At 63.6% G+C, this 55,697-nt stretch carries 58 protein-coding genes and 1 riboswitch (1 of these 59 running past the window's edge); of the genes, 33 read left to right on the forward strand and 25 right to left on the reverse strand.

Annotation, left to right across the window (positions count from 1 at the left end; translation table 11 throughout):
* Nucleotides 1–2,520: 2,520 nt before the first annotated feature.
* From ABD059_RS00005 to ABD059_RS00025, 5 genes are all read left to right on the forward strand, one after another.
* Nucleotides 2,521–3,651, forward strand: coding sequence for a TerC family protein (locus tag ABD059_RS00005; protein ID WP_343876924.1), 1,131 nt, complete (start codon nt 2,521–2,523; stop codon nt 3,649–3,651).
* Nucleotides 3,652–4,175: 524 nt separating this feature from the next.
* The gene (locus tag ABD059_RS00010) at nt 4,176–4,529 is read left to right on the forward strand and encodes a helix-turn-helix transcriptional regulator (RefSeq protein ID WP_343877030.1); all 354 of its coding nucleotides are present in this window, start codon (nt 4,176–4,178) and stop codon (nt 4,527–4,529) included.
* Nucleotides 4,526–4,732: a hypothetical protein gene (locus ABD059_RS00015; RefSeq protein ID WP_343876925.1), complete on the forward strand. Its 207-nt coding sequence runs from the start codon at nt 4,526–4,528 to the stop codon at nt 4,730–4,732. The genes ABD059_RS00010 and ABD059_RS00015 overlap by 4 nt, the downstream gene beginning before the upstream one ends.
* A 54-nt stretch (nt 4,733–4,786) precedes the next feature.
* Nucleotides 4,787–5,371, forward strand: coding sequence for a dTMP kinase (locus ABD059_RS00020; protein ID WP_343876927.1), 585 nt, complete (start codon nt 4,787–4,789; stop codon nt 5,369–5,371).
* Nucleotides 5,368–5,823: a succinate dehydrogenase hydrophobic membrane anchor subunit gene (locus tag ABD059_RS00025; RefSeq protein ID WP_343876929.1), complete on the forward strand. Its 456-nt coding sequence runs from the start codon at nt 5,368–5,370 to the stop codon at nt 5,821–5,823. Before ABD059_RS00020 ends, ABD059_RS00025 begins: the two co-directional genes overlap by 4 nt.
* Nucleotides 5,824–5,998: 175 nt before the next feature.
* On the opposite strand, the gene ABD059_RS00030 is transcribed toward ABD059_RS00025, so the two are convergent.
* Complete coding sequence (locus tag ABD059_RS00030; protein ID WP_343876931.1) at nt 5,999–6,391, reverse strand: YtxH domain-containing protein; 393 nt, start codon at nt 6,389–6,391, stop codon at nt 5,999–6,001.
* A gap of 120 nt (nt 6,392–6,511) precedes the next feature.
* Nucleotides 6,512–7,711 carry a PucR family transcriptional regulator gene (locus ABD059_RS00035; RefSeq protein WP_343876933.1) on the reverse strand — a complete coding sequence of 400 codons (1,200 nt, stop codon included), beginning with the start codon at nt 7,709–7,711 and terminating at the stop codon, nt 6,512–6,514.
* A 97-nt stretch (nt 7,712–7,808) separates the two neighbouring features.
* On the opposite strand from ABD059_RS00035, the gene ABD059_RS00040 reads away from it, so the two are divergent.
* The 8 genes from ABD059_RS00040 to ABD059_RS00075 all read left to right on the forward strand — a co-directional run bounded on the left by ABD059_RS00040 (nt 7,809) and on the right by ABD059_RS00075 (nt 13,091).
* Complete coding sequence (locus ABD059_RS00040; RefSeq protein ID WP_343876935.1) at nt 7,809–8,891, forward strand: ferredoxin reductase; 1,083 nt, start codon at nt 7,809–7,811, stop codon at nt 8,889–8,891.
* 13 nt (nt 8,892–8,904) lie between these two features.
* Nucleotides 8,905–10,089 carry a fatty acid desaturase family protein gene (locus ABD059_RS00045; RefSeq protein WP_343876937.1) on the forward strand — a complete coding sequence of 395 codons (1,185 nt, stop codon included), beginning with the start codon at nt 8,905–8,907 and terminating at the stop codon, nt 10,087–10,089.
* Nucleotides 10,090–10,228: 139 nt separating this feature from the next.
* Nucleotides 10,229–10,744 (forward strand): hypothetical protein, encoded by a 516-nt coding sequence (locus ABD059_RS00050; protein WP_343876939.1) that lies wholly within the window; start codon nt 10,229–10,231, stop codon nt 10,742–10,744.
* Nucleotides 10,745–10,826: 82 nt separating this feature from the next.
* Entirely contained in the window at nt 10,827–11,327 is a 501-nt protein-coding gene (locus ABD059_RS00055; RefSeq protein WP_343876941.1) for an Asp23/Gls24 family envelope stress response protein, read from the forward strand.
* Between the two features lie 9 nt (nt 11,328–11,336).
* On the forward strand, nt 11,337–11,528 hold the full coding sequence (locus ABD059_RS00060; RefSeq protein WP_343876943.1) for a DUF2273 domain-containing protein: 192 nt from the start codon (nt 11,337–11,339) through the stop codon (nt 11,526–11,528).
* On the forward strand, nt 11,525–11,890 hold the full coding sequence (locus tag ABD059_RS00065; RefSeq protein WP_343876945.1) for a hypothetical protein: 366 nt from the start codon (nt 11,525–11,527) through the stop codon (nt 11,888–11,890). The genes ABD059_RS00060 and ABD059_RS00065 overlap by 4 nt, the downstream gene beginning before the upstream one ends.
* Nucleotides 11,887–12,474: a DUF6286 domain-containing protein gene (locus ABD059_RS00070; RefSeq protein ID WP_343876947.1), complete on the forward strand. Its 588-nt coding sequence runs from the start codon at nt 11,887–11,889 to the stop codon at nt 12,472–12,474. Before ABD059_RS00065 ends, ABD059_RS00070 begins: the two co-directional genes overlap by 4 nt.
* Nucleotides 12,471–13,091, forward strand: a complete 621-nt coding sequence (locus tag ABD059_RS00075) for a hypothetical protein (RefSeq protein WP_343876950.1) — start codon at nt 12,471–12,473, stop codon at nt 13,089–13,091. The genes ABD059_RS00070 and ABD059_RS00075 overlap by 4 nt, the downstream gene beginning before the upstream one ends.
* A gap of 3 nt (nt 13,092–13,094) precedes the next feature.
* On the opposite strand, the gene ABD059_RS00080 is transcribed toward ABD059_RS00075, so the two are convergent.
* On the reverse strand, nt 13,095–14,822 hold the full coding sequence (locus ABD059_RS00080) for a glycoside hydrolase family 13 protein (RefSeq protein WP_343876952.1): 1,728 nt from the start codon (nt 14,820–14,822) through the stop codon (nt 13,095–13,097).
* A 188-nt stretch (nt 14,823–15,010) separates the two neighbouring features.
* Between ABD059_RS00080 and ABD059_RS00085 the strand changes: the two genes are divergently transcribed.
* From ABD059_RS00085 to ABD059_RS00105, 5 genes are all read left to right on the forward strand, one after another.
* Nucleotides 15,011–16,366: an ABC transporter substrate-binding protein gene (locus tag ABD059_RS00085; protein WP_343876954.1), complete on the forward strand. Its 1,356-nt coding sequence runs from the start codon at nt 15,011–15,013 to the stop codon at nt 16,364–16,366.
* A gap of 138 nt (nt 16,367–16,504) precedes the next feature.
* The gene (locus ABD059_RS00090; protein WP_343876955.1) at nt 16,505–17,470 is read left to right on the forward strand and encodes a carbohydrate ABC transporter permease; all 966 of its coding nucleotides are present in this window, start codon (nt 16,505–16,507) and stop codon (nt 17,468–17,470) included.
* On the forward strand, nt 17,467–18,429 hold the full coding sequence (locus ABD059_RS00095; RefSeq protein WP_343876956.1) for a carbohydrate ABC transporter permease: 963 nt from the start codon (nt 17,467–17,469) through the stop codon (nt 18,427–18,429). Before ABD059_RS00090 ends, ABD059_RS00095 begins: the two co-directional genes overlap by 4 nt.
* Before the next feature lie 6 nt (nt 18,430–18,435).
* The gene (locus ABD059_RS00100) at nt 18,436–19,458 is read left to right on the forward strand and encodes a LacI family DNA-binding transcriptional regulator (RefSeq protein WP_343876957.1); all 1,023 of its coding nucleotides are present in this window, start codon (nt 18,436–18,438) and stop codon (nt 19,456–19,458) included.
* Nucleotides 19,459–19,555: 97 nt separating this feature from the next.
* Nucleotides 19,556–20,287, forward strand: coding sequence for an alanine--tRNA ligase-related protein (locus ABD059_RS00105; protein ID WP_343876959.1), 732 nt, complete (start codon nt 19,556–19,558; stop codon nt 20,285–20,287).
* A gap of 118 nt (nt 20,288–20,405) precedes the next feature.
* Here ABD059_RS00105 and ABD059_RS00110 read toward each other — a convergent pair whose 3' ends face one another.
* From ABD059_RS00110 to ABD059_RS00165, 12 genes are all read right to left on the reverse strand, one after another.
* Entirely contained in the window at nt 20,406–21,260 is an 855-nt protein-coding gene (locus tag ABD059_RS00110) for a DUF8083 family protein (RefSeq protein ID WP_343876961.1), read from the reverse strand.
* Nucleotides 21,261–21,263: 3 nt separating this feature from the next.
* Nucleotides 21,264–22,064, reverse strand: a complete 801-nt coding sequence (locus ABD059_RS00115) for an exodeoxyribonuclease III (protein WP_343876962.1) — start codon at nt 22,062–22,064, stop codon at nt 21,264–21,266.
* Nucleotides 22,065–22,092: 28 nt separating this feature from the next.
* The gene (gene nadE / locus ABD059_RS00120; protein WP_343876963.1) at nt 22,093–22,917 is read right to left on the reverse strand and encodes an ammonia-dependent NAD(+) synthetase; all 825 of its coding nucleotides are present in this window, start codon (nt 22,915–22,917) and stop codon (nt 22,093–22,095) included.
* A 94-nt stretch (nt 22,918–23,011) separates the two neighbouring features.
* Nucleotides 23,012–24,010: a sugar phosphate isomerase/epimerase family protein gene (locus ABD059_RS00125; protein WP_343876965.1), complete on the reverse strand. Its 999-nt coding sequence runs from the start codon at nt 24,008–24,010 to the stop codon at nt 23,012–23,014.
* A gap of 8 nt (nt 24,011–24,018) precedes the next feature.
* A complete protein-coding gene (locus ABD059_RS00130; RefSeq protein ID WP_343876966.1) occupies nt 24,019–25,122 on the reverse strand; it encodes a Gfo/Idh/MocA family protein in 1,104 nt (367 codons plus the stop codon).
* A complete protein-coding gene (locus ABD059_RS00135) occupies nt 25,119–25,856 on the reverse strand; it encodes a sugar phosphate isomerase/epimerase family protein (RefSeq protein ID WP_343876968.1) in 738 nt (245 codons plus the stop codon). Before ABD059_RS00135 ends, ABD059_RS00130 begins: the two co-directional genes overlap by 4 nt.
* A 27-nt stretch (nt 25,857–25,883) precedes the next feature.
* Nucleotides 25,884–27,044, reverse strand: a complete 1,161-nt coding sequence (locus ABD059_RS00140; RefSeq protein WP_343876969.1) for a Gfo/Idh/MocA family protein — start codon at nt 27,042–27,044, stop codon at nt 25,884–25,886.
* On the reverse strand, nt 27,041–27,940 hold the full coding sequence (locus ABD059_RS00145; RefSeq protein WP_343876970.1) for a sugar phosphate isomerase/epimerase family protein: 900 nt from the start codon (nt 27,938–27,940) through the stop codon (nt 27,041–27,043). The genes ABD059_RS00140 and ABD059_RS00145 overlap by 4 nt, the downstream gene beginning before the upstream one ends.
* A gap of 41 nt (nt 27,941–27,981) precedes the next feature.
* On the reverse strand, nt 27,982–29,220 hold the full coding sequence (locus tag ABD059_RS00150) for a substrate-binding domain-containing protein (protein ID WP_343876971.1): 1,239 nt from the start codon (nt 29,218–29,220) through the stop codon (nt 27,982–27,984).
* Nucleotides 29,220–30,326, reverse strand: a complete 1,107-nt coding sequence (locus tag ABD059_RS00155) for an ABC transporter permease (RefSeq protein ID WP_343876973.1) — start codon at nt 30,324–30,326, stop codon at nt 29,220–29,222. Before ABD059_RS00155 ends, ABD059_RS00150 begins: the two co-directional genes overlap by 1 nt.
* Nucleotides 30,323–31,345, reverse strand: a complete 1,023-nt coding sequence (locus tag ABD059_RS00160; protein ID WP_343876974.1) for an ABC transporter permease — start codon at nt 31,343–31,345, stop codon at nt 30,323–30,325. Before ABD059_RS00160 ends, ABD059_RS00155 begins: the two co-directional genes overlap by 4 nt.
* Entirely contained in the window at nt 31,342–32,874 is a 1,533-nt protein-coding gene (locus tag ABD059_RS00165) for a sugar ABC transporter ATP-binding protein (RefSeq protein ID WP_343876975.1), read from the reverse strand. Before ABD059_RS00165 ends, ABD059_RS00160 begins: the two co-directional genes overlap by 4 nt.
* A 116-nt stretch (nt 32,875–32,990) precedes the next feature.
* Between ABD059_RS00165 and ABD059_RS00170 the strand changes: the two genes are divergently transcribed.
* Genes ABD059_RS00170 through ABD059_RS00180 form a run of 3 tightly spaced genes read left to right on the forward strand, consistent with a single transcriptional unit; the run spans nt 32,991 to nt 35,828 of the window.
* Nucleotides 32,991–34,238, forward strand: a complete 1,248-nt coding sequence (locus ABD059_RS00170; RefSeq protein ID WP_343876976.1) for an ROK family transcriptional regulator — start codon at nt 32,991–32,993, stop codon at nt 34,236–34,238.
* A gap of 10 nt (nt 34,239–34,248) precedes the next feature.
* Entirely contained in the window at nt 34,249–34,812 is a 564-nt protein-coding gene (gene pyrE / locus ABD059_RS00175) for an orotate phosphoribosyltransferase (protein ID WP_343876977.1), read from the forward strand.
* Nucleotides 34,813–34,826: 14 nt separating this feature from the next.
* Nucleotides 34,827–35,828, forward strand: coding sequence for a thioesterase domain-containing protein (locus ABD059_RS00180; RefSeq protein WP_343876978.1), 1,002 nt, complete (start codon nt 34,827–34,829; stop codon nt 35,826–35,828).
* Here ABD059_RS00180 and ABD059_RS00185 read toward each other — a convergent pair.
* On the reverse strand, nt 35,822–36,556 hold the full coding sequence (locus ABD059_RS00185) for a tyrosine-protein phosphatase (protein ID WP_343876980.1): 735 nt from the start codon (nt 36,554–36,556) through the stop codon (nt 35,822–35,824). The two genes, ABD059_RS00180 and ABD059_RS00185, sit on opposite strands and share 7 nt — an antisense overlap.
* Nucleotides 36,557–36,559: 3 nt before the next feature.
* Nucleotides 36,560–37,339 (reverse strand): HAD-IIA family hydrolase, encoded by a 780-nt coding sequence (locus tag ABD059_RS00190; protein WP_343876982.1) that lies wholly within the window; start codon nt 37,337–37,339, stop codon nt 36,560–36,562.
* Nucleotides 37,340–37,402: 63 nt separating this feature from the next.
* Here ABD059_RS00190 and ABD059_RS00195 point away from each other — a divergent pair, with 63 nt between their 5' ends.
* The 3 genes from ABD059_RS00195 to ABD059_RS00205 all read left to right on the forward strand — a co-directional run bounded on the left by ABD059_RS00195 (nt 37,403) and on the right by ABD059_RS00205 (nt 39,668).
* On the forward strand, nt 37,403–38,038 hold the full coding sequence (locus tag ABD059_RS00195; RefSeq protein WP_343876984.1) for a TrmH family RNA methyltransferase: 636 nt from the start codon (nt 37,403–37,405) through the stop codon (nt 38,036–38,038).
* Nucleotides 38,039–38,227: 189 nt separating this feature from the next.
* The gene (fbaA, locus tag ABD059_RS00200; protein WP_343876986.1) at nt 38,228–39,247 is read left to right on the forward strand and encodes a class II fructose-bisphosphate aldolase; all 1,020 of its coding nucleotides are present in this window, start codon (nt 38,228–38,230) and stop codon (nt 39,245–39,247) included.
* 1 nt (nt 39,248) lies between these two features.
* Nucleotides 39,249–39,668, forward strand: coding sequence for a DUF3151 domain-containing protein (locus ABD059_RS00205; protein ID WP_343876987.1), 420 nt, complete (start codon nt 39,249–39,251; stop codon nt 39,666–39,668).
* 11 nt (nt 39,669–39,679) lie between these two features.
* On the opposite strand, the gene ABD059_RS00210 is transcribed toward ABD059_RS00205, so the two are convergent.
* A complete protein-coding gene (locus ABD059_RS00210) occupies nt 39,680–40,282 on the reverse strand; it encodes a hypothetical protein (protein ID WP_343876988.1) in 603 nt (200 codons plus the stop codon).
* A 47-nt stretch (nt 40,283–40,329) separates the two neighbouring features.
* Between ABD059_RS00210 and ABD059_RS00215 the strand changes: the two genes are divergently transcribed.
* The 8 genes from ABD059_RS00215 (at nt 40,330) to ABD059_RS00250 (ending at nt 47,797) form a co-directional block, all read left to right on the forward strand.
* A complete protein-coding gene (locus ABD059_RS00215; RefSeq protein ID WP_343876990.1) occupies nt 40,330–40,722 on the forward strand; it encodes a DoxX family protein in 393 nt (130 codons plus the stop codon).
* Between the two features lie 194 nt (nt 40,723–40,916).
* Nucleotides 40,917–41,966: an ABC transporter substrate-binding protein gene (locus ABD059_RS00220; RefSeq protein WP_343876991.1), complete on the forward strand. Its 1,050-nt coding sequence runs from the start codon at nt 40,917–40,919 to the stop codon at nt 41,964–41,966.
* A gap of 80 nt (nt 41,967–42,046) precedes the next feature.
* On the forward strand, nt 42,047–42,724 hold the full coding sequence (locus tag ABD059_RS00225; RefSeq protein ID WP_343876992.1) for an ABC transporter ATP-binding protein: 678 nt from the start codon (nt 42,047–42,049) through the stop codon (nt 42,722–42,724).
* Nucleotides 42,725–42,831: 107 nt separating this feature from the next.
* The gene (locus ABD059_RS00230) at nt 42,832–43,578 is read left to right on the forward strand and encodes an ABC transporter permease (RefSeq protein WP_343876994.1); all 747 of its coding nucleotides are present in this window, start codon (nt 42,832–42,834) and stop codon (nt 43,576–43,578) included.
* A 106-nt stretch (nt 43,579–43,684) separates the two neighbouring features.
* Nucleotides 43,685–44,140 carry an RrF2 family transcriptional regulator gene (locus ABD059_RS00235; protein ID WP_343876996.1) on the forward strand — a complete coding sequence of 152 codons (456 nt, stop codon included), beginning with the start codon at nt 43,685–43,687 and terminating at the stop codon, nt 44,138–44,140.
* A gap of 170 nt (nt 44,141–44,310) precedes the next feature.
* Nucleotides 44,311–45,597: an adenylosuccinate synthase gene (locus ABD059_RS00240; protein WP_343876997.1), complete on the forward strand. Its 1,287-nt coding sequence runs from the start codon at nt 44,311–44,313 to the stop codon at nt 45,595–45,597.
* Nucleotides 45,598–45,605: 8 nt separating this feature from the next.
* Nucleotides 45,606–45,872, forward strand: a complete 267-nt coding sequence (locus ABD059_RS00245; protein WP_343876998.1) for a DUF3253 domain-containing protein — start codon at nt 45,606–45,608, stop codon at nt 45,870–45,872.
* A gap of 146 nt (nt 45,873–46,018) precedes the next feature.
* Nucleotides 46,019–47,797, forward strand: coding sequence for a sensor domain-containing protein (locus tag ABD059_RS00250; protein WP_343876999.1), 1,779 nt, complete (start codon nt 46,019–46,021; stop codon nt 47,795–47,797).
* Nucleotides 47,798–47,814: 17 nt separating this feature from the next.
* Here the strand turns inward: ABD059_RS00250 and ABD059_RS00255 are convergent, their stop codons facing one another.
* Complete coding sequence (locus ABD059_RS00255) at nt 47,815–48,591, reverse strand: SurA N-terminal domain-containing protein (RefSeq protein WP_343877000.1); 777 nt, start codon at nt 48,589–48,591, stop codon at nt 47,815–47,817.
* Nucleotides 48,592–48,732: 141 nt separating this feature from the next.
* Complete coding sequence (locus ABD059_RS00260; protein ID WP_343877001.1) at nt 48,733–49,227, reverse strand: DUF427 domain-containing protein; 495 nt, start codon at nt 49,225–49,227, stop codon at nt 48,733–48,735.
* A 72-nt stretch (nt 49,228–49,299) separates the two neighbouring features.
* Here ABD059_RS00260 and ABD059_RS00265 point away from each other — a divergent pair, with 72 nt between their 5' ends.
* Nucleotides 49,300–50,106, forward strand: coding sequence for a carbon-nitrogen hydrolase family protein (locus ABD059_RS00265; protein ID WP_343877003.1), 807 nt, complete (start codon nt 49,300–49,302; stop codon nt 50,104–50,106).
* A gap of 169 nt (nt 50,107–50,275) precedes the next feature.
* Here the strand turns inward: ABD059_RS00265 and ABD059_RS00270 are convergent, their stop codons facing one another.
* The 5 genes from ABD059_RS00270 to acs form a co-directional block, all read right to left on the reverse strand.
* Nucleotides 50,276–50,779: a CoA-binding protein gene (locus ABD059_RS00270; protein WP_343877004.1), complete on the reverse strand. Its 504-nt coding sequence runs from the start codon at nt 50,777–50,779 to the stop codon at nt 50,276–50,278.
* The gene (locus tag ABD059_RS00275; RefSeq protein ID WP_343877005.1) at nt 50,776–52,107 is read right to left on the reverse strand and encodes an O-acetylhomoserine aminocarboxypropyltransferase/cysteine synthase family protein; all 1,332 of its coding nucleotides are present in this window, start codon (nt 52,105–52,107) and stop codon (nt 50,776–50,778) included. The genes ABD059_RS00270 and ABD059_RS00275 overlap by 4 nt, the downstream gene beginning before the upstream one ends.
* Nucleotides 52,107–53,252, reverse strand: a complete 1,146-nt coding sequence (sfnG, locus tag ABD059_RS00280; protein WP_343877006.1) for a dimethylsulfone monooxygenase SfnG — start codon at nt 53,250–53,252, stop codon at nt 52,107–52,109. Before sfnG ends, ABD059_RS00275 begins: the two co-directional genes overlap by 1 nt.
* 6 nt (nt 53,253–53,258) lie before the next feature.
* A riboswitch (SAM riboswitch) is annotated at nt 53,259–53,363 on the reverse strand.
* A 70-nt stretch (nt 53,364–53,433) separates the two neighbouring features.
* Nucleotides 53,434–54,129 (reverse strand): acetate uptake transporter family protein, encoded by a 696-nt coding sequence (locus ABD059_RS00285; RefSeq protein WP_343877007.1) that lies wholly within the window; start codon nt 54,127–54,129, stop codon nt 53,434–53,436.
* 174 nt (nt 54,130–54,303) lie between these two features.
* Nucleotides 54,304–55,697, reverse strand: partial view of an acetate--CoA ligase gene (acs, locus tag ABD059_RS00290; protein WP_343877008.1) — the 3' portion only. It continues 559 nt past the right edge of the window; 1,394 of the gene's 1,953 nt are visible here — the last part of the coding sequence; the start codon falls outside the window, past its right edge; its stop codon occupies nt 54,304–54,306.

Raw genomic sequence — 55,697 nt, forward strand, 5'->3', positions numbered from 1 at the left:
AGAACATCCATCTCAGCAGGGCCACGAGCCCCTATACGCTTACGACACGAACCCGGCTTTCACCACGAACCACGGAGAGCCACCAATCGATCCAAGGACAACGACATCGCGTCAGGCTTACGGTGAGTCAGACCCAGAGAATGATGCCACCTACATTCTCACTGGCCGACGGCCATCAAAAACTTATGAATCTCGCCCCCACCGCCGGTCTTACGTAGTTCAGGTTAGGGAGCTGTTGAGGTCCTGTGGAAAAACTTCAGAGCAAGAGGAAACCCGAAAGCAATCAGTATGGGCAGGCACAATAACTCTGGTGCTATTCCTATTCCGACGCCATTGGAAGAGTAAGAAGCGACGAGGAGGCCGAGGATCACTCCGTATGAAAGCTCGAACGCCTGCACTCCTTGCTTGGGGGTTCGAGCCTGCCGTAGCTTTTCTGTCCGCGATTTAGCTGTCTGGACCAATGCCATTGTCGCCATCCCCCAGGTGAGGAGGAAGGCCCAACCCCCAGCAGCACCAACGCTGCCCTCCTCAGGCCGGAAACTATAGATTAGAACTGCGACGACGACGCCCGACGATGCTGAAAGCGCTTTGGGAAGTACGTTCATTTTCCTTGATGGTGCCTGGATAGTCATTTCTAAGTTCTCAATCCTGTAGTTAGCAATTGCTGCCAGCTTGGTATTCGCAGGCGCGTCTGGTGCAACAGGAGCTGTGGAGGTCGCTGACGCAAAAATTACACCAAATCAGCGCACATGCAAGGAACGGTCCCCACCAGCGGATTGATGCGGCACAGGGGCCGCAACAGTTCGCCAAACAAAACGTGTTCCAAGACTGGCAGCGGCATCGATTACACGCAGAACCGGCGCATGGGTTGCTGCTGGAACAGGCTGCTGCCGCAGTGACGACCTGTGACTCATAACCATTTTCAATGGTGGAAAGCAGAGCTATCGTTCCTGCATCACCTGCCACGTCGCGCCGCTCCGATTCGAGGGTGAATGCCTGGACCCTGGTTCTGACCTGACCATTCGGAAGCTGCATGCGTTGATAAGACGAGACTGAATCGCCATCAAAGTTCGCCACTATATGCAGCATCCCTCCACTCGATAAGTTGTGCACCGCTCCGACCGTGCCCTGCCTCTCGTGATCTGTGTCGGCCGTCTTGGTCATCGAGCGAGCCTGTTCCTGCAACCTGACGCCGATCGCTTTTGCATCTGACGATTTTGAGGCTGCTATACCCGCCAACGGCGATTACTCCATGGTTGCTGGCGAGTTCTGCCCTGATCTCCGTTGCGTCCATTTCCCGTCCGGAACCCTTCACCGGCGTTTCGCCATCCATCCATGGGTCAGCCTCTTTCATAGCGGCAGCGGCAGGCTTTGACCCTAGGAGGAGCGCCGCCCCAAGCACAGCCCCGACGCCACCCTTCACGAACGCACTCCGGGTCGGGCCGTTGGTGCTCTCGGAGCTTTTTTCGGACGAGTTGCCTAGGATCTGCGTCAATTTCAAAACGCTTCGGAGACCCAATCGGGTCAACGTCGCTGCGGCCATTCCGACTCCGACCCAAGCCTTCGCCCCCTCGTCAGTCACTTCGACAAAGGTAGGTTGTCAAGGGGGATTCTCTCCGAGAGCTTCTTGCCGCCAAGCTTTTATTTGAGGATCCGACAGAGGCAGAATATCGAGTCGTCCCTGAAGCGAATCAGCGGCGTCCTTTGCAAGCTTCGTACATTTTGAACACGAACCGTCATATCCCAGAAAGTGCTTCTTTGAATTCATGAGACTTTGTCACTCCTTTAGCCAACTGAGACCACCCCCATGGCGCCTCTTTTGAGCGATCTGAATGTGACCCCCCACACATCGACCGTTCCATAAGATTCTTGAAAGGGGAACCCCAGCTGATGCGTCTTCGACGGCCGCTACCAATCAGTCACCTGCTGCGGGAGCAGTCAAGATGTGCCGTTTTGTTGGCCTACAAGACCTCCAACCTTCATGTCTTCCCACTCGGCTTCGACTGCAGAATGAGCGTTACTGCCGTAAGCAGACATAACACTCGGATAATCCAACGAGAATTGATTCTGGTCCTCGGGGCGGTGAGGGACTGTCACCAAACCCCGCACCTATCCGCAAACTCGGTGATAACCACCAGCAGCGGATTACGGCTGAAAGTAGCTTTGACGTCGATCGATAGTAGATGCCGATACCCCGCAGAAACCCCTGATAGGGCAGTACTCTTACTCGAAAGGTCACCGGATCGACGCCGGTCGGAGCCACCAGCTAAAACCCCCGGACTATCCGGGGGTTTTTTCTTTTTAACCACCCTCCCACGCAAGTGTCGTCGCCACATTGGGGCTCGCTGTCTGTAAGGCTGGTCCTTGACGGCAAAACATGAACCGTGCTTCACTTATTGCGTACACGGAGGGGAGTATCCCCTGATTGTCCCGTCGTCATTACGGCCCCTTAGAGGCCCGGCGGACAGGCCCTGCTAAGGCTGGGAGAGACCTCCGATCGATTCGATCGGAGGAATTTCTATGGACGTCCCATTCTGGATCTGGGCTACGGTACTCGGCTTCATCGTGGTCATGCTCGCTATCGACCTTCTGGCTCACCGGAGGGCTCACGTTATCGGGGTTCGGGAGGCAGCTGCCTGGTCAGCTGTGTGGGTGGCCTTCGGGGTCGGGTTCGGTGTGCTGGTCTGGATGAACTGGGGCGCTGAGTTCGGGCAGCAGTATTTCGCAGGGTACCTGATTGAAAAATCCCTCTCGGTAGACAATGTCTTTGTCTGGGCTATCATCTTCAGCTACTTCGCTGTCCCCCGAGAGTTTCAACATCGGGTCTTGTTTCTGGGTGTGCTGGGCGCACTGGTCTTCCGGGCAATCTTCATCGCCGCCGGTGCCGTGTTGATCCAAAACTTCGCCTGGATCCTCTATGTCTTTGCGGCCTTCCTGCTCTACACCGGATATCGCATGATCCGGCAGCGAAACGACCACTTGAACCCCGAACAATCCCTGGTGTTGCGCGGGTTCCGCCGCTTCGTGCCGATGACCGACGCGTATCACGGACAAAAGCTGCTGGTACGGCGCAACGGGGTACTGCTGGCCACTCCGCTTCTGGCGGTGCTGGTGTTGATTGAGTTCACCGATGTGGTCTTCGCCGTCGACTCGATCCCGGCGATCTTCGCGGTTACTGACGAGGTGTTCTTGGTCTTCACCGCCAACGCCTTCGCGATACTGGGTCTTCGCGCCATGTACTTCCTGTTGGCGGATCTGATCCACCGTTTCATCTACTTGAAGGTCGGGTTGGCCCTGGTGCTGATTTGGGTCGGCATCAAGATGCTCCTCAAGATCGACCTGTTCTACATCCCCACTGCTGTCTCGCTGGCGGTGGTTGCAACGATTATCACGGTTTCCGTCGTCGCCAGCCTGCGCGCTACCCGAGGACAGGGACGCAAATCTATCCCCCAGCCAACCGATCCGCCCTTCCGGGTCGCGACGGAGGAAGAGGACGCGGAGCTTGAGTCGATCTGGCGCCGGCGCCGGAAGGAGCTCTCCGGGTCCTCAGCCGACCCCGGAGACGCCGGCAGAGATGCTGAAGAGAGCATTCGCGAAACCACCGACGAGGTGGACCCGGAGTCGGCGTCCAAGGGTGGTGGCGCACGATGACCCGGGATGCAGCCAATGTGTATCGCCCCGTTGCCGCTATCATCACCCACGATTCAGATGTGAGAGTCCTGGCGCATAGTGCAGTTGGGGTGGCATCAGAGTTGGGCTGTCCGCTGCTCTTTTTCATACCCCTCCAGCGTCCCCCGTTCACCGCCGACCCGGCGATCGTAGCGAGATTGTATCAGCGAGCATTGCGTGACGCCGAATCCCTGGCAGCTTTGGCGCGGCCAATACTGGACGCGGCGGGGTGCTCCAATTCGACGCGCGTTGTCTGGCACGGCAGCTGGTCGCTCAGGCGTTCACGTCCCGCCCCGACGGCGGCCCTGGCTCGTGCAGTACGCAAGTCGGGTGCTCCCGCCGTCGTCACCCCCCTTGACCTACCCACGCGACTCATCCGTGGTGTAAAGATCGTTCGCCTGGATGCATGGGGGACCCGCCCAACCCAGGACTTGTTCGAAGCTACCCCCGGTACGTCGAAGGAAAGGAGTACTCCAATGTCTGGAGTAAACAGCACGAGCGCGGCAATGGAGAACCCGGCCGCTGGGGCGACGACCCCTAATCCGGTCCCCGCCCAACGTCCACCCTGGACGTTTCTCACTAATCACAGTCACGTACTTCTGGCTGTGACGGCGAACTCCCGCGCCCTCGTCGAGGACATCGCTGACACTGTTGGCATCACGGCCAGAGCAACATTGCACATTCTGGCGGACTTGGAAGACGCTGGCTACCTCCAGCGGGTGCGGGAGGGCCGCCGGACCCGATACGTTGTCCAGCCCACCCAGCACTTCCGTCACCCAGCCACGGCGCATCAGGAAATTGGTGCGCTCCTGGCAATCTTCACACCGACCAACGTCACCCCACCCAAGGAATCGTCATGAGAAACCGAGTCACTGCGCTCATTGGCTCTGTCCTGCTGATCTTCGGCGCTCTGTCCCTCACCGGTTGCGACGACACGCAACTCCCGCAGGTGCCCGGAGTGGGAGATGAAGGCGGTGGGGAAGATGCCAACGAAAACGAAAACGAAAACGATGAGGGCGGGGACGAAAACGGAAGCGATGAGGACGGGGATGAGGACGACTAGTCGCGAGGGCAAAATGAAGCAGCGACGGGCCGCAACAAAGGTCAGCGGAGAGCCATGATCATTGCTCTTATCGGTATTGACGGGGCTGGTAAAACCACTGCTGGAAAGTTGCTGGCAGAACAGCTCCGGACCGCTGCCTATCCCGCAACCTTCACCGCAAACCCATCCGGGCGGAGGACCCTGGCCGCGTGGTCACGTCGACGCGAGCTTCAGCCGCCGGTGGCCTTGCTTGACGCAGTAGAGACTGGCATTCGCTGCGTCAACGTGCTGGTTTCCCACCTGCGCGCCAGACGCAGCTCGGGCGCCGTCATCATGGACCGCTATCTCTACTGCCAGCTCGCGCTGCGCCGCGTCCGAGGCCTACGTGAAGGATGGTTCCTTACCCTGCTCCTCAAGGCCCTTCCCACTCCGGATATCGTTTTCTACTTCGATGTTGATCCGGAAATCGCACATGCCAGGATCGATAGCCGGGCCACGGACCTCGAAACCCTGGAGCACCTCGGTGCGTTCGATCAGGCCTATAGGGGCCTGCCACAGTTTCCGGCCTTCATCGTTATCGACGCGACTCAGTCCACCGAACAAGTCGTCGAGAGTGTCTTGCGGGAACTCGGAGTGTGTGGTCTGGGGCTTCAGGCATGAATCAGCACCGCGGATCGCAGGATGCTGCGCGGTTAGGCAGTTATTACCGCCGACCTGGATCAGGGAGCAACGTTGAACTCTTCGCCTGGCTGTTCATGCGCTGGTCGGGCGCGCTCCTCCTGGTAATGATTTTCGTGCATCTCTTCGTGAACCTTGTGCTGGGCGACGGCATCCAGCAAATCGACTTTGCGTTTGTGGCCGGGAAATGGGCAAACCCCTTCTGGCAGTGGTTCGACCTCGTCATGCTCTGGCTCGCCATGCTTCACGGAACCAACGGCCTCAGGATCATCATCAACGACTACACCGAAACCTCCCGGGCGCGTCTGCTGCTCAAGACGGTCCTGCTCGCCTGTTCTCTCGCTATCATCACCCTCGGATCACTAGTCATCTTCACCTTCGATCCGTGCCCTGACAACGCCGCGATCACCTCTCTGCCCGATTTCTGCCCTTAGAAGTGCGTGGGAGCGGAGGTGGTTCCGCTTCAGTACTTCCTATCCGAAAGGTCACCGCACCGACGCCGAGGGTTATCGGGTGCCGAGGGTTACCTGCTGTGGGCCAACGCGAAAGCCCCGCGCCCCGGACTGCGGGGCGCGGGGCCTTCGGGTAAATACCCTAGACGGGGTCTACCTAGACGGTGTCTGGACGGGTGTCATCGTCCTGGTTCTGGAACGGAGGGTCCTCAACCTTGGCCGGGTTGCCCCCGCTGGGGCCGGTGGCTGCTGAACCAGTGGCTGCTGAACTAGAGGTCGTTCCCTTGGCGTCGTCGGCACTGTCGCTGCGGTGCAGTGCACTGGAGACTGACTCCTTGGCCTTCTTGACGGCGCCGCCAGCCTGCTCCTGCACCTCGGGCATCTTGTGCTTCAAGGTGGAAGCGGTATCGGCAACAGTCTCCTGCACCTTCGGGTTGTTCCACAGTTCGTCCGCTTTGGTCTTCAGCTTGTCGTAGCTGTCCCTGCCAGCGCGCGAGCCGAGCACATAGCCGGCGGCCATGCCTGCTGCGAATACAAGTTTGTTCTTCATGATGGTGCTCCTGTCTGATCGTCCCGGGTTCTTATTGGCCGGATGAGTCGCCTGCTGCAGCCGACCCGACCAATCTTATAAGCAACCTTAGTTTATCCGAGGTGGATCCGATAGGCCGCGTCAACGCCGCCCGGCCTGGAGGGCAAGCTGGAGTTCGAATCGGATCTGGGGGTTCTCCAGATCGTCGCCGAAAGCTTCGCGAAGCTGAAGGAGCCGGTACCCAACCGTCTGCGGATGAATTTCCAGTTCGGCGGCAATGGGTGCCCGCTGCCCCCAGTGCCTCAGCCAGGATTGGAGGGTCTCCACGAGTCGCTCCCGCTGGGCTGGCCGCAACCCGTCCAGCGGCGCCAACCGACGCTGCGCCAGTTCGGTGATTGCAGTGGGCTCAGCGCCAAGAATGACCTGTGCCAGATGTTCATCGGCCCAGATGGGGGGATCATCCGGCCCCTCACGCGGGGGGAAGACTGTGGCGGCCAGGACGGCCAACCGCAACGAGTCGGGGACCCGCTCCCAACCAGAGGCCGGTCCAACGGCGGCCGACCGTCCCCGCAGTGCCTTCGATAGCTGGCGGCGGGCCGTTGGGGTGTCGCGGGTGGGGATCAGGACCACCGCGTCGGTTTCCCGTTCCACCAACAGGGAACCGGGGTCGAGTTGGCGGCGCAGTCCCGCGGCCCGGTCAAGGGGCAGTGTGACCACAGTCATCTGTGCAGGCAAAGCCCAATCAGCCATCGACGCCGCCTGCCGCAGCGCCGCCTCGTCTGCCTGCCCGAGCAATAGCAGTTCCAGCAGTTCGGTCCTGCGCCGATCGACTGCCCCGGCACGTTCGGATTGCTCATACGCGTACGCCTCGGCGCTCACCGCCGAGAGCTCGTCAATATAGGCGAGGATTGATTCGCCAAGGTTCACCACCACTTCGAGCCCCAGATCCTGCTTCATCGAGATCCGCGACATTTCACGGAAGGTGACCCGGGCGCCCATCCGGTAGGCGCTCAGCAGGGCATCCATGCTGCGACCCTGCCGGAATTCCCCGCTCCCCAGGCCCGCAACCAACTGCCTGCTTTCCTCGGATAATGCGGGCAGTCTGGTCCCGGGCAACTGCAGGAAACGCTCAAGAGCTACCGCAACTCCGCGCCGTAGGCCCCGCCCGAAGCGCCCCTCAATGGGCCTCGCATAAGTCGGAACCAGCTGGGGTACCGCCTCGATGATCGCTTCGACGACGCCCGGCATCAGGGGGCGCAGCATGGCGCTGATCTCCTCGGGTAGGGCAAGCCAGGGCGGCTCCAACGCGATACTCGCGGCGTCAGGTGTGGTGGAACTCATGCAGTGCCTCGAGGATTGTTTCGAAGGGATAGTTTCCTTGGCTTAATCGTATGTCCTGCTAGGAGAACTAGGGCGATCGTTATTCTAGACTTGGTGGATGATTCGGCTCCGTCAGCTTGCTCGCGCCGCATCCGTTCTGATCACTCCTCTCGCCCCTGAAGACGTTCTAGCGCTCTTCAACCCGGTGTACTCGAGCCGTCAGCTGCGCGGTGTGGTTACTAAAGTCGTGTCCGAAACGCCCGATTCGGTCACCATCCACTTTCATCCCGGGTGGGGTTGGAAAGCGCATCAGGCTGGCCAGTGGGCCCGTATCGGTGTTGAGCTGGATGGGGTTCGCCACTGGCGCTCCTATTCGCTGAGTGCCGCAGCCGGGGCGGATCCTGCCATTACGGTGACCGATGCCGGCGCAGTCTCGGGCGTCCTGGTGCGCAATACCAAGCCAGGCGATGTCCTGTTCCTCGCTCCTCCGCAGGGCGAGTTCGTTCTCCCTGAGCACCCCCGCCCGCTGCTTATGCTGACCGCTGGTAGCGGAATCACTCCAGTGATGTCGATGGTCCGGACCCTGGTGCCACGACGCCCGGACGCCGACGTCGTTCTGATCCACTCGGCCAGGACGCCGAAGGACAGCCTGTTCCTGGAAGAGCTGAACGAGCTGGCCGACCAGTTCTCCAACCTTCGGGTAACCCACCTGTTCACGGCTGAGCGGGGCAGGCTGGATTTTGGATCCGACGCGGAGTTGGAAGAGCTGTGCTCAGACTGGCGTGAACGTGCCGCCTACGCCTGCGGCCCTGAGGGATTCCTCGATGACGCGGAGGCTCTATGGGCGTCCCAGCCCATGCTGCCTGTGGGCCAGGAGGTTTCGGAGGGGAGTACGCTCACCATCGAGCGCTTCAGCACCAATCTCGCCGGCGGCGACGGGCACGACGGCGGATTGGTTCAGTTTGAGGCGTCCGACCGCGAAGTCGAAGCCGACGGCGATACACCCCTGCTCGACGTCGGCGAGGATGCTGGCGTCCTGATGCCCAGCGGATGCCGGATGGGCATTTGCCACAGCTGTCTCACCCCGTTGCGTGCCGGCCAGGTCCGCGATCTTCGCACGGGGGAAGTCCATGGAGAACCCGGCCAACTAATTCAGACGTGTGTTTCGGCAGCAGCCGGACCCGTCAATCTGGACCTTTAAGGAGCACCACCGTATGACGACACTGACCGAACGTACTCAGACGAAGCCCACAGCGACCCGGCCCGGGGCGCTCGCAGCAACCGGGCATCCGCTGGTGAGGCCACCAGCAGCAGCGCATCTGTCCGATGAACAAATTGCGGAGCTGGGTCGTGAGCTTGATGCAGTCCGCGACGAGGTGCTCGCCAAGCGTGGAGCCACCGACGCCGCTTACATCCGGCGGGTCATTAAAGTCCAGCGTGGTCTGGAAATCGCGGGCCGGGCTTCGCTGTTGGTGGGCCGCAACAAGGCCGCATGGGTGGCAGGCACCGCGATGCTCAGCGTCGCCAAGATCCTTGAAAACATGGAAATTGGGCACAATGTGCTCCATGGCCAGTGGGATTGGATGAGGGATCCTGACATTCACTCCACCACCTGGGAATGGGACTTCGTGACTCCTGCCAGGTCCTGGCAGCACACCCACAATGACCTGCACCACCGGTGGACCAACGTGGTGGGCAAGGACCGGGACGTCGGCTACAACCTGCTGCGCATGGATGCCGATCAGCCGTGGACTCCCTTCAACCTGGGCAACCCGCTCTATAACGCGATCCTGGCGCCAGTCTTCGAGTGGGGAATTGCACTCTACGACCTGGAGATCCCCGAGTACAAAGAGGGCTTGAAGTCCAAGGAGGACATGTCGCGGGACCTCAAAGCGGTCGGCGTCAAAGCGGTCAAGCAGTTCACCAAGGACTACGCTGCCACGCCGGCTGTCGCGATGCTGACCGGTTCCGGAAAGCAGGCCCTCTACGGCACGCTCGCCGCCAACGCGATCCGCAACGTCTGGGCCCACGCGGTGATCTTCTGCGGACACTTCCCTGAGGGCACTGACACGTTCACCGAGGAAATGGTCGAAGGTGAGACCCGCGGCGATTGGTACGTTCGCCAGATGATCGGTTCGGCCAACATCTCTGGCTCCAAGTTCATGCACCTGATGACCGGCAACCTGTCGCACCAGGTAGAGCATCACTGCTTCCCAGACCTGCCGTCGAACCGCTACGCCGAAGTTGCTGTGAAGGTCAAGGAAATCTGCAACCGCTATGGCTTGCCTTACACCACCGGCCCCCTGCCGAAGCAGGTCGCGTCAACCTGGGCGAAGGTCTTCAAGCTGGCGCTTCCCGAAAAGGGACGGTTCTCGCTGCGTCAAAAGGTCACCGCCTAACGTTTGGTGAGCTCCCGCTCATACGGCGCCCCGGTCGAGGAGAAGACCGGGGCGCTCGTACGTTAAGTAACATGTCAGTGGGAAATCAGATGAATCGGGAGATGCCTGGGTGTTGGGATCGCGTGTCACAGTTGCTGCCGTGTGCGCACTTGCCTTCTCGCTCACCGGTTGCGGTGGCCCCGGCCCTGAGCCGGAAGGCACCGCCATCGAACTTCCGGACCTCACCACTGACCCTCCCACCACTGACCCTCCCACCAACGAACCTTCCACTCCAGCGGGGGATTCCCTCACCGAAACCGCGGACCCGGGGAGTTCTCCCAGTTCCACGTCACCTGACAACTCAGAGGACAACGGAGCCGCGAGCACCAGCATGAAGGACTGCGTCATGGTGGCAGCCGGGGTGTCCTCCATCCTGCTGGCGCCCCTGAGCTTCCTGGGATCGTCGGACGATGAAACGGTCGAACGGCTCCACAATCAGATCGATGATGTGCGGTCAATGGTCCCCCCGGAGTTGGCTGACGATTTCGACCGGCTACAGGAGGTGGTCACGTCCAGCACAGACAATGGGGGGAGCTTCGACGAAACCTCCTACCGGGAGGCCGTGGCGCCCGTCGAGGAGTGGCTGCACGAGCACTGCAACAAGCCCCTTCACTAGTTGCAGTCGACGGGCGCGCCCGGGCCATGCCTTCCGGGGCAGGTACCCGTTAGGCTGGGCTCAACGAAAGGGTGCAAAACCGATGGATGAGAACAGGACGCCACCACCCAGCCACCGACCGGCTGAGCCGCTTCCCGGCGTCGCAGACGGGGCGCTCCCGCGAGTGACCGGGGCCACCGTCAGCAAAGCTGATGCGACCGGTGGGAAAACTACCATCGCCGATCCGGCGGTCGCCAAGGTCGCCGCCATTGCTGCCAGGAAAGTTCCAGGGGTTTTTAGTCTCGGCACCGGGGCCGGTAGGGCGTTGGGTGCGATCCGCGACGCCGTCGGCGGCAGCGACCTGAGCCAGGGTGTGCAGGTGGAGGTGGGGGAGACCCAGGTGGCGGTGGACGTTGTGCTGGTGGCTGAGTACGGTTACCCACTCACGACCGTTGCCGACCAGGTGAGGTCGGCTGTCTATCAGGGTGTCCAGGAACTGGTAGGGCTGCAGGTTATCGAGGTGAACGTGGAGATCACCGATGTTCACGTTCCCGGCCTCAACGACCCCAAAGCTCCCGACAAATCCCGACCCGCAGCTAGTTAGGCTATCCCTATGACCCCCACCGTAGTTGGCATGGCGCTTGGCGCCGTCCTCGCATTCACTGCCCTGATCTTCGGGTTCTGGGGATTTCTCCTCATGACCCTCTTCGTTGCGGTGGGCGCACTGCTGGGTCGGGTTGCCGAGGGCAAACTGGACCTGGCCAGCGTCCGCGACGCTCTCACAGGCCGACGCTCCTCCTCGTGAGCGCGGCACCACCGGGCCTTGCAGGGCACAACCGGATCAGTACTCAGGCGCTCACCAGTACCGCGCGGGCGGTTGCCGCCGACGTCTTCGGTGTTCCCGCCCAGCAGATCCGTGCGAGCTGGTCGGACGACCAGGGGCTGCTGGCATTGCGCCTCGCGCTTCCCATCGGAGTTCCATCCCTCACCCGTACGCTTCAGGATCCGTCCCTCGTCACCGGGGTGGGTGGATCGATCTGGGACCGCACCCACGCTGCGAAGGCCCTCGTGCTGCAACAGGTAGCCCAGCTGAGTGGTTCACGGCTGAGCCGGGTCGACATCCGCATTACCGGCATCAGGGTGGCTGAGGGGGGACGTGCCAGATGAATGACCGCACTGCCCTGCTGACCCGGAAGGTGGTCCGCCGTGAACTGCATTCATCGCGTGCACTCCCAGCGATCGCTGTCGCCGTCCTGATCTCAATTATCTGCCTCTACGTGATGTTCGAGGCCGTGCTGAAGGCAACCGGCCAGAACGCCTGGCTGACCAGCCCGGAGCAGGTGGCAGCGTGGCTGGGGGACCTGCCCGATAGTGTCCAGTTGGCCCCGCTCGTAGTCGCCGGCTTGCTGGTGTTTCTGATTGGCCTCCTATGCTTTCTGAGTGCCGTCCTGCCGGGACGCAGGGCTCGCCATGCCATTCCCAACCAGCGCACCGGGATCGTTGTCGATGCTGAAGTGCTCGCCTCGGCCCTGGCCCGCCGCGCGCGGGTGGCCGCCGGGGTGACCCCCGATCAGGTGCTGGTCACCGTGGGGCGTCGGGCCGTCGATGTTCAGGTGCGCCCGACGTCGGGCGTGCCGGTCGACGTCGAACGTATCCGCAGCGTCGTCGAGGACGAATTGCGGCTCACCTCGGTCGAGCCGGTCCCGGCGGTGCGGGTCGCCGTCGCAACCTCAGGGGTGATCGGGCAGTGAATCAGACACCACGGATCCTCAATCGGCTGTTGCTGGGTCTGATCGGCGCCCTCTTGATGGCTGTGGGGGTGGCGACAACTCTGTTGATGTTCCCCGCGGCCGCCCGTTGGTGGCGCTCGGTTGCCGTTGAGCTCGGCGAGGGAATCGACGGGTTGCTGCAGCAGACCACGCTCGATGGACAACGCGATAGCTGGCTCTGGATCGTGCTGGCGCTCGTCATGCTGCTGATCGTGGCGTGCATGGTCGGTTGGATCGCCGCGCAGGGGCGTGGGCGGTCCGGAACATTGGCTCAGGATGATAACCCTGCCGATGCCAGCGGGGAGGCTGCCGGCCGGGTGATCATCAACGGGTCGGTCGCGGAGCAGGCGCTGAAGGCAGCCCTGCAGGAGCGCGGGGACCTGGTGAATGCAGCGGTCACCACCTATGTCTTCGATGGGGAACCGGCACTGAGGATCAGGGTCTTCCCACGATCGGGGGTGTCCCCGCACGAGGTGGCGACCGAAGTCACCGACCTGGTCGAGGCCCTCGACCTTCTGGTGGGACGCCAGACGCCGGTGCTGATCAGCATCAGCGCCGGCGCCCGGACCCGTTTCACCCGGACGGAACGGGTGCGCTGACCATCAGGAACCTAGGGGAACGAGCCACACGGACGCGTTGGTGGTGAGACGCCCGTCGTCGACCGCTGGCCCGTCGCTGGCCAGGACAACCCGGTGGTCATGGGGCAACTCGATTGTCGCGGCCCCCATGTTGGCAAGGACCAGGACAACCCCGTTGCGGTAGGAGAGGACACCCTCCTGCGGGCTGTTCAGCGGGGTCCATTCCAGGGTCCCACGACCCAGCTCATGGCCACGGCGCAGGGCCAGCGCATCCCGGTACAGCTCGTAGGTGGAGCCCGAAACATCTACCTGGGTGTCGGCCGCGTAGCCGGCGAAGCTGGTCGGTTGCGGGAGCCAGGGGGCGGCGCCCGGCGCGCTCACGGCGTCGTACATTCCGAAGCCGAAGCCGGGAGCCTCCGCAATCCAGGGCAACGGAACCCGGCAGCCATCGCGGCCGATCTCCGTGCCGTTGGTCCGGGCGAAGGTTGGATCCTCGCGGACGCCGTCGGGAAGGGTCGTATGCTCGGGAAGCCCGAGTTCGTCCCCCTGGTAGATGTAGGCAGAACCGGGGAGGCCCAGCATGACCAGCGCTGCCGCGCGGCCACGGGAGAGCCCCAACGCCTCGTCAGGCTGCTCGTGGTCAGTTCCGAGACCCTTCGGGAACTGGGTGGGATCCTGAAGGCCGAACCGGCTGGTGTGGCGGACCGTGTCGTGGTTGGACATCACCCAGGTGCTTGGCGCCCCCACCTTCCCCGCCTCGGTCAGCGACTCGGTGATGCTCTCCGTCAACTGGGCAGCGTCCCAGCCCGCCAGCAGGAAATCAAAGTTGAACGCCTGCTGCATTTCATCGTGACGGACATAGCGGAACAGCCGTTCCGCGGGTTCCACCCAGGCTTCGGCGACCAGCATGCGATCGCCGTCGTACTGGGCCAGAACCCTGTTCCATTCACGGTAAATCTCGTGCACGCCCGGCTGATCGAAGTAGGGCGGGGTCTGATTGAGAGCTGCATCGGATTTGTCCGAGTTCCCGCCGTCGATCATGTGGGTCTGCTCCGCCCAGTCCGGCAGGCCTTCAGCCTTGACCATGCCGTGAGCGACGTCGATGCGGAACCCGTCCACCCCACGGTCCAGCCAGAAGCGCAGCACAGAGACCATTTCCGCGCGCACCTCAGGGTTGTCCCAGTTCAGGTCCGGCTGCTTGGTGTCGAAGAGGTGTAAGTACCACTGGCCGTCCTCCAGCCTCGTCCAGGCGTTGCCACCGAAGATGGACTGCCAGTTGTTGGGCGGCAGTTCCCCGTGGTCGCCCTTTCCGTCCCGGAAGATGTACCGGTCGCGTTCCGGCGAATCGATGGCCGCATGCTTGGCGGATTTGAACCATTCGTGTTCGTCGGAGGTGTGGTTCGGGACCAGATCGACGATCACTTTCATGCCGGACTCGTGGGCCTCAGTGAGCATCGAGTCGAAGTCGTCGAGAGTGCCGAACAACGGGTCAACGTCCCGGTAATCGGCGACGTCGTATCCGGCGTCCGCTTGCGGGGAGACATAGAACGGTGAGAGCCAGATGGCATCCACTCCGAGCTTGCGCAGGTAGGGGAGGCGGCTCCTCACTCCCGGCAGGTCCCCCATGCCATCAGCATTGCCGTCCGCGAAGGAACGGGGATAGATCTGGTAGATCACCGCGTCCGCCCACCATGGGCTGACGGTTGCTGGAGTATCGGTCGAGCGGCTGACAGCGGGTGCAGAGGCAGTCATTAACTCTCCTTGAAGAAATCGGGAGTGGAGGAAGGGGGCGCTGAGGTGTACGTCACGATTTGGCATCAAACACTGTGACATCTGGCACAGGTATTGTCCTGAAATACGTAAGCGCTTACATTCATTTTACCAAACGCTGAGGCGGGGCGGGTTTTTAGGCTGCCACCGCCAGACAAAGGAGTCTATTCATGGCGACATTTCGCACCAAGAAAACGCTGCTGCCCATCGCGGCACTGAGCGTACTGACACTGGGCCTCTCCGCCTGCGGCAGCGGGTCCGGGGACGACGGAGGCGGAGGCGGCGACGAGCCCGCAGCCGACTGCGCGGCCTACGAGAGCTACGGCACCTTCGAGGACGCCGAGGTCAGCGTCTACTCCACCATTGTGGACACTGAGGCGGAACTGCTCGAGAATTCCTGGGCAGATTTTTCCGAGTGCACTGGAGTTGAAGTGGTGTACGAGGGTTCGAAGGAGTTTGAGACGCAGATCGGGGTCCGCTCGCAGGCAGGAAACCCCCCAGACATCGCCATCTTCCCGCAGCCCGGGCTGCTGGCTGCTGAGGTCGCGGGCGGCAATGTCCTGCCCGCGCCGGCCGAGGTCGAGGCGCTGGTTGATGAGAACTGGACCGAGGACTGGAAGGGATACGGGACTGTCGACGACGTCTTCTATGGTGCGCCAATGCTCGCCAATATCAAGGGTTACGTCTGGTACGACCCCACGGTCTTCACCGACATGGGGTGGGAGATCCCTGAGACCCTCGACGAGATGATGACACTCACCGAGGACATCGCGGCCGACGGCACCATGAAACCGTGGTGTGCTGGTTTTGAGTCCGGCGAAGCGACGGGTTGGCCCGGGACCGACTGGGTGGAGGACTACGTGCTGCGCCAGGCGGGTCCGGAGGTCTACGACCAGTGGGTGAACCACGAGATTCCGTTCAACGATCCACAAATCGCTGAAGCCTTCGACGCGGTGGGGGAGATCCTGAAGAACGAGGAGTACGTCAATGGCGGAATTGGAGATGTACGGTCGATTCTTTCCACCCCGTTCGCTGATGCAGGACAGCCAGTCCTCGACGGAGCTTGCGCTATGCACCACCAGGCATCGTTCCAGGCTGCGAACTGGCCCGAAGGCACCGAGATATCCGAAGACGGCGACGTGTGGGCGTTCATGACACCCGGCGTTGAGGCCGGCGGCGGAGCAATCACCGGTGGTGGCGAGATTATCGCTGCCTATGCAGACCGTGAAGAGGTTGTCGCCTTCCAGTCGTTCATGGCCAGCGGCGAGTTTGCCAATGCCAGGGTGTCCCAGGGCAGCGGAATCAGTGCCAACCTGGCGCTTGACCCATCGGTTGCAACGTCCGACCTGGATCGCCAGTCCATCGAACTGCTGCAAAACGAGGACACCGTCTTCCGCTTTGACGCGTCCGACCTGATGCCGGGCGCTGTTGGTGCCAACTCCTTCTGGAGCGGCATCGTGGAGTGGATCAACGGCTCGGAGACCGAAGAGGTCCTCGACACCATCGAAAGCTCCTGGCCGCAGTAGTTCAAGAGCCAGTCCGGCGTTCCTTCGTCAACGAGGAACGCCGGACTTGTCCTGACATTTTCCGCACCGTACCTGGTACCGTGCCGTCCGCAAAAGCGCATTTTGCATCACCCTTTATCGCACCAAGGAGGCTGCGCAATGGAGGATCTTGGCAATAAGTTCCTGCAGGTGGTGGTGGCTCTGGCCATTTTCGCCGCCATTATCGGATTAATCATGCTCATCGTTGATCGGGCACCCAAGTCGTTCCGGGACAAAGCGACAGTCATTGGTTTCCTCGCCCCGGCGGCGATCCTACTTGTCGTCGGGATGATCTGGCCCGCCGTCCAGACGTCCCTGCTGGCGTTCACCGACCGCGATGGAAACCTCAACGGTATTGAGAACTTCGTGTGGATGTTCACCGAACCCACTGCGCTGATCACCCTCCGCAATACGGTGCTCTGGGTCATCCTGGTGCCCCTTCTGGCCTCCGGTATTGGGCTGGTGTACGCCGTCTTCATCGACAAGGCCAGGGGCGAGCGGACCCTGAAGGCGCTGGTCTTCATGCCAATGGCCATTTCAATGGTGGGCGCCGGCGTCATCTGGCGCTTCGTGTACGCCTACAAGGGTCCAGAGCAGGAACAAATCGGTCTGCTGAACCAGATTCTGGTGTGGTTTGGTGGCGAACCTCAGCAGTTCCTCCTCGACGCACCCGGCAATACCTTTTTCATGATCGCCGTGATGGTCTGGATCCAGGTTGGCTTTGCGATGGTGATTCTCTCGGCCGCCATCAAGGGCATTCCCATGGAGATCGTTGAGGCTGCCCGACTGGATGGCGCGTCAGCATGGCAACAGTTCCGCGACATCACCATTCCCTCCATTCGAGGGGCGCTGGTCGTGGTCATCACCACGATTACCATCATCACGTTGAAGGTCTTCGACATTGTCCGCACCATGACCGCGGGTAACTACGACACCTCGGTAATCGCCAACGAAATGTACACCCAGGCTTTCAGGGCCAATGAACCGGGCCGCGGTGCGGCGCTGGCACTCGTGCTGTTCCTCATGGTGCTCCCGGTGGTCGTATACAACGCACGCGTTCTCAAGCAGCAGAGGCAGATCCGATGAGCTCGACGCCGACCATTCCCCCAGTTCCCGCATCAGCCCAGCCCGGGGAGACTCCGGCCGGGGCGCAGCCACCCATCACCCGCCGGGTCAAGCAGAAGCTCACCTCGCGGGGCGCAACCATCGCGGCGATCATCATTGCAACCGTGTGGACGATCCCCACCCTGGGCCTGCTGATCTCCTCCTTCAGACCTGAGGAGAATATCCAGCGCAACGGCTGGTGGAACGTCTTCGGGGACCGTGAGTTCACGGCCGATAACTACGTGGATGTGCTGGTATCCGGGGGGAGCCAGTCGCCGAACCTCGGCCAGTACTTCGTGAACTCGCTGGCAATCGTCATTCCCGCCACAATCATCCCGCTCGTGATCGCCGCCATGGCGGCATACATGTTCGCCTGGGGAAAATTCAGGGGCAAAGACACGATGTTCGTGTTCATCTTCGCCCTCCAGATCATTCCCCTCCAGATGGCGTTGATCCCGCTGCTGAGCCTGTTCGTGAACCTTCAGATCGGCGATTTCCAGTTACTCCCGTCAGGATCCTATGCCCAACTGTGGATAGCGCACTCAATTTTCGCCCTCCCCCTGGCCATCTTCCTGCTCCACAACTTCATTGCTGAGATACCCGGCGAAGTGATCGAGGCGGCCCGGGTGGACGGCGCGGGTCACGCCACCATTTTCTGGCGCATCATCATCCCGCTGTCAGTTCCGGCGCTCGCCTCCTACGCCATCTTCCAATTCCTGTGGGTCTGGAATGACCTCCTGGTCGCGCTGGTCTTCTCCGGTGGCACGCCCGACGTCGCCCCGATCACCCAGCGGTTGGCGGAACTCACCGGCACGCGTGGCGGCGAATGGCACAGGCTCACCGCTGGTGCCTTCGTGTCGATGATCGTTCCGCTGCTGGTTTTCTTCGGCCTGCAGCGCTACTTCGTTCGGGGTCTGTTGGCGGGTGGACTCAAGGGATGAACCGTGATGACCAGCATTGACGACGTCGCCAAATCAATCGGCGTGTCAACGGCGACCGTTTCGCGGGCGCTCCGGGGACTCTCAGGTGTTTCCGCTGGCACCCGGTTGCGGGTGCAATGCGCCGCAGAGGAGCTCGGCTACGTGCCGTCGTCGTCGGCGTCCGGCCTGGCATCGGGCCGGACCATGGCGATGGGAGTGCTACTGCCGCAGATTGACCGCTGGTACTTCTCAGCAGTCCTGGAGGGCGTGGACCGCCAGCTTCGCGCGGCCGGATACGACCTGGTGGTGTTCAACCTGGGCGGGTCGGGAGTCAACCGGCAACGTGTGTTCCACCGGTCCATCCTGCGCAAACGCATCGACGCGCTCCTCGTGATGTGTATGGAGCTGACGGATGACGAACTGCAATCACTGCAGGCCGTGGATTCGCCCACCCTCGTGGTGGGCGGATCCGTCCGGGGGGTCCGTCATGTGGGAATTGACGACGACGCCGCGGCCCGGGACGCCGTCGAGCACCTGATTGCCCTGGGGCACAAGGACATCGCTCACCTGCGGGGCGGCGGGTCATTTGGCATCGAGTTCGAGGTGCCCCGAATCCGCGAGGAGTCCTATCTTTCCACGATGGCCCGGCATGGGCTGCCCGTCCGACCGGAGTGGTCAGTGTTCGGGGATTTCCGTTTCAAACGCGGAAAGGAGGCGGCGTTCACCCTCCTACGGGATCCGGCTGATCGGCCAACGGCGGTGTTTTGCTCCTCGGATGAGATGGCGTTCGGCGTGATCAGCGCCGCCGCTGACCTGGGGATCAGCATCCCCGGGGAGCTGTCGGTGGTGGGAATCGACGACCACGAATTCGCTGACCCGCTGAACCTGACGACCATCCGGCAGAGCCCCGAGGAGCAGGGGGCGTACGCAGCCGATCTCTTGCTTGCGGAGCTCGAGGGGGGCGCACCCGTTGCTGCCCCGGGCCCCCGGCCGCACGAGCTGATCATCAGGACATCAACCGCGCCGCCGCACTCCCTGCCCGCTAAGTGACCTGTCTGCCCAGTGAACCAAGGTTTCACTGGGCAGATACCTGACACTGCACTGGATGCTGCGATTCGGTGGGCAACCGGGTCGATAGACTCGGCGGATGGCTACCGAACTGATGTACCTGAGTGACTTCGATGTGTTGACCGGCGCCGCGCGCGTGCAGTCGGTCAGCGTCGACGACGACGGCCGCACCGACGTCGTCCTGGACCGGACCTGCTTCTACCCCCGCGGCGGTGGCCAGGACTGGGACACCGGTGCGATCAGGGGAGCTACCGGGGAGTTCACAGTGGACGAGGTCCGGTTGGACCCCGAGGGCGTGGTCCACCACCTCGGGACCGGGCCGATCGCCGTCGGGGACGAAGTGTCGTTGGCGGTCGACGCGACCCGGCGGGAAATCAACACCCGCCTGCACTCGGCCGGTCATGTGGTGGACCTCGCGGTTGAACGGCTGGGCCTGCCCTGGGTCCCCGGCAAGGGCGCCCACTATCCCCACATGTCCTTCGTCGAGTACACCGCTGCGCTGACGCCGGAGGATGGCGAAGCGGCCCGTGGCCGGATCCAGGTGGCTGTTCACGAGGTGATTGGCGCCGGAAGCACCAACGACATCCGGTTCATGCCGGTATCGGAGATGGGCGCCTACTGCCGCAACGTTCCGGACAACATTCCGACCAACAAGCCAGCGCGGATCGTGCTGTACAGCGATGACTTCGGTGTCCCCTGTGGTGGCACCCATGTCCGGGTCGTCAGCGACATCGGAACCCTGACCATCACCAAGATCAAATCCAAGAAGGGCGTCACCAAGGTGTCCTACGCCGTGGAGGGGATCAACTAGCGCCGTCGTCGTCCTCTCTGGTGAGCAACCTGGACCGGACGCGTCAAGCTGGACATCGGAGGGGAAGATGTTGGCCACCGATGTCCAGGTTCCTCACCGGAACTGGGTTAGGTGGCGGCTAGTTGGCGCGGGCCAACTGCCGGATCGGGATCCAGCGGGAGGCCAGCCGGCGATACGACGCAGCGGCGCCGGTCATGTCACCTTCGGACAGGCATTCGATGCCCATCCTGACGTCCATGGGGGACTCGTCCGGGAACACCAGGTCGGCGACCGGGCCGTAATCCAGTTCCACCACCGCGTCGAGGCGGAACAACTGGAGCCATTCGATAATGTCTGTCAGGTCATCGAGCAGGTCCAGTTCCGGCGCCGCGATCGCCAGTGACGCCATCGCGTGCTTGGCCCGCTCGATGCACTCGTGCACCGCCGCAGTCACCCGCACGGTGCGGACCTTGCCACCGTCCTCAATCACCTCGGTGAGATCGTCCTCATGGATCAGGACAAACCAGGAGAACGGAACCCCCCAGGTGGCTGACCGGGTGTGGAGCTTGGCGGTGGTCTCGGCGACGGTTTCGGGATCGAGTCGCGCTTGGTGCGCGTCGGTTGCCGCCTCGGGCAGCAGCACATCCACCAGCGGACCGCGAATCGTCTGGCCCAGCGACTCGGCCGCCAGCGAGGTGCGTACCGCCAGCTGATTCGGGCAATAGTACTGTGCGGTGACACCGTTAGCGCCCGGGAAATGAAGGACCCGGACGAGGTCTGCCCCATGGTGTGGGAACGGATCCGAGACCTGGCGGAGGATCCGCTGCAGCGAGTTGTTGCGCTCAATCCCCTCGGTGTCCTTGCGGTCGCGCGACCGCTGCTCCAGGATCACCAGTTGCTGGGCGTCGCTGAACGCCTCAAGCGGTTCGAAGACCCTGAGAAACGACACGTAGGGGAAGGTGTGGCCCGTGGCGGCCGGACCGATGGCCGCCATCAGCTACCCCAGCTCCACAATGACCGGTGCATGGTCCGAGGCGCCCTTACCCTTGCGTTCCTCCCGGTCGATCGACGCGCCGGTCACTCGCTCCGCAAGCGCCGGAGATGCCAGCACGAAGTCAATCCGCATGCCCATTTTCTTGGGGAAGCTCAGCTGCTTGTAATCCCAGTACGTGTAGACGCCGGGGCCCGGGGTGTGGGGGCGGGCGACGTCGGTGAAGCCTGAGTTTTCGAACGCGTGAAAGGCGGCGCGCTCGGCCGGGCTGACGTGGGTGTAGCCCTCCCGCTGGAACAGGTCGATATCCCAGACGTCCTCATCCTGGGGGGCGATGTTCCAGTCTCCGGTCAGGGCGATCTGCGCCGTCGGGTCGGCTTCGATCCAGCCGAGGGCTTTGGCCCTCAGGGTGTCGAGCCAATCAATCTTGTACTGCATATGGGGGTCGTCGAGGGACCGTCCGTTGGGGACATACAGGCTCCAGACCCGCACACCGCCACAGGTGGCACCGATCGCGCGGGCTTCCTGGATCGGTTCGGCGTCCTTCCCGAAGAGGGGCTGACCCTCGAAGGTGCGTTCGACGTCGTCGAGCCCCACCCGGGAGGCGATCGCGACGCCATTCCACTGGCTCAGACCAAAGTGGGCTACCTCGTAGCCGTTGGCTTCGAACAGATCCCAGGGGAAGTTCTCGTCCTTGCATTTGGTCTCTTGAATGGCGAGGACATCGACGTCGGAGCGGTCTAGCCAGGCTTCGACGCGGTCCGCGCGGGCTCGGAGGGAATTGACGTTCCAGGTGGCAATCTTCACAGGGAACACGTTACCAATGTCCTGGGCGTCAGCCCCGCCACCAGGTGTCCAGGATGGTCACAGGGACGGTGCGTTTGTGGCGGGTCATGGTGTGCCGGCGCTCGATCGCGAGTGCCGCAGACTCCTCGACCTCCCTGCCTTCCAGATAGTCGTCAATCTGGTCGTAGGTGATTCCCAGTTCATGTTCGTCGGTGCGGCCGGGCTGATGATCCAGTAGGTCAGCTGTCGGCACCTTGGTGTAAATCTGGGGCGGTGCTCCGAGTTCCTTGAGTAGTTCCCGGTTCTGGCGCTTGTTGAGCCCAAACAGCGGGAGGATGTCGGCTCCGCCGTCGCCGTACTTGGTGAAGAAGCCGGTAACCGATTCTGCTCCGTGGTCGGTGCCAATCACCAGGAGATTGTGCTGTCCGGCGAGCGCGTACTGGGCAATCATCCGCGCCCGGGCCTTGATGTTTCCCTTGGTGAAGTCGGAGATGACCTCACCCGTGGCACTGGCATACTCCGCTTCGAACCCGTCAACAGCTGCAGCGACGTTGAAGGTGCGCTGGCTTTTCGGCTGAATAAACTCCAGGGCCGCCTGTGCGTCATCCTCGTCCTGCTGTTCCCGGTAGGGGAGACGGACGGCGATGAAGTCCGCCGCAATTCCTTCGTCGGCCAGTTCGGTCACGGCCAGCTGGGCGAGCCTGCCGGACAGGGAAGAGTCCACTCCGCCGCTGATCCCGAGAACAAACCCGTTGGTCCCGGTGGCCTTGAGGTAGTCCTTCAGAAAAGTGACTCGAGCCCGGATTTCCGCGGCAGGGTCGATGGTGGGCTGCACGCCCATTTCCTCGATGATGCTGGCTTGGTTTTCGCGCATGTGGAAAGGCTACTACGGTGGCGTTTCCGGTGCGTTACGGCAAATCACACGGCCACCTTAGGCCCCGCCCCCAGGGGCTCGGGGCAGGGGCCCGCTACTGCTTGAAGGCAGCGTCGAAGGAGGCGCCCGAGGGCCCGAAGTTGAACTGCTTCAGGAAGGCCAGGGCTTCGGGTGCACCCTGCAGCCGGTCCATCCCGGCGTCCTCCCACTCCACTGAGATGGGCCCGTCGTAGCCGATGCTGGTCAGGGCCCTGAAACTGTCTTCCCACGGCACATCACCGCGGCCCGTTGACACGAAGTCCCAGCCGCGCCGGGGATCGCCCCACGGCAGGTGCGAGGACAGGATGCCGTTACGGCCGCCGCCCATCCGCATCTTCGTGTCCTTGCAGTCGACGTGGTAGATCCGGTCGGCGAAGTCGGAGATGAACGCCACTGGGTCGATCTGCTGCCACAGGAAATGGCTGGGGTCCCAGTTCAAGCCGAAGGCCGGCCGGTGCCCGATGGCCTCAAGTGCCCGCTGGGTGGACCAGTAGTCGTAGGCGATCTCCGACGGGTGCACCTCGTGGGCAAACCGGACTCCGCACTCGTCGAACACGTCGAGGATGGGGTTCCAGCGGTCCGCAAAGTCCTGATACCCGGCGTCGATCACAGCCTGGGACACGGGCGGGAACATGGCGACGTACTGCCAGATCGACGAACCGGTGAATCCCACCACCGTTTTCACCCCGAGCTTCTGGGCTAGCCGTGCGGTGTGCTGCATTTCCTCGGAGGCGCGTGCCCTGACGCCGTCGGGCTCCCCGTCGCCCCAGACCCTTGGTCCGACGATGGCCTGGTGCCTGAAATCGATCGGGTCGTCGCACACGGCCTGACCCTTGAGGTGGTTGGAGATGGCCCACACCTTCAGCCCGTTGCGTTCCAGGATGGCGAGCCGGCCAGCGATGTACTCATCGTCGTCCCAGCGCCACGCATCCAGATGGTCCCCGGAGACGGCGATCTCCAGTCCGTCGTAGCCCCACTCGCCCGCCAGGCGCGCCACCTCCTCGAAGGGAAGGTCGGCCCACTGGCCGGTGAACAGGGTGTAGTTGCGTGGCATGGGTGCTCCTAGGAAAGGGTGAGCTGGGCTGGGTCCCAGTCTTCGGGTAGGGGGTCGAACGCCGCGGCGGAACTGGTCACCGGAACGAATGCTCCGGTGTCGACTGAATCGGCAATCGCCACCATTGCATCGAGGATGTGAAAACCGGTTGAGCCCTGTGCACGGTGCGGTACGCCGGCCCGGATAGCCCGCGCCATCTCCAGCACGCCTGAACCGCGGCCGAATACCGACCCGACGGCGGGTATGGTCTCCCAATCGTCGGCACCGTGCCGGTGCAACCGGACGTCCCCGTGGAACTCGTTCGGGTCGGGGAAAGCGATGGTGGCCTCGGTCCCGGTGATTTCGACGAAACCAGTTCGGGGCCTGGGGGAGTCAAAACTGAAGATGCTCTGCGACGACCGGCCGCCGTCGAACTCTGCCAGGGCGCTGACATGGGTGGGCACCGACACCCCAAACGATTCACCGGCCTTCGGTCCCGAGCCGATGACCCGGGTGTCCCGCGCGCGGGACCCGAGGGCCGCGACCCGCCGGATGGACCCGAACGCCTGTACCAGGGTGGCCAGGTAGTAGGGGCCGATGTCGAACAGGGGCCCGGCCCCCGCCTGGAACAGGAAGGCCGGGTTGGGATGCCATGATTCCGGGCCCGGGGACTGCATCAGGGTGAGGGCGGTCAACGGTGTGCCGATATCGCCGCGCCGGATGGTGCGCAGCCCGGTCTGGAGGCCCGCGCCGAGGAAGGTGTCGGGGGCGCATCCCAGCCGGACTCCCGCTGCTTCGGCCGCGGCCAGTAGCTCTGCTCCGGAGGCGCGGTCGAGGGAGAACGGCTTCTCTGACCAGACATGCTTGCCGGCCGCGACGGCCGCAAGGGCCACCGGGACGTGGGCGGCGGGGGTCGTCAGGTTGACGATGATTTCCACGTCCGGGTGAGACAGGGCAGCGTCGACCCCGCCCGCCGCTGCCACGCCGAACTCGGCGGCGCGGGCACGCGCGGCATCCTCAGAGAGGTCGGCGACGATGTGAACGTGGAGGTCGGGGAAAGCGGTGAGGTTGGTCAGGTATTCCTTGCTGATTACCCCTGCGCCGATCACGCCGACACCAACCGGGCCTCTCATGCGCCGGCCCGGGCAAGGAGGAACCGGCGGCTGTCCTCCAGGGCCGTGAACAGGTCCCCGGTGCTGTCATCGAGTTCGACCACTGCTGTTTCGACTGTCGACGACGCAGCCAGGACCCCTGCAATATCCATCCGCCCGGCACCAACTGCCACCTGGGATTTATTGTCCTGGTCGACTGCGCCGTCCTTGATGTGGATGAGCCGGACCCGCTCGCCGAGGCGTCCCAGCAGAGCTGCCGGGTCCTGCCCGCCGACCGCCACCCAATAGGTGTCCACTTCCAGGACCACCGACTGATGCAGGTTTTCGGCCAGTACTTCAAGGCCAGTGCGGCCAGCAAAATCGGTCTCTACCTCGAACCAGTGGTTGTGGTAACCCACGCGCAACCCATACTCCGCGGCGAGAGTCGCGGCCTCATTGAGCTGGGCGGCCGTAGCGGCGATGTCGGCAACCGATGTCCAACGGTCGGGGTGCACATAAGGATCGATCACGGTGCGCATCCCGAGGATGCGGGCCGCCTCGAAGATCTTCGTCTGGTCGGCTGACAGCAAGGGGGCGTGCCCGGAGGGTGCCGAAAGATGGTTCCGTTTCAGGGCTGCAGCCAGCGGGGCCGGATCCGCGGCGAAGTTGTACGGCTCGACGTTGGTGAAACCCATCGCCGCGATCCGGTCGATGGTGCCATCGAGGTCGGCTTCGAGGGCGTCGCGGACGGTGTAAAGCTGGACGGACAGTTCCATGGGTTCTCCTGCGTGCAATAGATCGTCTCAGGCGGGTGCGACGGCGGTGCCCGCCTGGGCGGCACTGGCCTCCACCGCGGCCAGTACCCGCTGGGTTGCCAGTCCGTCCTCGAACGACGGCGACGTGGGGGTCCCCGAGTCGATCGCTGTGAGGAAGTCGGCTGCCTGGCTGGTGAAGGTGTGGTCCCAGCCGAGGGTGTGCCCGGCGGGCCACCAAGCTCCAAGGTACGGGTGGGATGGCTCGGTGACCAGTATTTTGCTGTACCCCTGCAACTCTGCCGGTGTGCCACTGTCGAAGTACTGCAACTCGTTCAGGTGCTCCAGGTCGAAGCGCAGCCCTCCCCGGGAACCGTAGATCTCAATCTGCAGCGAGTTCTTGCGCCCCGTCGCGAACCGCGAGACTTCAAGGCTGGCGACCGCCCCGGAGGCGAGTCGCAGGGTGGCCCAGGCGGCGTCGTCGACGGTCACCTGTTCGAGTCCGGCCGGGCCGGGACGCTCCGTTACGAACGTATTGACCGTGCCGGACACGCTCGCCACCGGGTCACCGAGCAGGAAGGCCACCTGATCAACTGCATGCGAGGCCAGGTCGCCCAGCGCACCGGAACCAGCCGATGCCTTGCGCAAACGCCAGCTCATGGCGGCCCGCTCATCCGCTAGCCAATCCTGCAGGTAACTCACGCGAATCTGACGGACGTCCCCCACACGCCCGTCAGAAATCAAGGTCCGCGCCAGGGCAAGCGCGGGCAGTCGTCGGTAGTTGAAGCCGACCATCGACTGGACCCCGCGGGACCGCGCGGCCACAGCCGCGGCGACCATCAGCTCGGCTTCGGCAACCGAGTTGGCGAGCGGCTTCTCGACGATGACGTGTTTGTCTGCCTCCAACGCGGCGATCGCCAGTTCGGCGTGCAGATGGCCGGGGGCGCAGATGTCCACAATGTGGATGTCGTCGCGCTCCAGCATTTCCCGCCAGTCGGTGGAGCTTTCGGCCCAGCCGAATCGGGCGGCGGCGTCGTCGACCTGAGTGGCGTCCCGGCCCACCAGGAGCTGCTGGGTGACACGGGGAGTCGGATAAAAGGCGTTCACGTTGCGCCAGGCGTTCGAGTGCGCCTTTCCCATGAAGGAGTAGCCGACGACGGCCACCCCGAGCGTGCCGGGCACGGCAGCTGCTGCCGGGGCGGGGGTGGTCATGAATGGTCTCCTTGAAGCAGGGGCGTAGCGGTCCTGGGCGGCGTGATCGAGCGCAGGAAGGCGAGGCCGTCATGGGCTAGCCGGTCCTGGGACTCGGCGAGGGGCCGCCAGATGGAGGCGGCGGTGGCGATGCTGGCGTTGTGCGAGGTGAAACTTTCAATATTCAGCGGACCCTCGTAGCCGACCGTGTCGAGGGCTTCGAGGATGCCGGCCCAGTCGGTCTGGTCGCCACCGGGGGCGCCACGGTCGTTGCCGCAGACCTGGACGTGCACCAGGTGTTCTCCGGCGCTGATGATCGCGGCAGCGGACGACCGCTCCTCGATGTTCAGGTGGTAGGTGTCGAGGGCCAGTCCGACCCCGGGACCCAGCAGGGGGCCCAGAGCGTCAAGGCCCTGGGCAACCGTGTTGATCAGTGATGTCTCATACCGGTTGAGGGGTTCGATCCCGAGGGTGACGCCGGCGCCGGTTGCTTCGTCGGCGAGCGGTGCAAGGTTGTGACGCAACTGCCCGTAGGCGGCGCGACGTTCGTCGTCGTCCATCCGCCACAGCCGGCCGGTGGACGAGTAGAACGGACCGCATACTGACGGGGCACCAATATCGTGCGCCAGTTGGATGCAGGCGCTGAGGTACCGCTGGGTCTCAAGGATGGTCGAGGCTTCGGCCAGGACCAGGTCGCGGCCAGGTGCCATCGCACCGACCAGGTAGGGCTGCAGGCCGCCGAGTGACTCGTTGACGGTGGCTGCGGTGAAGTCGCCAATGTTCTCCAGGGGGAGTTCGACGGCGTCGAACCCCATGGCGGCGATGGATTCCAGCAAAGGAGGCAGGCTGGCGTCAGTCAGGGGTGAAGTCCATACCCAGGTGTTGACGCCGAGGGGTCGCTCAAAGACGCTCGCCACGGTCCTGCCTCCTTTCGCGTTGCTGCTGGTGGTTGAGCGGGTTACGGAATCTGGCGTTCCTGCCAGACCTCGGGATAGCCTTCCATGTCCTCGCCGCCGAACTTGGCGTAGTGACCATCAGGCATTCCCTCGTTGGCGGTTAGGAATTCGCCGCGTTCTTCCTCAGTGATTGGGGTCTGGGGAAGGATCCATTCGGCGGGGACTTCCTCGCCAGCGAAGATCTGTTCCAGGGCCAGCAGCGGGGTGCGCCATTGGAAGTTGGAGTAGACCGGGGCGAGCGCATCAATGCCCGTTTCCTCCCACTTACGCAGGAAGCTCATCTCGTCCTCGCCGGTCATGACCGGGAGGTCGGCGCCGGCGTCCTCGAAAGCCTCGATTGCCGCGACGGCGCCGTCCCCGGCGTCCATCCAGATGCCCTGCACGTCGCCGGTGGCCAGCTCGTCAGCCAGGATGTCCTTGATCTCCGTGGGATCGGCACCGGTGAAGTAGTCGACAGCTTCGATGCCGTTCTCCTCGAAGATCCGCTCGGCAGCAGCCCAGCGCTGTTCGAGGACGTCGACGCCAGGAAGGATGCGCAGGGCAACCACCTTGTCGCCTTCCTCGAGCCGTTCGCTCAGGAACTCAGCGGTGTCGATCCCCCAGGCGAACCCGCCGATGGGATGGATGAACGTGACGGCGCAATCCGTTTCCACTCCACGGTCAAAGACCACCACTGGTTTCCCGGTCTCGCAGGCCCGCTCGACGGCCGGCGTCATGGCTGCCGTCGAGTTGGGGGAGATGATGAAGGCGTCGCAGTTGCCTTCAGCGATGAAGTAGTCGATGTCAGCGATCTGCGTGTTGTCGTCATCCTGCGCGTCGCGGGTTTCCATCTCGGAGATCACCCCTGAATCCTGCAGCGCTTTCAGCTGCTCATTCATGGTGATCCAGCCGGTCTGCCGCCACGGGTTGGAAATTGAGGCGTTGGCGAAGCAGGCCTTCTGGGCGCCATCCGCCGCGTACTCGGCGGTATCGGTCATTTCCCCGTCGATGTACTGCAGCCAGGGCTGCTCCGGATCACCTTCGAAGGTGGCGGAACGCTGCTCGAACTGGTCGTCGTACACCTCCTGGACGAACCACTCATCACTGCTGGTCTCCTCAGCGGCGGGCGCGGTTTCTTCGGCGGCTGCCGTGGTGTCTTCCGTAGGCGGGTCTTCAATGGATGAATCGGTGGTGCAGGCGGTCAGGGCGAGCAGCGATGTGGCTGCTACCACCGTGACCTTTGTCAGGATGCTTCGTCGCATCATATTCCTCTCTCATTGGTGCCCACGGTGGGCGGTTCAGCGATGGGGTGTGTCGGTTCCTGGGCCTTGGAGCTGGTGCCGCGGCGTTTCCGCTGCCAGGTCTGGGTTGCCGCGGCGACGGCGACAATGATGATGATGCCCTGGACGGTGTCCCGCCAGGTGGATTCGACGCCGAGGAAGTTCAGCAGGGTGAACAGGGTTTCGAGGGCGAAGGCTCCCGCCGCGGCGGACAGGACCCAGCCACGGCCCCCGCCCAGGACCACTCCGCCGAGGACGACGGCGGTAATGGCGGTAAACTCGTAGCCTCGACCCACCGACGGGTGGACGCCGGCGTAGCCGACCAGGATGATGCCGGCCACCGTCGCGGACAGTGACGACAACATGAACGCCCGGGTCTTGACCCACCAGACGCGGGCGCCGGTCAGTGCTGCAGCGCGTGAATTGTCGCCGACGGCGATCAGGGTGCGACCATACGGGCGGCGCATCAACCACAGCGCTGCCGCCGCGGTGACCAGGAAGATGATCACCGGGTAGGGGATGATCTCCAGCACGGGAACATCCCGGATACCGCCGCGACCAATCTGCCGGAAGCTGTCGGCCGGGTTCCCGGTCGCGGCGCCGCCGGTCGAATACAACACCAGACCGAGCAGTGCGAGCATCATGCCGAGCGTCACGATGAAGCTGGGAACCTTGAGCAGCGTGGTCACCAGGCCGTTGATCAGGCCGATGAAGGCGCCGAACACGAGCATCAGCACCAGGACCGGGATCACCCGGGCGTCGTCGTCGCCAATCAGGTTGCCCGCGATAAACACCTGCGCGGTGACCACGGAACCCATGGACAGGTCGAACTCGCCGGAGACGATGACGAAGTACTGCCCAATGGCCGCGATGGCGATCGGAGCGGTCCGGCCGATGAAACGGATCAGGGAGCCCGGCTCGCCGAAGGATGGGTTGGCGGCGATCACGGCGATCAGCAACGCGATCAGCAGGATGAACACTCCGCCGCTGGGGGTCCGTAGGGCACGCAGCAGGCGGTCCCCGGCCGAGGACCGGTTGCGTGAGAGCACCTCGTTCCGGGTGCCCTGCGCGTTCTCGCCGATGCTCATGCGGACACCTCATGCGCCGTGGCGGGGCGGGACTTGGGGGAGTGGGACTTGTCGAAGCGCGGCGGGCGGGTAATCACGGTGCGGCGGGCGTAGACGGCGACGGCGATCACGATCACCAGCCCGCGCACCACATCCTTGAGGAAGGGGTTGATCTGCATGACGCTCATGATGTTGTCCAGCATCGCGAAGATCAGGACGCCGCCGAGGGTGCCGATCAGCGAGCCTTTGCCGCCAGCGAGCAGGGTGCCGCCGAGGACGACGGCGGCGATGGAGAGCAGGTCGTAGCCGCCCTGCGAGCCGATGGTGGGGCTTCCGACGCCGAGCCGTGCGGCCAGGAGCAGCCCGGCCAGTCCAGCCATCACCGAACACAGGATGTGCGCGGTGATGATGGGGGTGCGGGTTCTGATCCCCGACATCCGGGCGACGCCCAGGTCCCCGCCCACAGCGTAGATGTGGTGGCCTACGCGGGTGCGGTTCAGCATCAACAGGACCAGGCCTGCAGTGGCAAGCATGATCAGGGTGGAGATCGGGATGGGCCCCAGCCCGGTGGCCCCGATCAGCCGGAAGGACAGGGGTGCCTGGCCGGAGCTGCCCTGATAGTTGGTGGCCAGGTAGCCGCTGATGATCAGGCCCATGCCGAGGGTGGCAATGAACCCATGCACTTTCAGGCCCGACACCACCAGGCCGTTGGCCAACCCGATCAAGGCTGAGACGGCGAGCGCGGCGAGCACCCCGGGAAGCACATTGGCGCCCTGATTGGCCATGATCCCGGCGGCGATCAGGCTGGACAGGCTGATTACGTAGGGTACCGAAAGGTCGAGGCTTCCCACCAGGATGACCAGGGTCTGCCCGATGGCAATGAATCCGAGGACGCTGGTCCCGGTGAGGATGTCCGAGATGTTGCCGGTGCTGAAGAAGCTCCGGCCCACCGACCCGACGAGCACGGTGCCAACGATGATGGTCAACAGCACCACCAGGTACACGATGTGGGTTGACGTGAGTCTCGATAGTCGGTTCATGACGGGGCCTCCTCGGTCCGTGCGCCGGTGGCCAGCTGCAGAACTTCTTCCTCGGTCGACTGCGGGGACAGCTCGCCGGCGATGAGGCCATCCCGCATCACCAGTACCCGGTCGGACATGCCGAGTACTTCGGGCAGTTCACTGGAGACCATCAGGATCGCTTTCCCGTCGGCAGCCAGCGCCCGCATCAGGTTGTAGACCGCCACTTTCGCTCCGACGTCGATGCCGCGGGTCGGCTCATCCAGCAGCACCAGCTGGGGGGCGATGGCCAGCCACTTGGCCAGCACCACCTTCTGCTGGTTTCCGCCCGAGAGGTACTGGACCTCCTGGTCGAGGTCCCGGGCGATCACTTCCAGGGAAGAAAACACGCCGGGGGCGTCCTGCCGGGCCTGACTGGTGCGGCCCGGGAACACGGAGCGGATCACGCTGAGGGCGTTGTCGAGAATCGACTGGTTCAAGCTCAGGCCCTGTGTTTTGCGGTCCTCAGTGATCAGGGCAATCCGGTGCTGGATTGCTGCGCGGGTGCTTTTCGCGGTGTAGGGCTGCCCTGCGAGCCTCATCGTGCCCCGGGTGAAGGGGGCGGCGCCGAAAACGGCTTCCACCAATTCGGTGCGCCCCGACCCCTGAAGTCCGGCGATGCCCACAATTTCGCCGGTCCGCAGCGTCAGGTTGATCGAATCGAGCTGTTCGTTGCCGCCGTCGGTTACTTCCAGTAGCGGCTCCCCGATGGTGGTGCCGGGTTCGGCCCCGGGGAAGTAGGCCGAGATGGGCCGGCCGACCATCAGGCGCACCAGCGACGCATCATCCAGGGCCGACGCCGACTCGGATCCGACCACTTCCCCGTCCTTCAGGACAGTGATCGTGTCGCAAAGGTCGAAGATTTCCTTGAGCCGGTGCGACACATAGAGGATAGCGACGCCGCGTTCCTTCAACCGCTGGATGATCCCGTACAGCAGTTCCACTTCCGGGCCGGCGAGGGCAGCGGTGGGCTCATCCATCGAGATGATGCGGGCGTTATAGCTGACGGCCTTCGCGATTTCGACGATCTGCTGCTGGGCGACCGACAGGTTGCTCACGGGGGTGGAGGGTTGGATGCTGGTGATGCCCAGTTGGCCCAGCAGCTCAGCTGTGCGATCCAGCATGGCCTTCTTGTTCACCAGGATCCCGCGCCGCGGTTCCCGTCCCAGGTAGATGTTCTCGGCGACGGTGCGGTCGGGGAGCAAATTGAATTCCTGGAAGACGGTGGAGATCCCGGCCTCGTGGGCCTGGGTGGGATGAGTGAAGTTGACCACGGTTCCGGACAGTTCGATAGTGCCCGCATCCCGGTGGTGGACCCCGGCCAGCACCTTCATCAGTGTGGATTTTCCGGCACCGTTCTCTCCGACCAACCCGTGGACTTCACCGGCGCGCAAGGCTAGGGAAACATCTTTCAGCACCTCGACGCCAAAGAAACTCTTGGACAGTCCGGTGACAGTTAGCACCGTTGAGGCGCTGTCCCGAGAGTCTGAGGGGAAGACATCGTTATCCACGAGCCCACTGTGACATAAAACTCATACTTTTGTCGAGCATCATTCAAAAGTAGGACGTTGTACATAAGTTAGTGGATAGTGAGACAGGCCGAAGTTCCGCATGGTTTACTGAAACTGTGGTGAAGATTGAGTCCGAAAAGCAGGCCCGAACCTCGGCGTTACCTGCTCCGGGAGCCAGCGAGGTATTTCAGCTCCTCCGCGACGGACAGCCGCGGACCCGGGCTGAACTGGCGCAACTCACTGGGCTGGCTCGGTCAACGGTCGCCTCGCGGGTGGATACCCTGATGACCCTCGGGCTGGTTGCTCCGTACGGGGGTGCCGTGTCGACCGGAGGCAGGCCGCCGTCGTTGTTCGCCCTCAACCCCGGGGCACGGGTGGTGATTGGCGCTGATCTGGGCGCCACCCACGCCCTGGTGATCCTGACTGACCTCTCCGGAACGGAACTGGCCAGCGCGCGCCAGTCCATGACCATCTCCGACGGACCAGAGGCAGTGCTGGGCTGGCTGGTCGCAACGATCGGTGAGCTGCTGCGGGAGGCGAAGCGGACCAGTACCGAACTGGCAGCGATCGGCATTGGGTTGCCCGGGCCGGTGGAACACGAGACGGGTCGGCCCATCAACCCTCCGATCATGCCGGGCTGGGACCGGTTCGATGTGCCGGGGTTAGTGCAACGCAGTTTCAACGTGCCGGTGCTCGTGGACAATGACGTCAACATCATGGCCCTGGGCGAGCTGAGCGGCAACTGGCCGGACACCACCGATCTGATGTTCATCAAGGTGGCCACCGGGATCGGCGCCGGGATCATTTCAGGTTCAATGCTGCAGCGCGGTGCGCAGGGCACGGCCGGGGACCTCGGCCACGTCCGGGTCCCGCGCGGTGGGGAGATTCCGTGCCGCTGCGGGAATACGGGGTGCCTCGAAGCACTGGCTGGCGGGCCCGCGCTCGCGGCAGCGTTGAACGCACGTACCGGGGGTGACCTGACCGCCACCCAGGGGGTGATCGATCTGGTGCGTTCGGGCGACCGCGACGCCATCCAGGTGATCCGCCAGGCCGGCCGCGACATCGGCGATGTACTGGCCACCTGCGTGAACCTGATCAACCCGTCGGTGGTGGTGATCGGCGGGAGCCTGGCACAGGCGGGCGAGCACCTGCTGGCCGGGATCCGTGAGGTGGTCTACCGGCGCTCCCTGCCTTTGGCCACCGAGCACCTGCGGATTGTGCCATCGGTGGCCGGGCAGAATGCCGGCGTCCGGGGTGCCTCAGTGATGGCCATTTCCCACGTTCTGTCGCCGGAATCGATCGAGACCGCGAGCCTGGGCGCCCCCTCAGAGGGACCTCGCAGGTCCGGCAGTGAAAGACACTAGGATTGCAACTATGACCGTCGAGAGCACCGCCCGCGTCCGCCTGCGTGAACTGATCCAGGAACTGGCCATCGTGCACGAGAAAGTGACGCTGTCCAGCGGCAAGGAAGCCGACTATTACATCGACCTTCGCCGGGTCACCCTGCACCACGAAGCGTCCCAGCTGGTGGGGCAGGTCATGCTGGAGTTGCTCGACGACGCCGGAATCGCCTTCGAGAGTGCCGGCGGCCTGACCATGGGTGCCGACCCGGTGGCCACCGCCGTGATGCACGCCGCGGCCCGCGACAACCGTGGCATTGACGCGTTCGTGGTGCGCAAAACCCAGAAGACTCACGGCATGGCCCGCCAGGTGGAAGGCCCGGACATTGCGGGCCGGCCCGTCGTCGTGCTCGAAGACACCTCAACCACCGGCGGGTCAGCGTTGACCGCTGTTGAAGGTGTCCGGCGGGCTGGCGGCATGGTGCAGGCAGTGGCGGTGATCGTTGACCGGGACACCGGGTCGAAGGAACGCATCGAGTCTGAGGCAGGGGTGCCGTACCTGTACGCCTTCGGCAAAGACGAGCTTGGCCTGGGGTAGCGCCCCGACTACCCATGACTGAGGACGCCGAACGGCTGCTTCGCTATGCGCACGGGATTAAAGGCATGTCCCGCCGCTCTTTTCTGGTCGGCTCCGGATTAGGGCTCACCCTCGCCGCCGACCTGTTCCTGACCCGGCGGATCCAGGAGGAGCGGGAGGAACTGCAGCTCCTCCCGGTTGAGGATGAGGAGGCGGCACGGCGGTTCCCGCGAGCCCGGTGGATCATCTTCCCCGGGTACAAAACGAGTTGGGAAGAGGGCGGCTGGATCGCCAACTCCCTGCGACCAGCCCTCGGCCAGCGCGGCCAGATTTCGGTCATGGGGTACTCGAACCGTGGGCTGGACATCACCAATATTGTTGCCGCGCTGAACCGCTATGTCCGGATCTTCCAGGTGGAAACTCTCTACTTCTATGGGCACAGTTTTGGTGGAATGGTGGCCATCGAGGTGGCGTCGCAGTTGCGCGGGTTGGGGATCAACGTGAAGCTGATCATCCTCGACTCCAGCCCGCACTCCCGCGCCGATGTGCTGGACCAGGCAGTGTTTGAGGGCGTGGTGCGTCTCTACGACGCCGGATACCGGGTGCCCACCGTGTTGAGGGGTGGATACGAGCTGGGAGAGCGGATCGTCAACAAGAACGAACGCAGCTGGCAGCAGGTCGTGAACCAGACCCTCGAGCAACTGTCGCCGCTGGCGCCGTCGAGTTTGCTGATCCAGTCCCAGTCCTCGTACATCTACCACTACAACGTCACCCGGTTTCAGGGCACCCTGGGGGATACCCAGATTGCCTTCATCGGCAACCCCAATGACGGCACGGTCAACTACACGACGACCCGGCCGGGATGGGCTGAAGCGTTCCCGGACAACCTGGTGTCTGCCGACTATGTCACCGACGGCGCGCTTCCAGCCCACGCGAGCCCACAGTGGAACCCCTTGATTTACCAAAGCATTGTGGTGGCGCTGCAGGACGAGTTCCTGCCACTTCCACGTGGCGGATCACTGCGAACAGCCTACTGACCCCTGAGCGTATTCCGTAGCCGCGCCAGATCGTGGCGGTCCATCCCGGCTCCCGCCAGGAAAGCGTCAACGGTCCCGAACTCGCGCCGCAACCCGTCGATGAACGTGGCCATGGCCGCGGCCGGGGAGGTGAGGATTACCGGCGGGTTCTCGAATGACAGCCGTTCCGCACCGGATGGTGCGTTCCCCTGCCAGAGGGTCGCCAGCGCTGGCAGTATTTCGGGCAGGGCACCCGTGGTGTGGGCGTAGTCCTGGATGATCAGCTCATCGGACACCCCGGCAACCAGGAGGACGACGGCGGTGATCACGCCCGTCCGGTCCTTACCCGCTGCACAGTGCACCAGAGTGGTCCGGCCCGCCACGATCGGTTCGAGGGCGCTGACCACCATCCCCGGGCGGCTGTGCAACCAACCGACGTAGTAATTCCCCAGATCCTCGGCGGTCAATAAGCTCATTGTCGATGCGGGGTTGGCCTCGGAGGGATCGAGCGGCGCGGCGACGACGTCGATCCCGGCGTCCGCGGCGACCAGCCAGGGCAGCATCCCTGCTTCACGTTCGCTACGCAGGTCGACGATTGTTTCGATGCCCTGACCGGTAAGGAACTCCATCGTTGCGTCGAGATTCCAGCCAAAGGGCTGGCTGGAACGGAACACCCGGCCGGGCGCGGGCGCCCGGGGATCGGAGGCGGTGAGCTCAGCGATGTCGCGCAGGTTCAGGATTCCCGCCATGGCCTAGACCTGCTCGATCAGGTCGGCCACCGACTCTATGATCTGGGCGGGCCGGAATGGGTAGGCGTCGATGTCGGCGCGCTGGGTGATGCCGCTGAGCACCAGCACCGTGTGCAGCCCCGCCTCCATCCCCGCAATGATGTCGGTGTCCATCCGGTCGCCGATCATCGCGGTGGTTTCGGAGTGGGCGTCGATCTGGTTCATGGCCGAGCGGAACATCATGGGATTGGGTTTACCCACAATGTAGGGAACACGGCTGGTGGCAGCGGTGATCAGGGCCGCGACCGCCCCCGTGGCAGGAAGCGGTCCTTCCTTGGAGGGCCCGGTTACATCCGGGTTGGTCGCGATGAACCGTGCTCCGCCTTCCACCAACCGGATTGCCTTGGTGATGGCCTCGAACGAGTAGGTGCGGGTTTCACCCAGCACCACGTAGTCGGGGTGCTGATCGGTGAGCACAAAACCGGCGTTGTGCAACGCCGTCGTCAATCCGGCCTCCCCGATGACGTAGGCGCGACCGCCCGGCAGCTGCTCTTTAAGGAACTGGGCCGTGGCGAGGGCCGAGGTCCACAGGTTCTCTTCGGGAATTTCCAGGCCCGAGGCCTTGAGCCGCGCCGCCAGGTCCCGCGGAGTGTAGATCGAGTTGTTGGTCAGCACCAGGAACCGCTTGGACGTGGTTACCCAGCGGTCAATCAGCTCCGCTGCGCCCGGGATCGCCTGGTTCTCATGCACCAGGACGCCGTCCATGTCCGTCAGCCAGCACTCGATATGTTCGTTCTCACGCATGTGATATCTCCCTGCCGTCCGGCGGTGCTCTAGTACCCCAGTCTTTCACCTTAGGCTGGGAGCGTGAAAGAAAATCCCGAAATTCCGCTGGTCCCGGTCGGCGTGGGCCCCTGGGAGGGGCAACTTCCAGAGGGAGAGCACTGGGATGCCGAACTCCTTGCTGCTGGGGACACCCGCAACGTCGTCGACCAGTATCGCTACTGGACCCACGATGCGATCGTCGCCGACCTCGACTCCCGCCGCCACAACTTCCACGTGGCGATCGAGAACTGGCAGCACGACCTGAACATCGGTTCCGTGGTGCGCACAGCCAACGCCTTCATGGCCAAGGAAGTCCACATCATCGGACGACGGCGGTGGAACCGTCGGGGTGCCATGGTCACCGACCGCTACCAGCACGTCCGGCACCACCCGAGCGTCGAGGAATTTGTCACCTGGGCCAGCGGGGAGGGACTCCGGATCATTGGGATCGACAACTTCCCGGACTCGGTGCCGCTGGAAACCTACGAGTTGCCGGAGAACTGTGTGCTGGTTTTCGGTCAGGAGGGACCGGGGCTGACCCCGGAAGTCCATGCCGCAGCTGATGCCACCCTGTCCATCGCCCAGTTCGGGTCAACGAGGTCCATCAACGCGTCGGCTGCTGCGGCAATCGCAATGCACGGGTGGGTGCGCCGGCACGTGTTTGGTCAGGGCGTCTAGCCTGACGAGGTGAGGGCCGTTTTGACCTGCGGCGGGGTCAGAAACGGCCCCCGCCGTCAGGATGGCCGATTGCAAGCGGCAAACCTGATCCTCGGGGCCGTTTCTGCCGAACGAGCAGTCGAATAGGATGGAATGAGCGGTCCGTTACCCATCCCGCCTGTCTAATACGCATTCCACAAAGGAGTCCTTATGCCTATCGCAACACCTGAGATCTATTCAGAAATGATCGACCGTGCCAAGGCTGGGGGCTTCGCGTATCCGGCCGTGAACGTGACCTCCTCCCAGACCCTCAACGCTGCGATGCGTGGGTTTGCTGAGGCCGGATCCGACGGCATCGTTCAGGTCTCCACTGGCGGTGCGGCCTACTGGTCCGGCGCGTCGGTCAAGGACATGGTGGTGGGTTCCCTGGGCTTCGCGGCGTTCGCCCATGAGGTTGCCAAGAAGTATGACGTGAATATTGCGCTGCACACCGACCACTGCCCCAAGGACAAGCTGGACTCATTCGTCCTGCCCCTCCTCGCTGCATCGGAAGAGGCCGTCAAGCGCGGCGGCAATCCCATCTTCCAGTCCCACATGTGGGACGGCTCAGCCGAAACCCTTGAAGAGAACCTGCGGATCGCCAAGGACATCCTGCCCCGCGCGGCGGCAGCCAAGATCATCCTCGAAGTGGAGATCGGCACCGTCGGCGGCGAAGAGGACGGCGTGGAGAACGCCATCAACGACAAGCTCTACACCACGGTCGAAGACGCGCTGGCCACGGTCGAGGCTCTGGGCTCCGGCGAGCATGGCCGTTACCTGACCGCCCTGACCTTCGGCAATGTCCACGGCGTGTACAAGCCAGGCGGTGTGAAGCTTCGCCCCGAGATCCTCAAGGACATCCAGGACCAGATCGGTGCCAAGCTGGGGAAGGACAAGCCCTTCGACCTGGTGTTCCACGGTGGGTCCGGCTCGTCGGCTCAGGAAATCTCCGACGCCGTCTCCTACGGCGTGATCAAGATGAACATCGATACCGATACGCAGTACGCGTTCACCCGTCCGGTGGTTGACCACATGCTGAAGAACTACGACGGCGTGCTGAAGGTCGACAACGAGGTGGGCAACAAGAAGGTCTATGACCCACGGGTGTGGGGCGCTGCGGCCGAGGCCGGTCTTGCAGCCCGCGTGGTCGAGGCCGCCGCATCACTGGGGTCCGCCGGGAAGAAGCTCTAGGATGTCGGATGAATTCCGCCGCAACCTTCTGGGCCCCGAGCCCACCCTGCTGCCTGAGGAGACCGACCTGGGCGCCCGGCTCGACGCCGGCGACGAGGCGGTAGACCTTGCCGCCAAGTACCCGACGTCCTCGCTGGTGTGGGCTATCCTCGCCGACGAGGCGTACGACGAGGGGCGCACTATCGAGTCCTATGCGTACGCCCGGACCGGGTACCACCGAGGCCTCGATGCCCTCCGCCGGAACGGCTGGCGTGGCACCGGCCCCGTCCCGTACTCGCATGAACCCAACCGCGGGTTCCTGCGGTCGCTGTACGCGCTGGGCAGGGCCGCCGCGTCTATCGGTGAGATCGATGAGGCGGAGCGCATTGCAAAGTTCCTCGGCGAATCCGATCCGGAAGCCAGCAGGCAGCTCGGCGGCTGAAGGCGAGAAGGCTAGGCCGACGGCCGCTTGATGCTGGTCACTACGGTGACCAGCATCGGGGCGGCTGGGGCTGAGCTGAAGCCGAACCGCACCGGTGGGGAGAGCCGGGCGAGGGCTCCCTGGTCTTTGCCGTGCCAGCGCACCGACGCTGTGGTGATGTTCACCGCCGTCGTCACCCCGTAATACTCGGTGCGGCCGTTGCCAGCGGAACCCGCCGTGTGCACCCCAGGCATCACCAGGCCAGCCACCGGGTTGATCAGGCTGAGCCAGCGCGGTGAAGTTGCTACCCGGCCGGGAACGAGGCCGAGCAGCCGACCGAGCCCTGTCACACCACCGATCCCGGCGGTGAGTTCAAGCGGTCCCGCTGACAAGGTCAGCCGATGATCGTCGAGTGTGGAAACTACGTCCACCACCTGAATCTGATCGAACGTGTAGGTCGCGCTGACGTAGTCCGCGACGGCCTGGTTCGGCGCCAGAAGGGTGCGCTGCCCGTCGTCGTCCTCCACCATGACATCGGTGAATGCTCCCAACGGCGAATCTCCCCACAGGCCAACGACCAACCGGGTTCCGGCGGCGGTCCCAATTCCCGCAATGTTGCCAACAAATCGATCCATGAACCCATTCTCCCCTCCCGGTCTGCCCGAGGTGGCATCATGGGCCTATGCAGACGAACCGGATGGAACTGGTGTGGGTGGCCCTGGCCGCGGTGCTTGCCTTCTTCTTTGTCCGGGCCGGGATCGAGAAGGTCATGGGGGACCCCGCCGCGCTGCTCCCGTTCCAGGAATCCGGGCTTCCCGGCTGGACTGTCTACCTGACCGCTGCTGGTGAATTCATCGGGAGCGCGGCCCTATTCGTTCCCAGGGTGCGCAGTCTTGGGGCTGTGCTTCTCGTTCTTGTCATGATCGGCGCCGCGGTGACGAACATCGTCAACGGTGACGTGGGGTACGTGTGGACGAACGTGCTGTTGGGCGGTGGTGCCCTGGTGCTGGCCTGGCAGGGGCGGAGCCATCTCCTGGGCAACATGGGCAGAAGAGAACACCCGCGCGTGCAGTAAATGACGCCCTGCACCCGCGCTTGCAGTAAGTAGCGCCCGACGGCGGTGCTTGCCGATCGTGCCCCGACCAGTAGGCACGCGATTGCTCACCAACTCACCAGCTCGGAAATTGGTTGATTCAACCCCTAGTCAATTTTATTAATCAGGCATAACCTACTTGATTACTAGGATTTCCCGGAGCTCGAAGGAGAGCAATGAAACAGAACGCTTCGTGGGCGCGCAAGGCAATAGCGATACCGGTCATTCTCCTGCTCACTGGTTGCTCCGGGTTGCAGTCCACCTCCAGTGTGGCCGGCGCCGGGCCAGACAGTGTCCGGTTGGGGTATTTCCCCAACCTCACTCATGCCCCGGCGTTGATAGCGGATGCGAAGGGGTTTTATGCCGAGCATCTGGGGGCAACCAATCTGGAGGTGTCGACCTTCAACGCGGGCCCTTCAACTATTGAAGCGCTCTTTTCTGGGGCAATTGACATGGCAGTTATTGGACCGAATCCGACAATCAATGGTTATGCACAAAGCGGCGGGGAGGCGCTTCGGGTAGTGGCGGGAGTCGCCTCCGGCGGAGCGGCGCTGGTTGTACGGCCCGGCATCGAGAGCGTCTCGGAGCTCAAAGGAAGCACCCTGGCGACCCCCCAACTGGGGAACACACAGGATGTGGCACTGAGGACGTGGCTGGCCGGGGAAGGCCTCAGTGCGGATACGGAAGGTGGCGGTGATGTGAGCATCATGCCTCAGGAAAACGCGGCAGCCCTTCAGGCCTTCAACAGCGGCCAAATCGACGGCGCGTGGGTGCCGGAACCTTGGTTGACCCGACTTGTCGAGGAAGGGGGCGGGCAGGTGCTTGTGGATGAACGAGAGTTGTGGCCGAATGGCGCTTTTATCGTGGCAAATGTCATTGTGCGTGCTGAGTTCCTGGAGGACCATCCGGATACGGTTGAAGCGGTGATCGAGGGGCATCTTGACTCCTTGGACTTCATCGCGAAGTCCCCGGACGAGGCGAGGAGCGTCTTCAACACGAAGATGGATGCTATTACGGGCCAAAGCATCAATGACGAGTACCTGGTCGAGGCGTGGGAGAACGTCGATTTTCTCTACGATCCCCTTCCTGACACGCTATTCACCGGAGCCGAACACGCGGTGGCGGTAGGTCTCTTGAATGAGGTTGACCTCGACGGTATCTATGATCTGGGACCGCTGAATCGGGTGTTGGAGAGCCGCAACCTAGAACCGGTTGCATCACCATGAACGAGGTGCTGCAAGATACGGATACCGGGTTAGCAGTGAGACTCCGTGGGGTTGGCAAAGAGTTCGCTGGACGAGGAAGTTTGCGGATTGCGCTGGACAGCGTGGATCTGGATATCCGACAAGGAGAATTCCTGTGCCTGCTTGGACAATCGGGCTGCGGGAAATCAACCCTTCTCAACCTCGTTGCGGGATTGGACGGTCCCACTCGAGGGACCATCGAACTGGGCGGACGCCGGATCGGAATGATGTTCCAGGATGCCAATCTCTTCCCGTGGCTCACGGTGCGGGGAAATATTGAGTTGGCGCTGCGTCTGTCGGGTGTGCCGAAATCCGAGTTCAACGACCGGGTGGACGACCTCCTGTCCACGGTTCGACTACCTGGTGCTGCCTCTCTACGTCCCCATGAACTCTCCGGTGGGATGCGGCAACGAGTGGCTCTGGCCCGAACTCTGGCCCAGGATTGCAGCATCCTACTGATGGATGAACCGTTTGGCGCCCTCGACGCCATCACCCGGGACGCAATGCACGATGAGACGGAGCGAATCTGGGCCGAACGAGGATTGACTGTCATCTTTGTCACGCACAACGTGCGTGAGTCTGCGCGCCTGGGAGACCGGGTCATCGTGATGGCCCCCAATCCGGGGCGCATCGACTCTGAGCTCCTCATCGAGCTACCTCGCCCCCGATTGATGGACCATCCAGATGTCTCGTCCCGGGCAGCGGAGCTTCATCGACGTCTGCAGAATGGGATCTCCTGATGAACCGAACGGAGAATCAGACGCCAGGGGACCGGACCGCAGCTGCATCGCGTCGAACGACTCTTCTTGCCCGCGGTGGAGGGGCGATCCGGAATAGCTGGCCGCCTATGCTGGCCATCCTGATTGTGCTGGCAACCTGGCAGGGTATTTACCTGTCGGGTTGGCGGCCACCCTATGTCCTACCGGATCCTGGGGTTGTCATCCAACGTGTGGGCGAAATGCTCACCACGGCCAAATTTTGGACGGCTCTGGGCACTACCCTGTTGAGGGCCGCCGCAGGGTTTGCGATTGCGGTGACGATTGGCACAGTGATCGGCCTACTCGTGTCGCGCTCGCGAATCCTGCGGGCAGCGATCGGCTCGCTAATCACCGGGTTGCAGACGATGCCGTCGATCGCATGGTTTCCGTTCGCCATCCTCATTTTCGGTCTGTCCGAGCAGGCAATTCTTTTCGTGGTCATTCTCGGCGCGGCCCCGTCGATCGCCAACGGAATCATCTCCGGTATTGACGATGTACCTACCGCCCTGTTGAGAACCGCGACGGCATTGGGTGCGCGCGGCTTCGTGATGTATCGCTACATCGTGGTGCCCGCGGCCTTGCCTGCCTATTTGTCGGGGCTAAAGCAGGGATGGGCCTTCGCCTGGCGGTCTCTGATGGCGGGCGAATTGCTGGTGATCATCGCCTCCAGGCCGTCTCTAGGGGTGGAGCTGCAGTTCTACCGCGAGTTCGCGGATACTGCAGGTCTGATGGCCATAATGATCATCATTTTGGCGTTGGGCATGCTTGTCGATGGTGGGTTCAACAGTATTTCGAAACGGGTTCGTAGGAAGAGAGGACTGACTCTCGCGGCCTAGCAGGCGCGATCCACGGGAGGACCGTCTGCCAGAGACGCCGGGTGGGGTGACGCCCTGCTCGAAGGTACTCTGAAGGAGCTTTGTGCCCCCAATGGAAGGTCCATCAATGCAGGTCACCTCTCGTGCCGATTACGCGCTGCGCGCCGTGATCGAGATTGCCCGCAGTGAGGGTGCTGTGACAACCCGTGACCGGATCGCCGAAGAGCAGGACATTCCCGCCAAGTTTCTTGAAGCAATATTGGGCCAGCTCAGCCGCTCGGGTTTGCTGGTGTCCAAGCGGGGTTCGGGTGGTGGCTACGTGTTGGCGCGATCAGCGGACGAGATCTCAGTGGCCGATGTACTCCGGGCTGTCGACGGTCCGTTAGCGGGGGTGCGGGGGGAGAGCCCCGAGGATGTGGGCTATCCCGAATCCAGCGAAACGCTCCGCCAGGTCTGGATCGCCGTTCGAGTCAGCCTGCGCCAGGTCCTAGAAAACACGAGTATTCAAGATATCGAGAGGAAGACACTCCCGAGTGCAGTGCGGGATTTGTTGGCGATCCCGGGCGCCTGGGAGCGCAGGTGAGACTCAGTCTTGCCCGGCAGCACGACGGGCATCGCTCGTCCGCTAAACTTGGCTGGTAAGAGCCCCAGATCTCTTGCGCTCACGCACTCGCAGGTCTTGGGGCATTCTCATGCACTTCTGGCGGCATCGCGTGTTGTGCGGGTGCTGCCGCAACGATGGGGGAGGATCCCATGCCAGCGATCGTTATTGTCGGAGCCCAGTGGGGCGACGAAGGTAAAGGCAAAGCAACCGACCTGCTCGGCGGACGGGTTGACTACGTCGTCAAGCCGAACGGCGGGAACAACGCGGGGCACACCGTCGTCGTCGGCGGTGAAAAATACGAGCTGAAACTGCTGCCCGCAGGCATCCTGAGCCCCAACGCAATCCCCATCATCGGGAACGGCTGCGTCATCAACCTTGAGGCGCTCTTCGAGGAGATCGAGGGGCTTGAGGCGCGCGGCGCTGACACGTCCAAGTTGCGCATCTCGGCTAACGCCCATCTGGTCGCTCCGTACCACCAGGTCCTCGACAAGGTCACCGAACGGTTCCTTGGCAAGCGGGCGATCGGCACCACCGGGCGCGGCATTGGCCCCGCCTACATGGACAAGGTGGCCCGGCTGGGGATCCGGGTCCAGGACGTCTTCGACGAGTCGATCCTGCGTCAGAAGGTTGAAGGCTCCCTCGCGCAGAAAAACGAACTCCTGGTCAAGGTGTACAACCGCCGCGACGTGGAGGTGGAGGAAGTGGTGGACTACTTCCTCGGCTTCGCCGAGCGCCTCCGCCCACTGGTCATCGACTCCACCTTTGTGCTCAATGAAGCGCTCGACGCCGGCAAGGTAGTCCTGATGGAGGGCGGCCAGGCCACGTTCCTCGACGTGGATCACGGCACCTACCCGTTCGTGACGTCGTCGAACCCCACGGCCGGTGGCGCGTCAGTCGGTTCGGGCATCGGTCCCACCCGGATCAGCCGGGCGGTGGGCATCATCAAGGCCTACACCACGCGTGTTGGCGCCGGTCCGTTCCCCACCGAACTCTTCGATGACATGGGCATGTACCTGCAGAAGAAGGGCGGCGAGTTCGGTGTCAACACCGGGCGCCCGCGCCGGTGTGGCTGGTACGACGCCGTCCTGGCCCGCCACGCGGCCCGCGTAAACGGCTTCACCGACTACTTCGTGACGAAGCTTGACGTGCTCACCGGGATCGAGCGAATTCCGGTGTGCGTGGCGTACGACGTCGACGGCGTCCGGCACGACGAGATGCCGATGACCCAGACCGACTTCCACCACGCGAAGCCGATCTTCGAGTACTTCGAGGGCTGGACCGAGGACATCACCACGGCCCGCACCATCGATGACCTGCCGGACAACGCGCAGGTGTACGTTCGGGCGCTCGAGAAGATGTCAGGTGCCCGGTTCTCGGCTATCGGCGTGGGCCCTGACCGGGACCAGACCATCGTCATCAATGACCTGATCGGTTAGGGAACCTGTTGGGCGCCGCTGGCGACGACACCGGTCGGCTGCTTGAGGATGCCATCCGGCGGCTCCTCGACGAGCGGGCACCCGAGGCGACGATCTGCCCGTCGGAGGCTGCCCGCGCAGTATCCGACGGGCAGTGGCGGGATCTGATGGAGGCATCCCGCGACGCCGCCCGGCGCCTCGTTGCTGCCGGCGAGGTGGAGATTACGCAGGGCGGAGCGGTCATCGATCCGTCCACCATCAAGGGGCCAATCCGGATTCGTCGCCCTCGCGCCTGAACGCTTACATTTCGGTCCGTCCCGCCGACAGTTCAGTGAGGAGCAGACGACCACCGAATCCAGGTCGTCGCCCACAACTTTTGAGGGGCAGAAATGGCGCCGACGGCGTTTTCTGAGCGAGCCTTTCCCGCGCACCGGCGTACGCCGTGAGCGCCACCGGGCTGGACTATCAGGCGCTGTTCCAGCATGCCCCCTGCGGGTACCTGCTGACCGACGACCTCGGCATCATCACGGAAGTGAACGAAACCTTCCTCTCCTGGGCAGGTTACTCCCGACCGGAACTGTTGGACACCCCACTCCATGCGCTGTTGCCCGAGGGGGACCAGTTCCTTTACAGCATGCATTGCGTCCCTCAACTGAACTCGATCGGAACCGTCTCTGAGCTAGCGCTTGAAGTGATCGGCAAGGACGGTGCCCGCCGGGCGGCCCTCCTGTCAGCGAACCGGGTACCGGCGTCGGACCATCGGCCGGCCATGGTGCGGGTGGGGATCTTCGGTGCTCATCAGCGTCTGCGCTACGAAAAGGGTCTGCTGGATGCGCGACGTCGGGCGGAGGAGTCGGAGGCTCGCCGGGCCGCCGCGGAGGCTGGACTGCAACACTTTGCCCTGCATGATGCCCTGACCGGGTTGCTGAATCGGGCGGGTCTGATCCAGGAGCTGGGCAATGTTCTCCCCGGCTCCCCCGCTGACGGTGCCCACGGTGTGGTGCTGTTCGTGGACCTTGATCACTTCAAGGCGGTCAACGACAGTCTGGGCCACGCGGCCGGCGATGACCTGCTGACCTCGGTGGCACGACGCCTGCAGGACGCGGGTCGGGAACCGCATCGGGTAGCCAGGCTTTCCGGCGATGAGTTCGTCGTCGTCGAAACCGTCACCGATGCAGCCGAGGTCGGCCGGGTAGCCGATCGCCTCCTGGAGGCGCTCAAACCACCAATTGTGATCGAGGGGCTTGAAGTGGTGGTCGGTGCCAGCATTGGGGTGGCGCTCGTCGAAGCCGGCGACACTCCTGAACGGCTGCTGCGCCGAGCCGACATCGCGATGTACCAGGCGAAGGCCAGCGGACGGAACACGTGGGAACTGCACGATTCGTCCCAGTCGGATCCCGCGGTGGATAGGTTGCAACTGCTGGGGGAGCTGCGGCGAGCCATCGCCGGCGGGGAGCTGCGCGTGTATTACCAGCCCCGGGTGAACCTTCGCAGCGGCAACCTTACCGGGGTAGAGGCGCTGGTGCGGTGGGAGCACCCCACCCGCGGCCTGTTGCCGCCGTCGGACTTCATCGAGTTGGCTGAGGAATCTGGACTGATCCGCGAGCTCGGCGCCTGGGTGCTCGACGAGGCAGTGGCTCAGGCGGTGAGATGGGCGGCCGCACAGCCTGACCGTGGGCCCGTAGAGATGGCAGTGAATCTTTCAACCCGCCAGCTCGCCGACCCTGAGCTGCCCCGGAGGGTTGGCTCAGTGTTGGCGCGGCACGGGTTCAACCCGTCGCTGCTGACACTCGAGATTACCGAGACGTCGCTGATGATCGGCCCGGAAGCGGCACTGAAGGCGCTGGGGGCGTTGAAGGCCCTCGGTGTGGGGCTGGCGGTCGACGATTTTGGGACCGGCTATTCCAGCCTGACCTATCTGCGGCAGTTCCCTGTTGACGAACTGAAAATCGACCGCTCGTTTGTGTCCGGTCTCGGCATCAACAGTGGGGACTCAGCGATCGTTGCCAGCTGCGTCCAGCTGGCACACGCCGTCGGGATTAAAGCGGTAGCCGAGGGCGTCGAAACCGAGGAGCAGCGTGAGGCCCTGATCGGGCTCGACTGCGACCTGGCCCAGGGGTACCACTACGCCCGGCCGCTTCCAGCCGACGAACTGGCGTCATGGTTTGCGATGGAATCCCCTGATCGGACGCCGACCGCGTCAGGTGCCGCAGCCCTGTAGCTGCGGCACCAGCTGCCTTACAGGTTGATCGTAACGTCAGCGTCCTCGCGGAGGCTGGATAGCAGGGACTCCGCTGCGGCGGATTCCTTCTGGGTCTGGAGCTGCTCTTCGAGCGCTGGTCGTGCCTCCTCGAACGGAGGCACCTCGGTCTCTTCGCCGCTCTGGGCGTTCTGCTCTTCCTGCTGGGCCACTGCCTCGTCGTAGGCGGTGGTGAGCTCCTCCTCGGAGGGCGCGGAGTCCCCGGCCTCTTCCTGAATGAGCTGTTCCACCTGGACCTGAGTGGCGAGTTGGTCGTTGACTGTCGCCTCGTCCATGCCCTGCTCAGCGAGTGCTGTGTAGAACTCCTCGGCGGAACCAAGGCTGTTGGCTGCTACGAGCTCATCGAGTGCCGCGGTCGTTGCTTCCTCGCTTGCCTCGATCCCTCGTTCGCTGGCCTCCTGGACCAGCAGCTCCGTGCTGATCATTCCCTCGATGGTCTGGGTTTTGAGCTCATCCTGGTCGACGGCTTCCCCGGACATCTGTGACTGCATTACTGATGTCTCGTACTGGGCGGTGTAGACGGACTCGAAGTCCGCCTTGAGAATTTCGGTGCCGTTGACCAGAGCCACGACGTCGGGCACGCCTTCCAGATCGGCGTCGGCGATCTCGGGGGCCGCTTCGGGCGCGCCACTCTCACTGGCGGGGGCCTGCGACGTCTCGGATCCCGACTCGCTGCCGTCTTCGGGGGTGCCGCATGCCGACACCACCGAGACAATTCCGGCCAAGGCAATACTCAGTAACAACTTTTTCCGCACAATATTCTCCTGCCAGATAGATAACCAACCTGCGAAGGTATCAGCTCTCTATGAGCGTTAGCTGGGCGTCACCGTTCGTTGGTGGGGTCGCACTGTCGGGGGTCGCACTGTTGGGACCGCACTGTTGGGACCGGGCCCGGACTACCAGCCCCAGGTGCCGGGCGCGCCTTTGAAAGGCCCGACAATGCGGCTGGTGATCCAGCCGCCGTAGAAGTCGCCCTCCTGCGCCTTGACCACTTCACCGTCAATAAGACAGCGGTCCATTGCTCCCGGATAGATCGCTACCCGGGTCTGCAACGCCTCGAAGCCGGGGGTGGGTGTTGGGTAGGTCCACCCGGCGCGCGGCGCACGGCGCTGCCCGCTGACGACGTCGTAATACGCAGCCATCCCCTTGTACTCGCACAATGACGAGCCCTCCGCCGGAGCCAGGGCGCCCGCGATGAAGTCGTCGAACGGCACGTAGTACACCGGCGGATGGCTGGTTTCCAGGACCCGGACCGAATTGGTGCTGTCGGCGATCACCACACCGCCGAACTCGATCAGCACCCGCTCGACGGTGGTTTCCAGCCGCGGGGGCCTTGGGTAGTCCCACACGGATTCCTGGCCAGGGCCGGGGACGATAGGTTGCAGTGTCATAACCCAACCATAAGACGTGCAGGCATTCGGTAGGCTGTGAGGGCACCTATTTCATGACTGAAAGCGGCGACAATGAAGATCAGCGTTGGGCAGTTCCGACCGGGCGGTAGCGTCCCGGACAACCTCAAGACCATGCGTGGCCTTGCCGAACAGGCGCGGTCCGACGGATCCGAGCTGATCGTCTTTCCCGAGGAATCCATGTTTTCCATCGGTAAAGTGGAGGGTTCGCTTGCGGCTGCCGTCGACGAAAACTGGTCGACCTTTGTGCAGCAGCTCTCCTTCATCGCCGTCGAGCTCGGCATCGCTATTGTGGCCGGCGGGTACGAGGGAAGCGGCGAAGACCGTCCCTACAACACGCTGGTCCTGGTGGATGCCACCGGCAAAATTGTTGACACCTACCGCAAGCTTCACCTCTACGACGCGTTCAGCTATCAGGAGTCCACCCGGATCAAACCCGGCGACGGCGGCATCAAGGTGGTCACGATCGGTGACCTGTCGGTGGGGCTTCTGACCTGCTACGACATCCGCTTCCCGGAACAGGCGCGGGCCCTCGCCGACCGCGGAGCGGATCTGATCCTGGTGCCAGCCGCGTGGTTCAAGGGCGATCACAAGGTGGATCACTGGGAAACGCTGCTGAAGGCCCGAGCTATCGAGAACACCGTCTGGATCGCGGCGGCCGGCACCTCAAGCGGGCACACCATCGGTCATTCGGCGATCCTCGATCCGATGGGAATACCGCAGGTCTCCCTCACCGACGAGGAAGAGGGAGTGGTCACCACCAACGTGTCACGCCGTCGGATCGCCGACGTCCGCGAGTTCCTGCCCGTGCTGAAGAACCGCCGATTCGCGCGCAATGAGGAAATCGTCGAGTCTCACTAGCGCCTCCCGACCTACCGGCGACTCGAGTCCCGCTGGCGCGCCCCCGACTTGCCTACCCTGGCGCAGAGAAACGGCCCCGAGCCCAAGAATGGCCGGTTCCAACCGGCGGATCTGGGCCTCGCGGCCGTTTCTGCGGGATCCTACGAAAGTTCGCGGCGTGTTTGCGGGGCTACGCGGTGACTTGCCGTTTCGAGGAGATCACTCCGGTGTTGAAGCCGGCCAGATTCAGGCCACCGTGGAACCGCGCGTGCTCAATCTTGAGGCAGCGGTCCATCACCACGTTGAGGCCAGCCTCCTCGGCGTCGTGGGCGACGTCCTCATGCCAGGACCCCAACTGCAGCCACAGCGTTTTCGCGCCAACGGCTTTTATCTCCTCCAGGACGCTGGGCAAGTCATCGTGCTTACGGAACACATCGACGATGTCGGGGACTTCCGGCAGGTCGGCCAGGGACGCGTACACGGGCTGCCCCAGAATCTCTTTCGCCACCGGGTTCACGAAGTACAGGCGGTAAGGCGCCGACGACTGCAGGTAGGTGGCGACGAAGTACGACGCGCGGGAGGGTTTATCCGACGCCCCGATGATCGCCACCGACTTGGCATGACGCAGGAGCGAGAGTCGTTCGGGGGCAGACGGGCCCTCCCAGGTCCGTGCCGTTTCCAGATCGGCGCTCATGCAGTCACTCCCTCGTGCGGTGTAGGTGTCGTCCCCTTTGGGTTTGCAGTGGCAAGGTCCAGTGCCTGGTCGATGTCCCACAGGATATCGTCCAGATCCTCGAGTCCGATCGAAATCCTCACCAGATCCTCGGGGACACCCGCCGTGACCAGCTGCTCGGCGGAGAGCTGCTGATGCGTCGTCGACCCGGGGTGGATGACCAGGGTGCGGGCATCGCCCACGTTGGCCAGGTGTGAGGCCAGCTGCAGCGACTCGATGAACGTCTGCCCCGCCACGCGGCCGCCCTTCACCCCAAAGCTGAACACCGAGCCGGGGCCTTGCGGCAGATACTTGGCCGCCCTCTCGAAATGCCGATGCGAGGGCAGCCCCGCATAGTTGACGTACTCCACCCGCGGATCGTTCTCCAGCCACTCGGCGACCGCCTGCGCGTTCGAGAGGTGTTCATCCATCCGCTGGGCCAGCGTCTCGACCCCCTGAAGCAGCTGGAACGCGGACATGGGGGACAGCGACGGGCCGATGTCCCGCAGCTGCTCGGTGCGCAACTTGGTCAGGAAGCCGTACTCGCCGAAGTTGGCCCACCACTGGATATTGCCGTAGGACGGGACCGGCTCGGTCATGGTGGGGAATCGGCCATTACCCCAGTTGAAGGTTCCAGCTTCGACGACGACGCCGCCCAGGGTGGTCCCGTGCCCGCCGATGAACTTCGTCGCGGAGTGGATCACAATGTCGGCCCCGTGCTCGATGGGTCGGATCAGGTAGGGGGTGCTCAGGGTGGAGTCGATGATCAGTGGGACACCGGCGTCGTGGGCGATCTTCGCCAGCCCCTGGATGTCGGCGATTTCCCCCGAGGGGTTCGCGATTACCTCGGCGTACACGGCCTTTGTGTTGTCCTGGATGGCCGCAGCATAGTCAGCGGGATCAGTACCGGGGACGAAGGTTGTGTCGATGCCGAACCGGCGCAACGTCACGTCGAGCTGGGTGACGGTGCCGCCGTACAGCTGCGACGCGGCGACAATATGGTCCCCTGCCTGGCAGAGCGCAGCGAAGGTGATGAATTCGGCGCTCATGCCCGACGCCGTCGCGACCGCCCCGATGCCACCCTCCAGGGAAGCGATCCGCTCCTCGAAGGCGGCGACCGTGGGGTTGCCGATCCGTGAGTAGATGTTGCCGTACTTTTGGAGCGCGAAGAGGTTGGCGGCGTCGTTCGTGTCCTTGAACACGAACGACGTCGTCTGGTAAATGGGGACGGCCCGGGCACCATGTGCCGAGTCGGGGGTGCCACCCGCGTGAAGAGCGCGTGTGCGGAAACCGAAGCTGCGATCAGCCATCAGACACCTGCCTTAATCTGGTTGTCAACATTGAAATCTAGGCCCGCTTTACGGGCGAGGTCCGCCTCAAGTTCGCGGACAATGGGGAGGATGTCTTTGCCGAAGGCTTCGACCTCCTCCTGAAAGTGCAGGTAGCAGGTCAGCATCAGGTTCACGCCGATCTTCTTGTACTCGACGATCCGTTCCGCAACCTGCTCGGGGGTGCCGATCAGCTGGGTTTTGAAGCCGTCGTTGTATTGGATCAGGTCCTCGAAGGACGAGTCCGCCCACATGCCCTTGCCATCCTTGGTCGAGGCCCCAGCCTCCTGGACCGCGCTGCGGAACCCTTCCACCGCCGGTTTGTGCGCCTTGGCCACAATCTCCCGGAGGGTCTCGCGGGCTTCTTTCTCGGTGTCGCGGGCAATCACAAAACCGTTGAGTCCGAACCGGGGGTGGCGGCCGACGTCGGCGGCTGAGGCCTGCACACCGGCGATGTTCTCCTTGAACCCCTCAAGGTCTTTCCCATTGGAGAAGTACCAGTCGGCCACCCGGCCGGCAGTGGCCTGCGCGGCGGTGGAGTTTCCCCCGAAGAAGACTTCGGGGTGCGGCCGCCCGGGCACGTCAACCGGTGGCGGGTTGAGGGTGAAGTCGGTGATGTTGTAATACTTGCCGGACTGCGAGAAGTTCTGCTCTGTCCAGAGGCCGCGGAGGATCCTGATGAACTCCTCGGTGCGGACGTAGCGTTCGTCGTGCTCCAGCCAGGGGAGACCGAAACCGGTGAACTCGCTTTTCAACCAGCCCGACACAATGTTCACGGCCGCTCGACCACCGGAAATGTGGTCGGCGGTGATGATGAACTTCGCGAGGACACCGGGCTGCCACATGCCCGGATGGACGGCGGCGATCACTTTCAGCTTCTCGGTCGCGCCGAGCAGGGCCAGCGAGAACGACGTCGCCTCGTGCTGCTTGTCCGCCCCGTAGCTCGCCGCATACCGGGTCTGCGAGAGGGCGTACTCGAAGCCGGCGTTCTCGGCGATGCGGGCCAGCTTCTTGTTGTACTCGAAATCCCAGCTGGTGCGCTGCTCAATGGTGGAGACCACCAGGCCGCCGCTCACATTGGGAACCCAGTACGCGAACTTCAGGGGTTGGGAAAGGTCAATAGCCATAGTGATCCTCCATCGTGCCTGGCATTAGCACCCTAATGTCACTGCCGTAGGCAGTGGCCAGGGTTGCTGCGGTGTCAATGAGCCAGATCTCTCAACCGCTCGGGATGGTCTCCACCAGTGTGACAGCACCACCCCCGTGGGCCAACATTGTTGCTCTCCGTTGCAGCAGGTGGAAGCCCTTTTAGAGCTGGCGGCGGACGCCCGCCTCCCGGGCAATCCCTTCGACCTGTTCACCCATGTCGTCGGCCAGCGGTTTGGTGCCCGATCCGCGGCGCAGCAGCGGGAGATGGAACGGCCCGCCGGCTTCCTCCGTTTCGAAGCCGATTGCCGCGTAGATCGCCAGCGCACCGAGGGCGAACCCAAAGATTCCGGCGGCGGTTTCCCACCCGTCCGAGCCGGTCAGGTGGGCGACGCCGGTGATAGCGAACCGCAGCGCGGAACCAGCGAGCACTGCTGCAGCCACCAGTTTGCCTTTCGCGCCCAGGATCGGTGCCAGCATGGCCAGCGCCGCGGTAATCAGCAGCACCCCGAGCGCGGAAATCGATGCGCCGTCCGGGGTGACCAGCATCGCCACCGCGATCAGCGCCCAGGTGCCGGCGACCATGGCCATCCCTGTCCCGGCAATCGGATCGCGGGCACCGAAGCCGATGATTGAGGAGAACAATTGCAGCGGCACCGTGAGCACCAGGATCCCCAGCGCAACGATCTGTTCCTCCTGGGTCGGAATAATCCCCAATTGCAGTGCGCTGACGCCGATGGTCGCCACGGCCAGCGCCATGAACGCCAGGGGGAGGGGTGTTCCGGTGGGCCGGAGCACAATCCGGGTGATCGCCAGCCGTTCCTCGCGCCGCCCCTGTTCATCCTCGTCAACGCTCATGTTCTCACCCGATCACACGCGCGGTATCAGCGCAAACGCTTCCTCCTGGGGGATCGATGCCCGGAAGGGTGAGCAACCTGGACAGTGCGGGTCAACCTGGACATTCGTGAGGGACATGGTGACCACCGATGTCCAGGTTGCTCACCGGAAGGAGGCGCGGGTCGCTGCGCGCAGCTACGGGTCGCTGCGTGCAGCGAGTACCGCCGCGATACCGGGCACGCACCCCTCGTTCTGCAGCGACGTGGTGTCACCGAGGGCCGTGTTTTCGTACAGCTGGGTCAGGAGCCGGCGCATGATCTTGCCGGACCGGGTCTTGGGAACGTCGTCGACGACGACGACGGCGGCCGGTTTCGCGATCGGTCCGATCACGGTTGCGACGTGGTCCCGCAGCACCCGGACCACGTCCGCCCCGTCGGTCGGATCGGTGCCGGCCGAGGGGGACAGGACCACGAACGCTGCGATGGCGTGACCGGTCCGGGGATCGGAGACCGGGCAGACTCCCGCCTCGACCACCCACGGGTGGGCGACCAGGGCCGATTCGATTTCGATGGTCGAGAGCCGGTGCCCGGACACGTTGAGCACGTCGTCCACCCGCCCCAGGATCCAGGTGTCGCCGTCGTCGTCATACCTCGCGCCGTCCCCGGCGAGGAACCAGCCCTGGGTGGCGAACTTCCGCCAGTAGGAATCGAGGTAGCGCTGCGGGTCACCCCAGACAGTGCGGGCCATCGCCGGACCGGTGCGGTCCACCACGATCAGGCCCTGCTCGCCGGCCGGTGCCGGGTTCCCGGCGTCGTCGACAATCCGGGTGCTGACACCGGGCAGTGCGCGGGAGGCGCAGCCCGGCTTGAACGAGGGGTCGGTCGGGCGGGGGGAGAGGATGGTCGCGCCGGTCTCGGACTGCCACCAGGTATCCACCACGGGTGCGGTGCCCGCTCCGAGGTGTTCCCGGAACCAGCGCCATGCCTCGGGGTTGGTGGCTTCGCCGACGGTGCCGAGCAGCCGGATGGAGGACAGGTCGTAGCTGGCTGGCACGCCGTCCGGGAACCAGCCCATCAGGGACCGGATCAGGGTGGGCGCGGTGTAGTAGCTGGTCACGCCGTAGCGTTCGATGATCTCGAAGTGCCGGCCTGGGTGCGGCGTGTTCGGGGTGCCCTCGAAGATCACCTGGGTGGCACCGTTGGAGAGCGGTCCGTAGATCTCGTAGGTGTGGGCGGTGACCCAGGCCAGGTCGGCGGTGCACCAGTGGACGTCGTGCTTCCGCTGTTCAGGGTCGGGGTGGCTGAACAGGTGCTCGAAACTCCAGGAGGCCTGGGTGAGGTAGCCGCCGGACGTGTGCACCAGGCCCTTGGGCTTCCCCGTGGTACCGGAGGTGTACATGATGAACAGGGGCGTCTCGGCGTCGAACGCTTCAGGGGTGTGCTGAGGGGAGGCGGAGTCGACGACGTCGTGCCACCAGACGTCGCGGCCCTCGGTCCACTCGACGTCGTCGCCGGTGCGGCGGATCACCAGGACATGCTCGATGCTGTCTGACCCGGCCACCGCCTGGTCGGCGTTGGTCTTCACCGGCA

This window comes from Arthrobacter flavus (assembly GCF_039526005.1).
GTDB lineage: Bacteria > Actinomycetota > Actinomycetes > Actinomycetales > Micrococcaceae > Arthrobacter_D > Arthrobacter_D flavus.

Coding starts and splice junctions, on each gene's coding strand:
- ABD059_RS00045 (WP_343876937.1), top strand. CDS start 8,905: ATGACGACACTGACCGAACGTACTCAGACGAAGCCCACAGCGACCCGG.
- ABD059_RS00215 (WP_343876990.1), top strand. CDS start 40,330: ATGCAGACGAACCGGATGGAACTGGTGTGGGTGGCCCTGGCCGCGGTG.
- ABD059_RS00030 (WP_343876931.1), bottom strand. CDS start 6,391: ATGAAGAACAAACTTGTATTCGCAGCAGGCATGGCCGCCGGCTATGTG.
- pyrE (WP_343876977.1), top strand. CDS start 34,249: ATGACCGTCGAGAGCACCGCCCGCGTCCGCCTGCGTGAACTGATCCAG.
- ABD059_RS00155 (WP_343876973.1), bottom strand. CDS start 30,326: ATGAGCATCGGCGAGAACGCGCAGGGCACCCGGAACGAGGTGCTCTCA.
- ABD059_RS00060 (WP_343876943.1), top strand. CDS start 11,337: ATGACCCCCACCGTAGTTGGCATGGCGCTTGGCGCCGTCCTCGCATTC.
- ABD059_RS00035 (WP_343876933.1), bottom strand. CDS start 7,711: ATGAGTTCCACCACACCTGACGCCGCGAGTATCGCGTTGGAGCCGCCC.
- nadE (WP_343876963.1), bottom strand. CDS start 22,917: ATGCGCGAAAACCAAGCCAGCATCATCGAGGAAATGGGCGTGCAGCCC.
- ABD059_RS00160 (WP_343876974.1), bottom strand. CDS start 31,345: ATGAACCGACTATCGAGACTCACGTCAACCCACATCGTGTACCTGGTG.
- ABD059_RS00135 (WP_343876968.1), bottom strand. CDS start 25,856: ATGGAACTGTCCGTCCAGCTTTACACCGTCCGCGACGCCCTCGAAGCC.
- ABD059_RS00270 (WP_343877004.1), bottom strand. CDS start 50,779: ATGAGCGCCGATCTGGAAACGGCACGGACCTGGGAGGGCCCGTCTGCC.
- ABD059_RS00125 (WP_343876965.1), bottom strand. CDS start 24,010: ATGCCACGCAACTACACCCTGTTCACCGGCCAGTGGGCCGACCTTCCC.
- ABD059_RS00010 (WP_343877030.1), top strand. CDS start 4,176: ATGGAGAACCCGGCCGCTGGGGCGACGACCCCTAATCCGGTCCCCGCC.
- ABD059_RS00040 (WP_343876935.1), top strand. CDS start 7,809: ATGATTCGGCTCCGTCAGCTTGCTCGCGCCGCATCCGTTCTGATCACT.
- ABD059_RS00265 (WP_343877003.1), top strand. CDS start 49,300: ATGAAGATCAGCGTTGGGCAGTTCCGACCGGGCGGTAGCGTCCCGGAC.
- ABD059_RS00240 (WP_343876997.1), top strand. CDS start 44,311: ATGCCAGCGATCGTTATTGTCGGAGCCCAGTGGGGCGACGAAGGTAAA.
- ABD059_RS00180 (WP_343876978.1), top strand. CDS start 34,827: ATGACTGAGGACGCCGAACGGCTGCTTCGCTATGCGCACGGGATTAAA.
- ABD059_RS00130 (WP_343876966.1), bottom strand. CDS start 25,122: ATGAGAGGCCCGGTTGGTGTCGGCGTGATCGGCGCAGGGGTAATCAGC.
- ABD059_RS00090 (WP_343876955.1), top strand. CDS start 16,505: ATGGAGGATCTTGGCAATAAGTTCCTGCAGGTGGTGGTGGCTCTGGCC.
- sfnG (WP_343877006.1), bottom strand. CDS start 53,252: ATGGCTATTGACCTTTCCCAACCCCTGAAGTTCGCGTACTGGGTTCCC.
- ABD059_RS00140 (WP_343876969.1), bottom strand. CDS start 27,044: ATGACCACCCCCGCCCCGGCAGCAGCTGCCGTGCCCGGCACGCTCGGG.
- ABD059_RS00055 (WP_343876941.1), top strand. CDS start 10,827: ATGGATGAGAACAGGACGCCACCACCCAGCCACCGACCGGCTGAGCCG.
- ABD059_RS00185 (WP_343876980.1), bottom strand. CDS start 36,556: ATGGCGGGAATCCTGAACCTGCGCGACATCGCTGAGCTCACCGCCTCC.
- ABD059_RS00020 (WP_343876927.1), top strand. CDS start 4,787: ATGATCATTGCTCTTATCGGTATTGACGGGGCTGGTAAAACCACTGCT.
- ABD059_RS00190 (WP_343876982.1), bottom strand. CDS start 37,339: ATGCGTGAGAACGAACATATCGAGTGCTGGCTGACGGACATGGACGGC.
- ABD059_RS00150 (WP_343876971.1), bottom strand. CDS start 29,220: ATGCGACGAAGCATCCTGACAAAGGTCACGGTGGTAGCAGCCACATCG.
- ABD059_RS00025 (WP_343876929.1), top strand. CDS start 5,368: ATGAATCAGCACCGCGGATCGCAGGATGCTGCGCGGTTAGGCAGTTAT.
- ABD059_RS00260 (WP_343877001.1), bottom strand. CDS start 49,227: ATGACACTGCAACCTATCGTCCCCGGCCCTGGCCAGGAATCCGTGTGG.
- ABD059_RS00070 (WP_343876947.1), top strand. CDS start 11,887: ATGAATGACCGCACTGCCCTGCTGACCCGGAAGGTGGTCCGCCGTGAA.
- fbaA (WP_343876986.1), top strand. CDS start 38,228: ATGCCTATCGCAACACCTGAGATCTATTCAGAAATGATCGACCGTGCC.
- ABD059_RS00230 (WP_343876994.1), top strand. CDS start 42,832: ATGCTGGCCATCCTGATTGTGCTGGCAACCTGGCAGGGTATTTACCTG.
- ABD059_RS00095 (WP_343876956.1), top strand. CDS start 17,467: ATGAGCTCGACGCCGACCATTCCCCCAGTTCCCGCATCAGCCCAGCCC.
- ABD059_RS00235 (WP_343876996.1), top strand. CDS start 43,685: ATGCAGGTCACCTCTCGTGCCGATTACGCGCTGCGCGCCGTGATCGAG.
- ABD059_RS00275 (WP_343877005.1), bottom strand. CDS start 52,107: ATGGCTGATCGCAGCTTCGGTTTCCGCACACGCGCTCTTCACGCGGGT.
- ABD059_RS00110 (WP_343876961.1), bottom strand. CDS start 21,260: ATGGCGGCCATCGGTCCGGCCGCCACGGGCCACACCTTCCCCTACGTG.
- ABD059_RS00005 (WP_343876924.1), top strand. CDS start 2,521: ATGGACGTCCCATTCTGGATCTGGGCTACGGTACTCGGCTTCATCGTG.
- ABD059_RS00220 (WP_343876991.1), top strand. CDS start 40,917: ATGAAACAGAACGCTTCGTGGGCGCGCAAGGCAATAGCGATACCGGTC.
- ABD059_RS00085 (WP_343876954.1), top strand. CDS start 15,011: ATGGCGACATTTCGCACCAAGAAAACGCTGCTGCCCATCGCGGCACTG.
- ABD059_RS00080 (WP_343876952.1), bottom strand. CDS start 14,822: ATGACTGCCTCTGCACCCGCTGTCAGCCGCTCGACCGATACTCCAGCA.
- ABD059_RS00105 (WP_343876959.1), top strand. CDS start 19,556: ATGGCTACCGAACTGATGTACCTGAGTGACTTCGATGTGTTGACCGGC.
- ABD059_RS00100 (WP_343876957.1), top strand. CDS start 18,436: ATGACCAGCATTGACGACGTCGCCAAATCAATCGGCGTGTCAACGGCG.
- ABD059_RS00285 (WP_343877007.1), bottom strand. CDS start 54,129: ATGAGCGTTGACGAGGATGAACAGGGGCGGCGCGAGGAACGGCTGGCG.
- ABD059_RS00210 (WP_343876988.1), bottom strand. CDS start 40,282: ATGGATCGATTTGTTGGCAACATTGCGGGAATTGGGACCGCCGCCGGA.
- ABD059_RS00205 (WP_343876987.1), top strand. CDS start 39,249: ATGTCGGATGAATTCCGCCGCAACCTTCTGGGCCCCGAGCCCACCCTG.
- ABD059_RS00015 (WP_343876925.1), top strand. CDS start 4,526: ATGAGAAACCGAGTCACTGCGCTCATTGGCTCTGTCCTGCTGATCTTC.